This is a genomic window from Paenarthrobacter sp. TAF1, assembly GCF_052113825.1.
In the GTDB taxonomy this organism is placed as follows: domain Bacteria; phylum Actinomycetota; class Actinomycetes; order Actinomycetales; family Micrococcaceae; genus Arthrobacter; species Arthrobacter nicotinovorans.
This window is the reverse complement of the sequence record NZ_JBFRDO010000023.1, coordinates 1-57238: the sequence shown is the minus strand read 5'-3', so window position 1 is coordinate 57238 and position 57238 is coordinate 1. Positions and strand designations below refer to the sequence as shown.

51 protein-coding genes, 1 tRNA gene, 1 other RNA gene and 1 pseudogene (1 of these 54 cut by a window edge) are annotated in these 57238 nt (G+C 63.8%); 28 read left to right on the top strand and 26 right to left on the bottom strand.

Annotated features, from left to right (window positions below):
* Positions 1–898 carry the 3' portion of a tripartite tricarboxylate transporter permease gene (locus AB4Y81_RS19610; protein WP_210077421.1) on the top strand. The gene continues 710 nt to the left of window position 1, outside the view, so only the last 898 of its 1608 coding nucleotides appear in the window; the start codon falls outside the window, past its left edge; the stop codon is at positions 896–898.
* A complete protein-coding gene (locus AB4Y81_RS19605) occupies positions 895–1287 on the top strand; it encodes a universal stress protein (protein WP_018778057.1) in 393 nt (130 codons plus the stop codon). The genes AB4Y81_RS19610 and AB4Y81_RS19605 overlap by 4 nt, the downstream gene beginning before the upstream one ends.
* A gap of 133 nt (positions 1288–1420) precedes the next feature.
* Here the strand turns inward: AB4Y81_RS19605 and AB4Y81_RS19600 are convergent, their stop codons facing one another.
* On the bottom strand, positions 1421–2773 hold the full coding sequence (locus AB4Y81_RS19600; protein ID WP_441996620.1) for a NosD domain-containing protein: 1353 nt from the start codon (positions 2771–2773) through the stop codon (positions 1421–1423).
* 352 nt (positions 2774–3125) lie between these two features.
* Here AB4Y81_RS19600 and AB4Y81_RS19595 point away from each other — a divergent pair, with 352 nt between their 5' ends.
* The 8 genes from AB4Y81_RS19595 (at position 3126) to AB4Y81_RS19560 (ending at position 11965) form a co-directional block, all read left to right on the top strand.
* Positions 3126–4412 carry an ABC transporter substrate-binding protein gene (locus AB4Y81_RS19595; protein ID WP_018778059.1) on the top strand — a complete coding sequence of 429 codons (1287 nt, stop codon included), beginning with the start codon at positions 3126–3128 and terminating at the stop codon, positions 4410–4412.
* Positions 4413–4486: 74 nt separating this feature from the next.
* Complete coding sequence (locus AB4Y81_RS19590) at positions 4487–5374, top strand: carbohydrate ABC transporter permease (protein ID WP_039239628.1); 888 nt, start codon at positions 4487–4489, stop codon at positions 5372–5374.
* Positions 5374–6303, top strand: coding sequence for a carbohydrate ABC transporter permease (locus tag AB4Y81_RS19585; protein WP_441996617.1), 930 nt, complete (start codon positions 5374–5376; stop codon positions 6301–6303). The genes AB4Y81_RS19590 and AB4Y81_RS19585 overlap by 1 nt, the downstream gene beginning before the upstream one ends.
* 86 nt (positions 6304–6389) lie before the next feature.
* Positions 6390–7439, top strand: a complete 1050-nt coding sequence (locus tag AB4Y81_RS19580) for a LacI family DNA-binding transcriptional regulator (protein ID WP_018778062.1) — start codon at positions 6390–6392, stop codon at positions 7437–7439.
* A gap of 40 nt (positions 7440–7479) precedes the next feature.
* Positions 7480–9039, top strand: a complete 1560-nt coding sequence (locus AB4Y81_RS19575; protein ID WP_441996614.1) for a glycoside hydrolase family 32 protein — start codon at positions 7480–7482, stop codon at positions 9037–9039.
* A gap of 13 nt (positions 9040–9052) precedes the next feature.
* The gene (locus AB4Y81_RS19570; protein WP_079581602.1) at positions 9053–9994 is read left to right on the top strand and encodes a carbohydrate kinase family protein; all 942 of its coding nucleotides are present in this window, start codon (positions 9053–9055) and stop codon (positions 9992–9994) included.
* A gap of 29 nt (positions 9995–10023) precedes the next feature.
* Entirely contained in the window at positions 10024–11352 is a 1329-nt protein-coding gene (locus AB4Y81_RS19565) for a NosD domain-containing protein (protein ID WP_441996612.1), read from the top strand.
* 82 nt (positions 11353–11434) lie between these two features.
* Positions 11435–11965, top strand: a complete 531-nt coding sequence (locus tag AB4Y81_RS19560; RefSeq protein ID WP_018778066.1) for a GNAT family N-acetyltransferase — start codon at positions 11435–11437, stop codon at positions 11963–11965.
* On the opposite strand, the gene AB4Y81_RS19555 is transcribed toward AB4Y81_RS19560, so the two are convergent.
* Together AB4Y81_RS19555 and AB4Y81_RS19550 are read right to left on the bottom strand one after the other, a co-directional pair.
* Entirely contained in the window at positions 11962–14097 is a 2136-nt protein-coding gene (locus tag AB4Y81_RS19555) for an amylo-alpha-1,6-glucosidase (protein WP_441996609.1), read from the bottom strand. The two genes, AB4Y81_RS19560 and AB4Y81_RS19555, sit on opposite strands and share 4 nt — an antisense overlap.
* A 52-nt stretch (positions 14098–14149) precedes the next feature.
* The gene (locus tag AB4Y81_RS19550; protein WP_441996607.1) at positions 14150–15223 is read right to left on the bottom strand and encodes a glycosyltransferase family 4 protein; all 1074 of its coding nucleotides are present in this window, start codon (positions 15221–15223) and stop codon (positions 14150–14152) included.
* A gap of 128 nt (positions 15224–15351) precedes the next feature.
* Here AB4Y81_RS19550 and AB4Y81_RS19545 point away from each other — a divergent pair, with 128 nt between their 5' ends.
* Positions 15352–16050 carry a DsbA family oxidoreductase gene (locus AB4Y81_RS19545; RefSeq protein WP_055976992.1) on the top strand — a complete coding sequence of 233 codons (699 nt, stop codon included), beginning with the start codon at positions 15352–15354 and terminating at the stop codon, positions 16048–16050.
* Positions 16051–16130: 80 nt separating this feature from the next.
* On the opposite strand, the gene arfA is transcribed toward AB4Y81_RS19545, so the two are convergent.
* The 5 genes from arfA to AB4Y81_RS19520 form a co-directional block, all read right to left on the bottom strand.
* On the bottom strand, positions 16131–17669 hold the full coding sequence (gene arfA, locus AB4Y81_RS19540) for an arabinosylfuranosidase ArfA (RefSeq protein WP_018778070.1): 1539 nt from the start codon (positions 17667–17669) through the stop codon (positions 16131–16133).
* A gap of 52 nt (positions 17670–17721) precedes the next feature.
* Positions 17722–18618 (bottom strand): carbohydrate ABC transporter permease, encoded by an 897-nt coding sequence (locus tag AB4Y81_RS19535; RefSeq protein ID WP_018778071.1) that lies wholly within the window; start codon positions 18616–18618, stop codon positions 17722–17724.
* A 2-nt stretch (positions 18619–18620) separates the two neighbouring features.
* Positions 18621–19568 carry a carbohydrate ABC transporter permease gene (locus AB4Y81_RS19530; protein WP_055976999.1) on the bottom strand — a complete coding sequence of 316 codons (948 nt, stop codon included), beginning with the start codon at positions 19566–19568 and terminating at the stop codon, positions 18621–18623.
* 35 nt (positions 19569–19603) lie between these two features.
* Positions 19604–20938, bottom strand: a complete 1335-nt coding sequence (locus tag AB4Y81_RS19525; RefSeq protein WP_026267213.1) for an extracellular solute-binding protein — start codon at positions 20936–20938, stop codon at positions 19604–19606.
* A 181-nt stretch (positions 20939–21119) separates the two neighbouring features.
* Complete coding sequence (locus AB4Y81_RS19520; protein WP_039239608.1) at positions 21120–22118, bottom strand: LacI family DNA-binding transcriptional regulator; 999 nt, start codon at positions 22116–22118, stop codon at positions 21120–21122.
* Between the two features lie 117 nt (positions 22119–22235).
* On the opposite strand from AB4Y81_RS19520, the gene AB4Y81_RS19515 reads away from it, so the two are divergent.
* Complete coding sequence (locus tag AB4Y81_RS19515; protein WP_018778075.1) at positions 22236–22931, top strand: TetR/AcrR family transcriptional regulator; 696 nt, start codon at positions 22236–22238, stop codon at positions 22929–22931.
* A 76-nt stretch (positions 22932–23007) separates the two neighbouring features.
* Here AB4Y81_RS19515 and AB4Y81_RS19510 read toward each other — a convergent pair whose 3' ends face one another.
* Complete coding sequence (locus tag AB4Y81_RS19510; protein ID WP_020608530.1) at positions 23008–23652, bottom strand: LytR C-terminal domain-containing protein; 645 nt, start codon at positions 23650–23652, stop codon at positions 23008–23010.
* A gap of 58 nt (positions 23653–23710) precedes the next feature.
* Complete coding sequence (locus AB4Y81_RS19505) at positions 23711–24010, bottom strand: type II toxin-antitoxin system VapB family antitoxin (RefSeq protein WP_018778077.1); 300 nt, start codon at positions 24008–24010, stop codon at positions 23711–23713.
* A gap of 145 nt (positions 24011–24155) precedes the next feature.
* On the opposite strand from AB4Y81_RS19505, the gene AB4Y81_RS19500 reads away from it, so the two are divergent.
* Positions 24156–25076, top strand: coding sequence for a hypothetical protein (locus tag AB4Y81_RS19500; RefSeq protein ID WP_055977010.1), 921 nt, complete (start codon positions 24156–24158; stop codon positions 25074–25076).
* A gap of 229 nt (positions 25077–25305) precedes the next feature.
* Entirely contained in the window at positions 25306–26721 is a 1416-nt protein-coding gene (locus AB4Y81_RS19495; RefSeq protein WP_018778079.1) for a stealth family protein, read from the top strand.
* Here AB4Y81_RS19495 and AB4Y81_RS19490 read toward each other — a convergent pair.
* From AB4Y81_RS19490 to AB4Y81_RS19480, 3 genes are all read right to left on the bottom strand, one after another.
* Positions 26699–27664 (bottom strand): phosphodiesterase, encoded by a 966-nt coding sequence (locus AB4Y81_RS19490; RefSeq protein ID WP_441996602.1) that lies wholly within the window; start codon positions 27662–27664, stop codon positions 26699–26701. The genes AB4Y81_RS19495 and AB4Y81_RS19490 overlap by 23 nt on opposite strands.
* 140 nt (positions 27665–27804) lie before the next feature.
* Positions 27805–28287 (bottom strand): glutathione peroxidase, encoded by a 483-nt coding sequence (locus tag AB4Y81_RS19485; protein ID WP_018778081.1) that lies wholly within the window; start codon positions 28285–28287, stop codon positions 27805–27807.
* A 95-nt stretch (positions 28288–28382) separates the two neighbouring features.
* Positions 28383–29927, bottom strand: coding sequence for a M23 family metallopeptidase (locus tag AB4Y81_RS19480; RefSeq protein ID WP_441996600.1), 1545 nt, complete (start codon positions 29925–29927; stop codon positions 28383–28385).
* 390 nt (positions 29928–30317) lie between these two features.
* Between AB4Y81_RS19480 and AB4Y81_RS19475 the strand changes: the two are divergent.
* A pseudogene (locus tag AB4Y81_RS19475) lies at positions 30318–30581 on the top strand (IS30 family transposase); the annotation flags it as partial.
* Positions 30582–30651: 70 nt separating this feature from the next.
* Positions 30652–30894 (top strand): hypothetical protein, encoded by a 243-nt coding sequence (locus AB4Y81_RS19470; protein WP_144027634.1) that lies wholly within the window; start codon positions 30652–30654, stop codon positions 30892–30894.
* 57 nt (positions 30895–30951) lie between these two features.
* Here AB4Y81_RS19470 and AB4Y81_RS19465 read toward each other — a convergent pair whose 3' ends face one another.
* From AB4Y81_RS19465 to AB4Y81_RS19455, 3 genes are all read right to left on the bottom strand, one after another.
* Positions 30952–31179: a hypothetical protein gene (locus tag AB4Y81_RS19465; RefSeq protein ID WP_055977018.1), complete on the bottom strand. Its 228-nt coding sequence runs from the start codon at positions 31177–31179 to the stop codon at positions 30952–30954.
* A 626-nt stretch (positions 31180–31805) separates the two neighbouring features.
* Positions 31806–32501, bottom strand: coding sequence for a hypothetical protein (locus tag AB4Y81_RS19460; protein WP_055977024.1), 696 nt, complete (start codon positions 32499–32501; stop codon positions 31806–31808).
* Between the two features lie 112 nt (positions 32502–32613).
* On the bottom strand, positions 32614–33006 hold the full coding sequence (locus tag AB4Y81_RS19455; RefSeq protein ID WP_018778087.1) for a MarR family winged helix-turn-helix transcriptional regulator: 393 nt from the start codon (positions 33004–33006) through the stop codon (positions 32614–32616).
* Positions 33007–33102: 96 nt separating this feature from the next.
* Here AB4Y81_RS19455 and AB4Y81_RS19450 point away from each other — a divergent pair, with 96 nt between their 5' ends.
* Both AB4Y81_RS19450 and AB4Y81_RS19445 read left to right on the top strand, forming a co-directional pair.
* Positions 33103–34557 carry an MFS transporter gene (locus AB4Y81_RS19450; protein WP_441996598.1) on the top strand — a complete coding sequence of 485 codons (1455 nt, stop codon included), beginning with the start codon at positions 33103–33105 and terminating at the stop codon, positions 34555–34557.
* Positions 34529–35449 (top strand): oxygenase MpaB family protein, encoded by a 921-nt coding sequence (locus AB4Y81_RS19445; protein ID WP_064722852.1) that lies wholly within the window; start codon positions 34529–34531, stop codon positions 35447–35449. The genes AB4Y81_RS19450 and AB4Y81_RS19445 overlap by 29 nt, the downstream gene beginning before the upstream one ends.
* Positions 35450–35609: 160 nt before the next feature.
* On the opposite strand, the gene AB4Y81_RS19440 is transcribed toward AB4Y81_RS19445, so the two are convergent.
* The gene (locus AB4Y81_RS19440; protein ID WP_441996595.1) at positions 35610–39071 is read right to left on the bottom strand and encodes a proline dehydrogenase family protein; all 3462 of its coding nucleotides are present in this window, start codon (positions 39069–39071) and stop codon (positions 35610–35612) included.
* A 123-nt stretch (positions 39072–39194) separates the two neighbouring features.
* Between AB4Y81_RS19440 and AB4Y81_RS19435 the strand changes: the two genes are divergently transcribed.
* Positions 39195–40124 (top strand): LysR family transcriptional regulator, encoded by a 930-nt coding sequence (locus AB4Y81_RS19435; protein WP_055977164.1) that lies wholly within the window; start codon positions 39195–39197, stop codon positions 40122–40124.
* Positions 40125–40188: 64 nt separating this feature from the next.
* On the opposite strand, the gene AB4Y81_RS19430 is transcribed toward AB4Y81_RS19435, so the two are convergent.
* Positions 40189–40273, bottom strand: a tRNA-Ser gene (locus AB4Y81_RS19430).
* 304 nt (positions 40274–40577) lie between these two features.
* On the opposite strand from AB4Y81_RS19430, the gene AB4Y81_RS19425 reads away from it, so the two are divergent.
* The 5 genes from AB4Y81_RS19425 to AB4Y81_RS19405 all read left to right on the top strand — a co-directional run bounded on the left by AB4Y81_RS19425 (position 40578) and on the right by AB4Y81_RS19405 (position 45692).
* Positions 40578–40901 carry a hypothetical protein gene (locus AB4Y81_RS19425; protein WP_039239596.1) on the top strand — a complete coding sequence of 108 codons (324 nt, stop codon included), beginning with the start codon at positions 40578–40580 and terminating at the stop codon, positions 40899–40901.
* A gap of 79 nt (positions 40902–40980) precedes the next feature.
* Positions 40981–41077, top strand: an RNA gene (gene ffs, locus AB4Y81_RS19420) — signal recognition particle sRNA small type.
* 34 nt (positions 41078–41111) lie between these two features.
* Positions 41112–44432 carry a DNA polymerase III subunit gamma and tau gene (locus AB4Y81_RS19415; RefSeq protein WP_441996593.1) on the top strand — a complete coding sequence of 1107 codons (3321 nt, stop codon included), beginning with the start codon at positions 41112–41114 and terminating at the stop codon, positions 44430–44432.
* A gap of 33 nt (positions 44433–44465) precedes the next feature.
* On the top strand, positions 44466–45065 hold the full coding sequence (gene recR / locus AB4Y81_RS19410; protein WP_018778094.1) for a recombination mediator RecR: 600 nt from the start codon (positions 44466–44468) through the stop codon (positions 45063–45065).
* Between the two features lie 36 nt (positions 45066–45101).
* Positions 45102–45692 (top strand): dihydrofolate reductase family protein, encoded by a 591-nt coding sequence (locus AB4Y81_RS19405; protein WP_055977050.1) that lies wholly within the window; start codon positions 45102–45104, stop codon positions 45690–45692.
* Here AB4Y81_RS19405 and AB4Y81_RS19400 read toward each other — a convergent pair.
* On the bottom strand, positions 45689–46786 hold the full coding sequence (locus AB4Y81_RS19400; RefSeq protein WP_441996591.1) for a hypothetical protein: 1098 nt from the start codon (positions 46784–46786) through the stop codon (positions 45689–45691). The genes AB4Y81_RS19405 and AB4Y81_RS19400 overlap by 4 nt on opposite strands.
* A gap of 88 nt (positions 46787–46874) precedes the next feature.
* On the opposite strand from AB4Y81_RS19400, the gene AB4Y81_RS19395 reads away from it, so the two are divergent.
* Both AB4Y81_RS19395 and AB4Y81_RS19390 read left to right on the top strand, forming a co-directional pair.
* Positions 46875–47399, top strand: a complete 525-nt coding sequence (locus tag AB4Y81_RS19395; protein WP_189076200.1) for a DUF427 domain-containing protein — start codon at positions 46875–46877, stop codon at positions 47397–47399.
* 157 nt (positions 47400–47556) lie between these two features.
* Positions 47557–48903 carry an aspartate kinase gene (locus tag AB4Y81_RS19390; RefSeq protein WP_026267216.1) on the top strand — a complete coding sequence of 449 codons (1347 nt, stop codon included), beginning with the start codon at positions 47557–47559 and terminating at the stop codon, positions 48901–48903.
* A gap of 57 nt (positions 48904–48960) precedes the next feature.
* Here AB4Y81_RS19390 and AB4Y81_RS19385 read toward each other — a convergent pair whose 3' ends face one another.
* From AB4Y81_RS19385 to AB4Y81_RS19365, 5 genes are all read right to left on the bottom strand, one after another.
* Positions 48961–50208, bottom strand: coding sequence for a Dyp-type peroxidase (locus AB4Y81_RS19385; RefSeq protein ID WP_189076201.1), 1248 nt, complete (start codon positions 50206–50208; stop codon positions 48961–48963).
* A gap of 10 nt (positions 50209–50218) precedes the next feature.
* Positions 50219–50767 (bottom strand): copper chaperone PCu(A)C, encoded by a 549-nt coding sequence (locus AB4Y81_RS19380; RefSeq protein WP_441996588.1) that lies wholly within the window; start codon positions 50765–50767, stop codon positions 50219–50221.
* A gap of 78 nt (positions 50768–50845) precedes the next feature.
* On the bottom strand, positions 50846–51451 hold the full coding sequence (locus AB4Y81_RS19375; RefSeq protein ID WP_441996586.1) for a copper resistance CopC family protein: 606 nt from the start codon (positions 51449–51451) through the stop codon (positions 50846–50848).
* A gap of 95 nt (positions 51452–51546) precedes the next feature.
* The gene (locus tag AB4Y81_RS19370; RefSeq protein WP_018778102.1) at positions 51547–52182 is read right to left on the bottom strand and encodes a hypothetical protein; all 636 of its coding nucleotides are present in this window, start codon (positions 52180–52182) and stop codon (positions 51547–51549) included.
* Positions 52183–52268: 86 nt separating this feature from the next.
* Positions 52269–52937 (bottom strand): TetR/AcrR family transcriptional regulator, encoded by a 669-nt coding sequence (locus AB4Y81_RS19365; protein ID WP_441996584.1) that lies wholly within the window; start codon positions 52935–52937, stop codon positions 52269–52271.
* A 100-nt stretch (positions 52938–53037) separates the two neighbouring features.
* Here AB4Y81_RS19365 and AB4Y81_RS19360 point away from each other — a divergent pair, with 100 nt between their 5' ends.
* Both AB4Y81_RS19360 and AB4Y81_RS19355 read left to right on the top strand, forming a co-directional pair.
* Positions 53038–55533 (top strand): beta-glucosidase, encoded by a 2496-nt coding sequence (locus AB4Y81_RS19360; protein WP_441996582.1) that lies wholly within the window; start codon positions 53038–53040, stop codon positions 55531–55533.
* 156 nt (positions 55534–55689) lie between these two features.
* Positions 55690–55989, top strand: coding sequence for a DUF4193 domain-containing protein (locus AB4Y81_RS19355; RefSeq protein WP_018778105.1), 300 nt, complete (start codon positions 55690–55692; stop codon positions 55987–55989).
* Positions 55990–56113: 124 nt separating this feature from the next.
* Here the strand turns inward: AB4Y81_RS19355 and AB4Y81_RS19350 are convergent, their stop codons facing one another.
* Both AB4Y81_RS19350 and AB4Y81_RS19345 read right to left on the bottom strand, forming a co-directional pair.
* Positions 56114–56497: a LapA family protein gene (locus AB4Y81_RS19350; protein WP_441996580.1), complete on the bottom strand. Its 384-nt coding sequence runs from the start codon at positions 56495–56497 to the stop codon at positions 56114–56116.
* 184 nt (positions 56498–56681) lie between these two features.
* The gene (locus AB4Y81_RS19345; protein WP_026267218.1) at positions 56682–56912 is read right to left on the bottom strand and encodes a hypothetical protein; all 231 of its coding nucleotides are present in this window, start codon (positions 56910–56912) and stop codon (positions 56682–56684) included.
* Positions 56913–57238 lie beyond the last annotated feature (326 nt).

The following is a 57238-nucleotide window of genomic DNA, read 5'->3' as shown; positions in this document are numbered from 1 at the left end:
CCGTCCCTGGATGGGCAAGAAGGATTGGCAACGCTCCTGGAAGCCATGGCTTCGCGGCACGGTTTTCGGTTTCCCGTTCGGGGCTTTGCCGGCAGGCGGAGCGGAAATCCCCACGTTCCTGAGCTATGTCACCGAGAAGCGCCTCAGCAAGCACCCCGAAGAGTTCGGCCATGGAGCCATCGAAGGCGTGGCGGGTCCGGAAGCTGCGAACAACGCAGCCGCCGCGGGTACCCTCACTCCCATGCTGGCCCTCGGCCTGCCCACCAACGCAACCGCGGCAGTGATGCTGGCAGCGTTCACGTCCTACGGCATCCAGCCCGGCCCGCAGCTCTTCTCGAGCCAGGGACCACTGGTGTGGGCGCTGATCGCGAGCCTGTTCATCGGCAACCTTCTCCTTCTGCTGATCAACCTGCCCCTGGCGCCGCTGTGGGCGAAGCTGCTGCAACTGCCCCGCCCGTACCTGTACGCAGGCATCCTGTTCTTCGCCACGTTGGGCGCCTACTCGGTGAACCTCCAGGCATTCGACCTGGTGATCCTGCTGATACTGGGTGCTTTGGGGTTCATGATGCGCCGCTTCGGACTCCCCGTCCTGCCGCTCATTCTTGGCGTTATCCTGGGCCCGCGGCTGGAAGGCCAGCTCCGCAAGACCCTGCAGCTCAGTGCAGGCGACCCGGCAGGGCTCTGGAGCGAGCCGATCGCCGTCGGTATTTACGTCATCATCGGAATCATCCTGGCCTGGCCGCTGGTCCTCAAGCTCATCCGGCGGAACCGTCCGACGGCAGCTCTTACAGGGCCGTCCATCATTTCGGACCAAGATGAGCCGCAGACCCCGGCGACGCCTTCACCCACGAAGACCGAACCAACCACGCCCGCACACCATCGGCAGGAGAAACCATGACCATCGTGGTGGGATACGTCCCCACACCAGAAGGCGAAGCAGCACTGACGCAGGCCATCGCCGAGGCCAAGAAGAGCAACGACACCCTGCTGGTCATCAATTCCTCCAAGGGCGACGCCCTGGTGGACAACCGTTATGCCCAGGAGCCGGAGATCCAGAGCATCGAGGACCGGCTGGCTGAGCACGGCATCCAGCACATCATCAAGCAACCCATCCGCGGTCATGACGCAGCGGCCGAGGTGCTTGATGCTGCCGACGAGCACGACGCCGGATTGATCGTGATCGGCCTCCGCCGCCGCAGCCCGGTAGGCAAGCTCATCATGGGCAGCGTTTCCCAGCGCATCCTCCTGGAAGCGGACTGCCCGGTCCTTGCGGTGAAGGCGGACTAGGAGTTTTCGTACAGCTGATGCCCCTAAGAGGCGTTCTTAGGGGCATCAGCTGTACAAAAACGCTCGACGGCGGGTGGTCGCCCTTGGTGACCAGCCGCCGTCGTACTTAAAGCCGCGCCTTCCTTTCCGGGTCTTAGGGTGTGGGCCGGATTGCCGTGTCCGGGCTGTAGGACGTAATGGTGGTTGCGGATCCGCTGTCGAGCACCTTTGAATGGGTGGTGGATCCGTCAAGAACCACGTGCTGGGTGGCAACGTTGCTGACCACGTGGTTAGTGGCTACGACATTGCCGTCCCCTCCCGCGATCAGGATGATGGTTGGCTGGGCGCCTGCGGGGACAACCTTGTTCGGTGGGACGTCATAGGCGAAGAGGTTGTTTGAGATGAGGTTGTTGTCTCCCAGCGTATGGAGGACGCCGTAGAGGTCATCGAGACCGTTTGTGCGATTGATAAAAGGGGGGAACCCCTCGGTGCCCCTGCGGAAGTGATTGGACGTGATGAGGTTTTCCTTGCATCCATTCAGCAGGCGCATCATGCCAGGATAGAAGCCCTGAAACCGGTTCGACGATACGGAGCAGCGGTTACAGCCGTTGAACTCGATGAGGCTTCGTCCTCGCGGGAAGAAGTTGTTCCCCGTGACAAGCAGGCCCTCGTGGTTTTCAGCCAGAAGCGTCACACCCTCGGGTCCTGCACCCATCAGGTTGTCGCTGACAATCGTTGCCTGCCCGGCACCAGTTAGTTCGACGCAGTTCCCGCACTCGGCGATCATGTTGTCGTGGACCCGGAGGGCATCTGCGCCGCGAACTATCAGGGCGTGCTCAAGGTAGACGAATCCCATCCCGGTGATATGGGTGGAGTCATTGTCGGATGCGACCTCGATGCCCGTTTTCCCGTTCCTGTAGCTGTTCCCGTCCGGGGTGAAATTGACCCCGTCCAGGCAGAAGTCTCTGAACACGATTCCGGACAGGCGCGGACTGCCACTCCGACGCACGAGGAATGCCTGTGGTGCGGATGGGGGCGTCAGGACGCGGATGTGGCTGCCGCCTGGCTGGAGGTTCAGCCATCCCGTAGGGTCCACGTTGTCCTTGATGCTGCGGGAGAAGAAGCCATGGCCGAAGCCCGCGATGGTGAGGTAATCCACGTCCACTAACACCTGGGTGCGAAGGTCGTAGTCCCCTGGGGGAATGATCACCACGGCTCCCGGCCTGGTGTCCGGCGTCGTTTGGCGCTTTTTGATGTCGGCAATGATGTCGTTGATGACGGCGCCGATATCCGACTCAGCTGTGACCTTGGGCTGGCCCTTGATCCGCCAAGCTGTGACGTCATAGGTGTTCGGCGAGTTGAAGGGGCCGGCTTTCGTATCCTGCGCAGCTTCAGCTTTCGGGGACATCCCCAGGCTTAGCGCGGCCGCCAGCGAGCCCACGGCTCCAGCGCCGACGAGCATCCGACGACTGGTGTTTTTCACGTCAAGCGTCTCGTCAATTTCCATATTGGTCTCCTGCCGGTCCTTGTTCATTCGTGTTGCTTGATTGGCCCCGCCCCATTGGCCCGGACTCCTGCGTCCGGGCAATGGCGTAGTGAGCGTGGCGTCCATGCCAAAAATGCCAAATCGTTTTATCGGGAGCCGGAACAAACAGTAAGTGGCATCGAACAACACTGTCAACGACAAAATCCGAGGAGTAATTTTGGCAAGACCACGCGCCGCAAGTGGCTCTTGACACTCCCGAACTTCCAGCTCTAAGGTGTTGCCAAGTCGTTTTGGCAAAACGATTTTTCAAGCCAAAGACGTGAAATCCCCATCTCTCTGCAATTTCCGTTCAAGAGAAAGTGAGTCGACAGCGATGTCCACTCGAAACACCATCTCCAAGCTCGTCACCCTCGGCGGGCTGTGCACCGCCGTCGCACTCGTTGCCACCGGTTGTGGCGCCGGCGGTCCCGCACCATCCTCAGGCGGATCGGGCGGCTCCAGCTCCATCAATGTCCTGGTTGAAGCCGGCGGCCACGCCGAACTGACAGGCGTAGCCGAGCAGTGCAAGAAGGACGCCGGCATCGACGTGAACTTCGTCGAACTCCCCTACGACGGCATGTTCAACCGCCTCTCCAGCGAGTTCTCCTCCGGCAACGTCTCCTTCGACGTTGCCGCACTCGACTCCGTATGGCTTCCCAGCTTCAAGGACGCCGTGCAGCCCATGGACGAACTCTTCACGGACGACGTCAAGAAGGACATCTTCCCGGCCCTCGTCAAGGAAGCCAACGTGGATGGCCACTTCATCGGCATGCCGGCCTGGACCAATGCCGAGATCATCCTGTACCGCAAGGACCTGTTCGAGGACGCCAAGAACAAGGCTGACTTCCAAGCCAAGTACGGTTACGAGCTCGCCGCCCCCAAGACGTGGAAGCAGTACCAGGACATTTCCGCGTTTTTCACCAAGGACGGCATGTACGGCACGGACGTCAAGGGCGCCGTGGAAACTGAATGGCTGGCCCACGTCCTTCAGGCGGGCTCCCCCATGGTCCTGGACAAGGACAACAATGTGGTCATCGACAACGCCGCCCACAAGGAAGCCCTGGACTTCTACGTGAGCTTGGCCAAGGATGCCCCGAGCGGTGCAGCGCAGGTTGACTGGGCAGCAGCACAAAACCTGTTCAACCAGGGCAAGACCGCCATGACCCGCTTCTGGGCCCACGCCTACCGCCAGATTCCCGCCGATGCTCCGGTGGCAGGAAAGGTGGGAGCCGCAGCAATGATTGGCGGCAGCGCCGGCGTCGCAGGTGTTCCGGGACCGTGGTACCTCTCCGTTCCCAAAGCCACCAAGAACACTGACGCCGCCAAGAAGTTCGTCAAGTGCGCCTATGACTACAACGACAAGGGAATCGAATCCAAGCTCGGTTTGGCCTCCCGTATCAGCGCGTTTGAAAAATACCAGGACCAGCCTGGCTACGAGAGCTTCAAGCCGCTGATCGAGACCCTCAACGGCCAGGCAACGGCCACCCGACCCGCTACCGCCAAGTGGCAGCAGATCGTTGATACCGTCCTGATCCCGTTGCTGCAGAAGGCCGTGGCCGGTGGCGACACCTCAGCCCTCCTGGCCGATGCCAAGAAGCAGATCCAGGACCTCCTGAAGTAGAACTCCGCGGCCGGCACCGTTAGCAACTGAATGACAGTGCCGGCCGCGGTCCCAACCAGCAGAAAAGAAATACCGTGCGTATCTCCGATCGCCGCTTCGCCCTCTATCTGATGACGCCCGCGGCACTGTTCCTGGCCGTATTCGTGGCCTACCCCCTCTTCCGCCTGGTGGCAGACAGCTTCTTCAAGATCTCCCCCATCGCCGGCGGGCCCCGCGATTTTGTGGGGTTCCAAAACTACGTCACCGCCTTCACCTCCGAGGCCTTCACCAGCGCAGGGTGGCGTACGTTCGCCTACACCCTGGTGGTGGTGACCCTCGAATTCGCGCTCGGCCTGGGCATGGCACTGCTGTTCACCACGCTGGGCAGGAAATCCCAGATTTGGCGGACCGTCTTCCTCTACCCGTTGATGATCGCCCCGATCGTGGCGGGCCTGCTGTGGAAGTTCCTGATGATCGACAACTTCGGTCTGATCGGAACTCTCCTCCACCAGGCAGGGATCCTTTCGGACCCCAACCAGATCGGCTGGCTGTCCGACCCCAACATCGTGCTGTTCTCGGTGGCCATCCCGGACATCTGGCTCACCACGTCCTTCATGTGCCTGGTGCTCTTCGCAGGCCTCCAGAACATCCCCGGCGATCTGATTGAGGCCGCCCGCCTGGATGGTGCACGGGCTCCGGCACTCCTGTTCCGGATCATCCTTCCCCTGCTTCGCCCAGTGATCGCCGTTGCGCTGGTGGTCCGCGGAATCGATGCGGCCAGGGCCTTCGACACCATCCTCATCCAGACCAACGGCGGACCGCAGTCAGCCTCCGAGACGATGAGCCTGTTGATCTACCGCACCATGATCCGCTTCGGCGACCCCGGCCTGGCCAGTGCCATGGGCACCATCTACCTCCTCGCAATGCTCGCCATTGCCTTTGTTGCAGTGACCACCATCTGGCGGCCAGGAAAGGACAACTGATGAGCACCACAAGCGTCACCACCAAAGCCAGCCAGCCGTCGTCGGACTTCCCGGAAGCGCAGCCGCTGCGCAAGCGGCGCGGGGCCAACCGCGAAGGCCTCGAAGCCGGCCGGCGCAGCACCCGGACCATCCTTTGGATCCTGCTGGCAGTGGCCATGGTCCTCTACGGTTTCCCGTTCCTGTACCTGCTGTTCACGTCCTTCAAGACGCCGATCGATACCATCGCCGTCCCACCGACCATCCTTCCCAGGGAATGGACGCTGGAGAACTACACCAACGCCCTGGGCCGGAGCGGGGTGGTGGCATCCTTCATCAACAGCATCCAGACCGCCGTCATCAGCACCCTGCTATCGCTGGTTCTGGCCGTTCCGGCCGCCTACGGCATTACCCGCTACAAGACCCCCAGCGGCCAGGTATTCATCATGGCTGCACTGGTGACCCGCATGGTTCCACCCGTGGCCAGCGGCATTCCGCTGGCGTCCATGATGGCCTCGGCGGGCTTGTCCGATACCCCGATCGCCCTCTCCATTGCGCACACCACCATCTCTCTGCCGCTCTCCATTTGGCTGATGTGCAGCTTCTTCGAATCCGTCCCCAGGGACCTTGAAGAGGCCGCAACCGTGGACGGCTGCAGCAGACTGGGCGCCCTGTGGCGGGTAGTGATCCCGGTAGTGTCCGGCGGCATTGCGGTCACTGCGATCTTYGCCTTCCTGGCATCCTGGAACGAATTCCTGTTCGCACTCCTGATGACCGCCATCCGTTCGCAAACCACACCTGTGGTGATCGCGAACTTCCAGACCCAGTTCGGCCTGGATTGGGGATCCATGACGGCCCTCGCCGCCGTGTACTCGATTCCGGTCATCCTGCTGACACTTCTGCTGCAGCGCAAGATCGTCGCGGGCATGACGCTGGGCGCAGTCAAGGGCTAATGCCACCAAGGCCACTGCCACAATCAACGAGTAGCCTACTGATAGCCCTTCCGGGGCATCGCCAACCATAAGGACGTGGGAGCCACATGAGCAGCAAGAACATCGGTATCAAGGACGTTGCCGTCGCCGCCGGCGTGTCCGTCACCACCGTCTCCCACGTCCTTAACGAGGTCTCTTACGCACGGATCAGCAGTGAAACCCGGGACAAGGTCCGGAACGCCGCCGAGGAGCTCGGCTACGGCCCCAACCGCCTGGCCCAGGCCCTTCGCACGCAGCGGACAGGAATGCTCGGCCTGGTCAGCGAGGAAATCGCTACCACACCCCATGCAGGCCGGATCATCCTCGGCGCTGATGAGGCGGCCAAGGCCCGGGGCTACAACCTGATGATCATCAACACTCCGGGCTCCGCCAGTCTCGAATCGAGGCAAGCCGACGTCCAGGCCCTCCTGGAGCGCCGGGTGGACGGGATCCTGTACGCCACCATGTACCACCGCAACGTGGAACTTCCCCGGAACCTGGAAAACGTTCCGTCGGTCCTGGTGGACTCCGTGGCCATCGGCGGAAACATCACCGCGGTGGTCCCGGACGAAGACGGCGGCGCCCGCGCCGCCGTTGGGGCACTCCTGGACGCCGGCCACACCCGGATTGGATTCATCAACAACACCGACGACGTACCCGCCACCCGCCAGCGGCTCCAGGCCTTCCGGGCCATGCTCACCGAAGCAGGGCTCGACGGAGATGCCGCACCGGTCGAGTCCGAAGTCTCCGAAGTTCATGGCGGCTATGCGGCTGCCAAACGGATCCTGTCCCGGGAAGACCGCGCTGACGTGCCGACGGCACTGTTCTGCTACAACGACCGGATGGCCATGGGCGCTTACCGGGCAGCCGCCGAGTTAGGGCTCAGCATTCCCAAGGACCTTTCCGTTGTGGGCTTCGATGACCAGGAACTCATTGCCGCCAACCTCTACCCCGGCCTTACCACCGTGGCCCTCCCCCATTACGAGATGGGGGCTTGGGCAACGGATCACCTTATTGATGCCATCGAGGGCAAAGAAGATCTTTCCTTAATGGCGCTCCACCCCACCGTCCTGGGCTGTCCCCTGGTTCGCCGTGACTCGGTCGCGGCTCCACGGTAAGCCCAACCAGCCCTTCAACGTCCCAAAAGGAACGCACCACATGTCCAGTAGCCTTGACGCCGCACGCCCGGAAACAGCCCCGGCCGTCACTCCCAGGTTCCGGCCTTCCATCCATTTCACGGCACAGGACACCTGGCTGAACGACCCCAACGGCCTGGTCTTCCACGACGGTTTGTACCACCTCTTCTTCCAGAACAATCCCTACGGCAGCGTCTGGGGCAACATGTCCTGGGGGCACGCCACCTCCCCGGACCTCCTGCGCTGGACCGAACACCCCGTGGCTATCGCAGGCGATGAAACAGAGGACATTTTCTCCGGAAGCGTGGTGGTGGACCACGGCAACACCTCCGGTTTCGGCACAGCCGGGGCGCCGGCTTTGGTGGCCATATATACCAGCGCTTTCAAGCCCGGGACCGAACACAGCGGCACGCAGGCCCAGTCCCTGGCGTACAGCTCCGATTCGGGAATGACCTGGCAAAAGTACGGCGGTAATCCGGTGCTCACCCGGGACTCAGCCCACTTCCGGGACCCCAAAGTCTTCCGTTACCACAGCGGAGCGAGCGCGTACTGGGTCATGGTCGCCGTCGAAGCCCAACAGCAGAAGGTGGTTCTCTACCGTTCCGACGACCTCAAAACCTGGGACTTCCTGAGCGACTTTGGCCCGGCCAACGCCGACGCCGGTGAGTGGGAATGCCCTGACCTCTTTCCCCTGGCGGTGGACGGGGATCCTGAGGACATGAAGTGGGTGCTGATCGTCAACGTGAATCCCGGCGCTGTCGCGGAAGGTTCCGGCGGACAGTACTTCGTAGGACAGTTCGACGGCGTCAGCTTCGTTCCGGACGCGGGTTCCCTTGCGGCGCCAGCGGGAGTCACCTCCCTGCCGGACGAATCTGCCAGGGCTGAGGCACTGCAGCAATGCCTGTGGTTGGACTGGGGCCGCGACTGCTACGCCGCGGTGTCCTTCAGCGACGTCCCGGATGGGAAGCGCATCATCATCGGCTGGATGAATAACTGGGACTACGCCAACCAGTTGCCCACAGCACCGTGGCGGTCCTCCATGACCCTCGCCCGCGAGCTTAAGCTGAAATCGATCAGCGGCACCACCCGGCTGGTCCAGTACCCCGTCCTAGCGGGTCCGGAGGAAGAACTGTTTCGCGCGGGCACCATCGAGTTGGGGTCGGAAGCCCTCGCCTTGCCGGACGCCGTACCGGGCACGGCGCAGGTTATTGAGGCTGAGATCGCGCCGGGAACCGCAGAGCGTGTTGAGCTGCGACTGCTGGCCAGCTCCGACGGACGCCAAGGCACCCTGCTGAACTACACCCCGGGCAGCGGCAGGCTGACCCTTGACCGGACCCAGTCAGGGGACACTTCGTTCCACGGGAAGTTCGCATCCGTCGAATCCGCACCGGTTGCACTGGAAGACGGCGTCCTCAAGCTGCTCATTGTGGTGGACCAGTGCTCCGTGGAAGTCTTCGCCCAGGACGGCACGGTGGTCCTGACGGACCTGGTCTATCCGGATGCCGACAGCCGGGAAACCCGGTTGTCCGCCCAAGGCGGCACCGCCACAGTTCTCAAGCTCGTTGTCTCAACACCCGCCTAAGGAGCAGGTTCCAATGCAGAACATCCAAAAGCCAACCAGCAGTCCGGCAACCGAAGTCATGGTTGTGGGCGAGGCCCTGGTGGATATCGTCGTCTCGACCCACGGCACCGTGGAGCATCCGGGAGGATCTCCGGCGAACGTGGCCTACGGCCTCGGCAGGCTCGGCGTGCCTACCTCATTGCTGACCTCCATTGGAGAAGACCACCATGGTGCTGCCATCCAGCGGCACCTGGCCGGTGCCGGCGTCGAACTCCTGGCCGGTGCCCGCGCAGGCGTCCGCAGCGCTACGGCAACCGCCACCCTGGCGTCGGACGGTTCAGCACGCTACGACTTCGACATTCAGTGGGATCTTCCCCGGATCACCCCAACCACCCTGCCCAAGATCCTGCACACAGGATCGATTGCCACCTTCCTGGAACCCGGAGCGGCAACTGTGCGCGATCTTCTTGAGCAGGTACATCAACGCTGTGTGGTCACCTACGATCCCAACATCCGGCCGGCCCTGGTGGGCAGCCACGCCCAGGCCACCACCACTTTCGAGGAACTCATTCCTTTCACCGACGTGGTCAAACTCAGTGATGAGGACGCGCACTGGCTTTACCCGGGCCTGTCCCTCGAAGACACTTCACGGCGCATCCTGGGCCTTGGGACCGGCCTCGTGGTGGTGACCAAGGGTTCGGAAGGATCCATGCTCTCGACCACCGGCGCCCAGGTCTTGGTTCCCTCCGTGACGTCCACCGTGGCTGACACCATTGGCGCGGGCGACTCGTACATGTCCGCCTTGATCTACGGGCTCCTCCAGACCGGAGTTGACCGACTCAATGAGGAGGCCCTGGAGTCGTTGGGCGGCCGGGCCGCCAAGGCCGCAGCCATCACTGTCCGTCGTGCGGGCGCCAACCCGCCGACGTCGGACGAGCTGCTGGCCGAACTGCCCGAACACCAGCCCGCCACCTGACCACCCCCAACTCCACGAGGATCCACACCATGTCCAGCAGCAACTACTACGATGTGACCACCTGGCCCACCGGCGACCCGTCCAAGGATGTCGGCGAGGTCATCAACAGCATCATCGCCGACGTCAAGGAACGCCAGAACGCCACAGATGTGAACGACGGCGGCAAGGCCGGTGCGGTGATCTACCTGCCACCGGGCGACTACCGGCTGCGCACGCAGGTCCGGATCGACATCAGCTTCCTTCGGATCCAGGGCTCAGGCCACGGGTTCACGTCCTCGAGCATCAGGTTCAACGTTCCCCAGGACGAATGGGCCGACCTTCATGAGCTGTGGCCCGGCGGCAGCCGCGTGCTGGTGGATCTTCCTCCCGCTGACAACTCGGACCCGGCCAGCGGAGCAGCGTTCCTTGTTCAGCGTGCGGGCAGCCCCCGGATCAGTTCGGTGGAATTCGCCAACTTCTGCATTGATGGCCTGCACTTCACCCCGGACGGCTCTGACCTGCCGGCCGAGAACACATACGTCAATGGCAAGACGGGGATTCACGTTGCCAGCGCCAACGACTCCTTCCGGGTCAACGAGATGGGCTTCATCTACCTCGAACACGCACTGACCATCCACAACGCCGATGCCCTCTCCATCCACAACAACTTCATCGCCGAATGCGGAAGCTGCATCGAATTGCGAGGCTGGGGTCAAGCATCGAATATCACGGACAACCTGATCGGCGCGGGATTCAAGGGCCGCTCGATCTATGCGGAGAACCATGGCGGACTCCTGGTCACGGCCAACAACGTCTTCCCACGGGGTGCCAGCAGCGTCCATTTCAGCGGTGTGACGCGCTCCAGCATCACCAACAACCGCCTGCATTCCTTCTATCCGGGCATGGTGGTCCTGGAGCGGAACAGCTCGGAAAACCTCGTGGCCACCAATCACTTCCTCCGCGACCACGAGCCCTGGACGCCGTTCCTCGGGATCGATAACGGGCTGGATGACCTCCACGGGGTCCTCAGTGTAAGCGGCAACAACAACTCGGTGATCGGGAACCACTTTTCACAGATCATCGACTCGGAGAGCGTCCGTCCGGAGGGCGCAACGCCGGTCATCATCCGCTTGCGTGAAGGCGCGGGCAATTTCGTGTCCAACAACCATGTGGTGGCCTTGAACGTGCACGCCAACGCCAGCGACGACTGCTTCGAGGCCCAGGTGGATGCCCTGCTGACCACCGATGCGGCTGAAGACCTGGCCGTGACCGCGGTCCTGGTGGACCCGGAATCAGCGCGGAACACCATCCTCGACTCGGGCAGGGAAACCCAAATCAGCGCCGACCGGGCAAGCAACGCCATCCGTCCAACCCCTTAACCTGGGAGTTTTTGTCCAGCTAATGCCCTTAAGATTCGTTCTTAGGGGCATTACCTGTACAAAAACTCGCAAGGGGGACCACGTGCCAGAGACTATCCGCACCGCAACAGCCAACGACGCCGGGAAGCTGGCTGAGCTTGCCGCCATCACCTTCCCGCTGGCGTGCCCGCCGGGCTCCTCACCGGACGACATCCAGGCGCACCTTGAGAAGACACTCAGCGAGGCCAACTTTTCGGAATACCTCGCCGATGCGAACATCACGGTCATGGTGCTCGACGACGACGGGCAGCTCACCGGGTACACCATGCTGATTGCCAAGCCGGCAAGCGACCCCGACGTCGCCTCGGTGCTTTCGGCGCAGCCCTCCACCGAACTGAGCAAATGCTACGTCCACCCGGACCACCACGGAAAGGGCGCCGCAGCACGGCTGATCCAGGCATCCCTGGCCCTGGCCGCGGACAAGGGCGCATCCGGGGTGTGGCTGGGCGTCAACAGCGAGAACGCCAAGGCCATCCGCTTCTACGAGAAGAGCGGTTTCCAGCGCGTCGGCACCAAATCGTTCAAGCTCGGCAACACGGTGGAACACGACTTCGTCATGGAGAACAGGCTTTAGCCAAACAAGTCCCCGGCCAGCTGCGGCCGGGGGTCGTTGCGCAAATGGAGTCCCTCCGGAAGGCCGCTGACTGTACCCGAGGAACCGGACGCCCGCACGGTGAGCCGCGAACTCCCGAGCAGCACGTTGTCGGCCGTGAACCCGCCGAAGGACTCCGGGAGGATCGGAGCCAAGTGGAGCACGTCCCGCGTGAAATCGGGATCGAACCGCAACAGGATCCGGGCCAGTTGGACCGGTGCCGCAGCCGCCCACGCCTGCGGGGAACACGCCGTCGGATACGGTACGGGCTCCGCGAACTCTGAACGGTCAAAGCCGCAAAACAGCTCAGGGAGCTGACCGCCAAAGTGCTCGGCGGCGTCGAACAGTCCACTGGCCACCCGGCTGGCTTCGTCCACGAAGCCGTAGCGCATGAGTCCCGTGGCGGCGAGCGCCGTATCGTGGGGCCAGACCGAGCCGTTGTGGTAGCTGACGGGGTTGTAGGCACCCATGTCGGAGCCGAGGGTGCGGATGCCCCAGCCGGTGAACATCTCCTTGGACATCAGCCGCTCCGCCACCTGCGGCGCCTTGTCCTCGTCGACGATTCCCACCCACAGGCAATGGCCCATGTTGGACGTACACGAATCCACGGGGTTCTTGTCCTTGTCCAGCGCCAGGGCGAAGTAACCCTTGTCCGGCAACCAGAAGGTCTTGTTGAAGGCCTCCTTCAGCTCTGCGGCCTTGTCCGCGCAACGGCGTTCGACGGCGGTGTCGCCCGCCACACGCGCCAGCAGGGACCGGCCCACGTAGGCCGCGTAGGCGTAGGCCTGGACTTCACACAGGGCGATCGGTGCCTCCGCCATCCGGCCGTCAGCAAAGTTGATCCCGTCCCACGAGTCCTTCCATCCCTGGTTCACCAGGCCGTGGTTGTTGGGGCGCTGGTATTCGATGAACCCGTCCCCGTCCCGGTCGCCGTACTTCTCCATCCATTCGATGGCCCGGTCAGCATGAGGGAGAAGGGACTCGATGATGTCCTCGCCCAGGCCCCAGCGGCTCAACTCGCCCAGGGTGGAGACGAAAAGCGGCGTCGCATCGGCTGTGCCGTAATAGGCGGTGCCGCCCAACGACAACCCCGCTGTGATCCCGAGCCGGACCTCGTGCGGCATGCGCCCGGGCTCCTCTTCGGAATCGGGGTCCACCTTGCTGCCTTGCAGTCCGGCCAGAGTTTGGAGCGTCCCGGCGGCCAGGCTCGGATCAACCATGAGGGACATGTAGGAGGCAAGCAGGGAGTCCCGTCCGAAGAGGGCCATGAACCACGGCGCCCCGGCGGCGATGGCGGCACGGCCGGGGTGTTCGTCGTCGAAAATCCTCAGTGATCCGAGGTCCCGCTGACTTTGGGCAAGGACGTCCGTGACGTTTTGGTCGCTGACCGTGATGCGCGGAACGTGCTCCTCCCATTGGGTCTGCCGGCGTGCTCCCGTGCTGTGTTTAAGGGGCGTTCCTGCGGTGAAGGGATCGTCCGGGGCCTCACCGTTGACCAGCGGCAGGGCAATGATGGTGGTCGACCACTGCTCACGGGCAGGGATGGTGACGTTGAACGTCAGCCCTTCCTCCGTGACTTTTGCTCCGTGCGCCTGGAACAGCACTCCCCGTCGCTGTCCGCTGGAGTGCAGGGCGTCTATGTGCAGCCCGTCCTCCCGCGCCGCCTTGATGGTTTGCTCGGCGGTTCCCACCCTGCCGCCTTTGACGTCGAAGAGGTCGGCGAGGTCGGCGTCGATCAGCAGTTCGATGGTGCACGTTGACGGGGTGCCGGAGTAGTTGGTGATGGTGAGGTCATCGCGGAGCCCTGATCCGACGCTGCGCTGGTGCCGGACCAGCAGCGGGCTTTCAAAGCGCCCGTCCTCGGTACATGCCCGGCCCACGTATTCGGCCTGGAACGACGCCGGGTTGCGGGCCACCAGGGGCTCCCGGGGTTCGCCGTTGATGCGCAGCACCCAGCGGGACACAATGCGCGTGTCCTGGTAATACGCGCCTTGCGAACCGCCTGCGTGGATGTCGCCCGGGTGGGCGGAAATGCAGAAGGACGAGCCTTCGACGACGGTCACCGCCCCCAGTTCGGATGCTCCGGCTTCCGTGTCTGCGTTCCAAGCGGTCATGCGCGGCAGGGCTCCTCTGGCGGGGTTGGTTTCGCGGACAAGCAACCTCTGGCTACGAGGCCTGCCTCTGATTCTCTTCCACGTAGCCGCCGTCGGGAAGCCCCTTGCTGCTGAATTGTTGAAGGATGCGCGAATAGAGGGCCAGATGCTCGGCAGCCATCCGGCCGGCGCTGAAGTACTCGTCCACCGAGCGCCGGCAGTCGGCCCGGCTCAAGCGTGCGGCGGTATCCAGGAAGCCGGCGAGGTCCCGGACTTCGCCCAGGAAGCCGGTCTTTCCGTGCTTGACGATTTCCGGAGCGGCACCCATCGGGGTGGCCACAACAGGTGTGCCCGTGGCCAGTGACTCGATCATGACCAACCCAAAAGGCTCGGGCCATTGGATGGGGTTGATCAATGCCACTGCACCGCCCATGAGCTCGTATTTTTCGGGGTCGGAGAGTTCACCCAGGAACTCCTCCTGCGGGCCCAGGGCCGGCTTCACGACTTCCCGGAAGAAGTCCTGTTCGTCTTTGGCGTGCATTTTGGCGGCTATTTTCAGCGGTACACCGGCCTCGCGGGCAACCGCTACCGCTTCCATGAGCCCCTTGTCCTGGCACATCCGTCCCACAAAGCACGCATAACCGCCTAGCCCGTCCCCCATGGACACAGTGGACAAGTCCAAGCCATGGTGGATGACGGCTGCAACGTTGAGGTCCGGGAACATGGACCGTTGGTCATTGGAGATGGCGATGATGGACGTATCCCGCTCCATGGCGCGGTAGAGCTCCGCCGACTGGGCGGTGAACTGGCCGTGGATGGTGGTGACCACGGGGATGGCAGGAGGTCGGTAAGCGTAGAGGGGTCCGGCCAGCGTATGGTCGTGGATGATGTCCACCCCGCCCAGCCCGCGGTAGGCCTTGATGACATGGTCCAGCTCGCTGAGGGTCAGTCCGAGTTCATCCGGCTGGCTTGGGCCGAAACCGGGGATGCGGGGCACCGGACAGGTGCTGTCGGAGGCTGCCGCCAGGAGGACTTCATGCCCGGCGTCAACCAGCGCGCGGGCGAGGGCGTCCACCACCCTTTCCGTGCCGCCGTATTTTTCGGGCGGGACGGTAAACCATGGTCCAACAATGAGTCCAATGCGCATCCGGGCCTCCGCGCATAACCCCCAAACCATGGGCTGGCTTCATAACCCTCCTCAAGGCTAGGCGTCCCGTGAGGAAAATAACAGGCTGCCGCCGGAATGCCCTGGAGCCGGGCGGGGTTGACGCAACCATGAAGATTGAGATCTGGTCAGACGTCGCGTGCCCGTGGTGCTACATCGGCAAGCGCCGTTTCGAGACCGCCCTGGCACAGTTCCCCCACCGCGACTCCGTGGACATCGAATGGAAGAGCTACCAGCTGGATCCGTCCGTTCCGGGGCATTATGACGGCACGGAGCTGGACTACCTCAGCCAGCGCAAGGGCATGGCTCCGGAGCAGGTCAAGCAGATGTTCGCGCACGTCACGGAGACCGCCAAGGGCGAAGGCCTGGATTACCACTTCGACAAGGTGGTTGTGGCCAACAGCTTCACCGCCCACCGCCTCATCCACCTGGCTGCCGGCCACGGACGCCAGGACGCCGCCAAGGAACGACTGCTCAGCGACCACTTTGAGCACGGCAAGGACATCGGCAACCAGGAGTACCTGACGGAGCTCGGTGAAGCCCTCGGCCTGCCGGCACAGGAAGTTGCCGAACTCTTCACGTCCGACAAGTTCACGGACGAGGTCAATGAAGACATCAACGAGGCCCGTGCCATCGGCGTGACCGGCGTTCCGTTTTTCGTGATCGACCGCAAGTACGGCATCTCCGGTGCCCAGCCTGCCGAACTTTTCAGCCAGGCCCTGAACCAGGCATGGCAGGAAGCCAACCCGCTGATCCCGGTCGGCGCTTCCGACGCCGAGGCCTGCGGCCCGGACGGCTGCAGCGTTTAACCCAACGCGGGGTCACTTATGGCCCAAAATCCCCCTTGGGATAGGCCATAAGTGACCCCGCGTTGCTTTATTGGCGAGGGCTAGGCCTTCGCCACCTCAAGCTCGACGACGGCCCAGGACAAGGCGGGCAGCGTCAGGCGCAGCTCCGAACCAGTCGCCTTCACGCCATCCAGCGGCTTGAGCCCAACCCGGCCCGGCTGGTCCTGGCTGTTGATGGTGAAGCGGTCGCCGCCGTCGGGAATTTCCAGGACCTCGGCGCGGACCACCTGCCGGGCGTCGAACCCGCGCAGGGCGGTCTCGACGTCGGCCGCTTCCTCCAGGCCGCGGTTCGCGAAGAACAAGGCAACCCGGCCCGTTTCCTCGTTCCACGTTGCGCTGACGTCCACCAGGTCGGTGTCCCCGAACCGGTTGTTGGAGTACTTGTCCGAATCAACTGAGAGCCGCAGGATCTGTCCTGTGGCGAGCTCTGCCATCCGGGCGAACGGGTGGAAAATGGTCTGCTTCCAGGCCGGCCCGTTTTCCTCGGAAAGGATCGGTGCGATCACGTTGACCAGCTGCGCCTGGTTGGCGATCTTTACCCGGTCGCCATGGCGCAGCAGCGAGTTGAGCAGTGTCCCCACCACCACGGCGTCGGTCACGTTGTACTGGTCCTCGATGACACGCGGGTGTTCGCGCCACGGAGCCTTGACGATGTTGCTCAGCTGGTCCTCGGTGTCCCGGCCCCGCTGGTACCAGACGTTCCACTCATCAAAGGACAGGTTGATGTGCTTCTTGTGCTTGCCCTTGGCCCTGACGGCATCGGCCGTAGCGATCACTGACTCAATGAAGTAGTCGGTGTCGACGGCGGACGCCAGGAAGCTGCCGACGTCGCCCTCCTCCTCGAAGTAGTAGGCGTGGAGGGACACATAGTCCACTTCCTCATAGGTGTGCGTGAGGACGGTCTGCTCCCAGGCCCCGAAGGTGGGCATCCTGGAATTCGAGCTGCCGCACGCGACGAGTTCAATGGACGGATCCACGTATCGCATGGCCTTGGCGGCTTCCTGGGCCAGCCGGCCGTATTCATCGGCTGTCTTGTGCCCGATCTGCCACGGGCCATCCATCTCATTGCCGAGGCACCAAAGCTTGATGTCGAACGGGTCCTTGTGGCCGTTCTTTGCCCGGAGGTCAGACCAGTACGTGCCTCCGCTGTGGTTGGAGTACTCCACAATGGCACGGGCTTCCTCGACTCCCTTGGTGCCCAGGTTGATGGCTTCCATGATTTCGGTGCCGGCCTGCCTGGACCAGTCCACGAATTCGTGCAGGCCAAAGGCGTTGGTCTCCACGGTGTGCCAGGCGCCATCCAGGCGGCGGGGCCTGTTTTCCCGTGGACCGATCCCGTCTTCCCAGTTGTAGCCGGAGACGAAGTTGCCGCCGGGGTATCGGACAACGGTGGCGCCGAGTTCCTTGACGAGCTTGAGGACGTCCTGGCGGAAGCCGTGCTCGTCAGCCTCCGGGTGCCCGGGTTCGTAAATCCCGGTGTAGACGCAGCGGCCCATGTGCTCCACGAAGGAGCCGAAGAGCCGGCGGGGTACCTCCCCGATGGTGAAGTCGCGATCGAGGGTGATGCGTGCGCGGGACATGTATCTCCTTGGTTGTGTGTTTCAGGTCTGGTGGTGCAGCAATGCGGACCGGTCAGGTCCCGGCAAGTCCTGTGGTGGAAATGCCCTTGATGATCTGGCGTTGGAAGAACAGGAAGACGACAATCAGCGGCAGCGCGGCCAGCAATGCCGACGCCATGTTCTGGGCGTACTGCACGCCGTAGGCGCTCTTGATGGTCTGCAGGCCCACCGGAAGGGTCAGCAGGGAATCGTCGTTGGTGGAGATGAACGGCCACAGGAAGTTGTTCCACGCGCCGATGAACACAAAGATCGCGACGGCGGCCAGGATCGGCCGGGACAACGGCAGGATGATCTGCATGAAGATCCGGAGCCGGCTGGCCCCGTCCATCACGGCCGCTTCCTCGAGTTCACGCGGAATCTGGTCGAAGAACCTCTTGAGGACGAACACCATGGCGGGGTGGATCACCTGCGGAAGGATGATGGCCCACGGGGTATCGATCATCTTGAACGCGAGCATTTGGTAGAAAAGCGGGATCATGAGTACCGGCGGCGGCACGATGATGCTGGCGATGATGGCCGTCATCAGTACCTTCTTGCCCTTGAACTCGATCCGGGACAATGCATAAGCGATGAGGGCGGAGATCACCAGCGTGATGAGGGTGATCGCAGCGGAGGTGTAGAGCGAATTCCATGTCCAGAGCGGGATGTTGCCGGCTTGGAAGACGTTGGCAAAAGCGTCGAACGTAAAGCCCGACGGCGGGATCCAGCTGACCTTCGAGGCCGAGGCGTCCGCTTCGGATTTGAAGGCGGTGACCGTTGCCCAGGCGAAGGGAACCAACCAGAGGACAGCGAGGACGGCGGCGACCACGACGGCTGCGGCCTTGCCCACTGTCAGCTTCTTGCGTGGTTGGCGGATGACCTGGCCGGCAGTGCTGCGCGGGATGGATCGGGTGAGGGTTGTATTTGCCATGGCTATGCACTCCTGCGGCGGGTGATGACGAACTGCAAGGCAGAGACCAGCACGATCAGTCCGAAGAAGATGTAGGAGATGGCTGCGGAGTATCCCAGCCGGTATCCGGTAAACCCGGTTTCGAAGATGTACTGGACCACGGGCCTGGTCGATCCGCCCGGACCGCCGGACGTCATCTGGTAGATCTGGTCGAAGACCTTCAGGGAAGCGAGGATCTGGAGCAGCACGATCATCACCGTGGTGGGGGTGAGCTGTGGCAGCGTGATGGAGAAGAACTGCCGCCAGGCTCCGGCGCCGTCCAGCGATGCTGCCTCATAGTGCTGAGCGGGAATGTTTTGCATTGCCGCCAAGTACAGAAGGAAATTGAATCCCACGGTCCACCAGAGCGTTGCAATCACGATCGACCACATGGCCACATTGGGATCGTTGAGCCACCCGATCTTCGGGATGCCGAACTTGGACAGGAAATCGTTGATCAGTCCGAGCTGCGGGTTGTACATCCAGACGAAGAACAGGGAGACAACCGTGGATGCCAGAAGGAAGGGCGCGAAGTAGGAAAGCCGCCAAAGCCACTGGGCGGGAAGGCCGATGTTCAACAGCGCAGCCATCACCAACGCCACCAGCACCAATGGCACGGTGCTGATCACGGTGAAATAGAGCGTGTTTCCCAGGGAACGCCACATACCGGCGTCGGCAAAGGCCTCGGAGTAGTTGGAAAAACCAATGAGGACGTCGTTGGCTCCCGTGAGGGATTTGCCCGTCAGGCTCATGTAGAAGCCGTACAGGATTGGCCACACAAGGAACACGAGGAAGAAGACGAGGAACGGCGCCGCGAAGGTCCAGCCGCTCACGTTGTCCCTGCTGCTGCGCAGGGAGGGCCCGGCCTTGGTGCCGGGAGTGGGTTTTGTCCGTACTTGGCTGGTCTGCCGGGACACTGTAGAGGAACTCATGAAGGACTCCTTTGTCGCTCGGTGTGCTGTGCCGGTCAGACCGGGTTGGGCCGGGATAGAAGGTCGTTGGTGCGGGCCACGAAACCGTCCCACCCCTCAGCTGCTTTGCTGCGTCCCAGAAGTACGTTCTGGATGTACTCGGCAAAATAGTTCTGCCAGTCCGAGCCTGATCCGCTGAACCAGGCCTCGGGGTCGTAAGCGATGATGTCTGCGGCGTTGGCATAGTGGACTTGAGGGGTGAGTTCCCGGTATGCCTGCGACTGCACTACGGGCTGGTATGCCGGGATGTGCCCCGCCTCGGCCCACGACAACGAACCCTTGAGGATGTCGCTGACGAACTTGTAGGCGTCCTTGCGTTTTTCTTCATCCACCGCGAGTTGCCGTGGAAGCACGAAGGAATGCGAATCGGCGTACGACGCGGGCGTCCCGTAGAGGGTCGGGATGGTGGCAGCGTCAACCGGAAGCTTGGCCTTCTTCATGGTGGGCAGTTCCCAGCCGCCGCTGAAGAGCATTCCCGAGTCGCCCCTGACAAACTCGGCGATGCCGGTGTTGATGTCGTTGCCCTTGGCCGCGATCGTGTCATCAAAGAGCGACGCCATGAATTCCAGTGACTCAACGGCAGCGTCCCTGTCGGCCTGCATGGGCTGACCTGGAGTCAGTACGATCTCGGCCCCGTGCTGCTTGTAGAGCGTGTAGAACAGGCGCCACATTTGCGAGCCGAGGTTCAGGTATCCGAAGGAGAGGCCGTGGGCCTTGGTGACCTTTTGCATCTCCAGTGCCATGGCTTTGAATCCGTCCGGCGAGTTCACTTCCTGCAAGAGGCCGTTGCTTTCCAGGAGCCCCGCTTTACCGGCGATGTCCGTGTTGTAGAACATGATGAACGGGTGGGAGTCCAGTGCGAGCGAGAACACCTTTCCGTCCTGCTGGCTCTTTTCCCAGATACGCGGGGCAAAGTTCTCCGGCGTGATGCCGTTCTCTGCCAGCAGGCCCAGGTCCCAGGGCTCGATGAGGCCGCCGGGGGCATAGCCGGGAACCCGGCTGGCATGCATGATGGCTACTTCCGGCGGCCGTCCGCCGGCCGATGCCATGGCCAGCTTGGTGTAGTAGGGCGGTCCCCAGGCCAAGACCGTGGGGTGGACCTTGAAGCCCGGATTGGCGCTGTTGGCGTTGGCGATCATGGCCTGCATCTTGGTGCCGTCTCCCCCGGAGAGGAGGTGCCAGAAGTTGATGGTCGGGACGGCCGCGGCTCCCGCCGATCCGCCGCATCCTGTGAGGCCCGTGGCCAAAAGCCCGCCGCCCAGCAGCGCCGAGCCTGTCAATAGCTGTCTCCGGGACAAACTTCTCCCGGTCAAAGATTCAAACTGCTTCACCCGTCACTCCTTTGGAAGGGTCCGCTGAAAGGACACACAATGCTGCACGAAAGTCCGGCTTCGCTGCGTCTCCACGCGTGGGTAAAAGGTGGCCCCCGGGTGACGCAGGTCTCACATTACATCGTTGTAATAGGCAGGGCAAGAGAAATTGTTAGCGCCAACAATTTGTTTTTTCGGGAACCTATCGGGTGCTGTCCCGCTCTTCGATGCTGTACGGAACGGACACTATGCGCTGTCCATGGCCCCTGTCCGCCATACGTTCGGTGAGCAGGCGCAACGCCTCGGAAGCGATCATGCGTTTGTCAAAGGACACGGTGGTGAGCGACGGTACAGCGAACCGGCCATCGGCAATATCGTCAAAACCGGCCACAGCAATGTCCTCGGGAACCCGCACGCCGCGCTTCCACAAAGCGTTCAAGGCACCAAGGGCCATTGAATCCGTGAAGCAGAAGAGTGCCTCCGGCAGCGGGTTGCTGTCGAGATACCGCATGACGGACTCCGCCGCGGAGCCAGGCGTCCATTCATCGCAGGCGATCATGAGGGATTCGTCCCGCGGGATGCCCAGGGAGCGCAGGGCTGCCTCATATCCCTGGGTCCGTTGGATGGCGGTGGCCGATTTCCTTCCCTGGTTGATGCCCAGTACCGCTATGCGGCGCCGCCCCGGGCGGGCCAGGGCCAAGGTCATATCCCGGGCCGCGGCAAAGCTGTCCACAAAAACGCGGTCGGCGAGTTCTTGCGACACCTCACCCAACAGGACCACCGGAGGCAACGCCACACCCACCCGCACGGCACTCTCATCGAGAACAACGGGATTCAGGATCAGGCCATCGATCAGGTTGGCCCGCGCACGTGTCATCAGTTCCTGTTCCCGTTGGGGGTCGGAACCGGTTTCTTCAATCTGCACGCTCCAGCCCCGGGCATGGGCAACTTCAACGAGGCTTTGGGCGAGTTCCGCAGAGAACGGGGTGCCGAGGTTGGGCAATGCCAGGCCGATCACACCCGAGCGTCCATTGCGCAGTCCACGGGCCGAGAGGTTGGGGACGTAGTCCAGCTCCTGCATGGCCTGCTCAACCCTCAGCCGCGTAGGTCCACTCACCGGAACGATTCCGTTCATGACATTCGAGACCGTTTTGGGTGAGACCCCCGCGCGGCGCGCTACGTCTTTGACCGTTGCGCGCAAGACGCCCCCTTGCTGCAATGTTTCACGGATTTTCCCGTTTTCCACGATGTTACCGCCCTGTTCCCCGGGTACCGCGTCGGGACCCGGTTTGCTGACAGATCACTGTAAAGTGTCTATATGCCCAGGATCACGGCCCCCACGAACGCTGCCCAACGCGCCGAGACCCAACGTCGGATTCTCACGGCCTTCGGCGAGCTCCTCTTCACCCATGGCCTGCCCGGATTGACCATGACCGATGTCGCCCGCCATGCAGGCGTTGGCCGCACAGCGGTCTACAACTATTACGCGGACATGGAGCAGCTCCTCATCGCGTACGCCCTGGACGAGACCGAACGTTTCATCGTCGACCTCCGGGAATCCCTGGCCGCGCTCCAGAACCCGGTGGACCGGCTGGCCCTCTACGTCCGCGCGCAGGTGGAGGACCTCAGCCGACGCCACCTGCCGCCGGGTCCGGCCATGGCAGCCGTCCTCTCCCCCGGATCCTTTGCCAAGCTCGCAGACCACGTGGGCGACCTCAACGCCTTGCTCGAGGACATCCTCCGGGATGGTGTCCACCAGGGCTACCTTCCGGACATCGACGTCACCCAGCTCGCGCGGCTCATCCACGGCACACTGTCGGCAAGTGCCGCGCGACGCAACCGGACGCCCGACGGCGGGACTCCCCCGCCGCCCCCGGCCTCCGACGTCGGGCTTCTTGCCGCGCAAGAGGCGCAGACGGCTCAGACTGTGCGTTTCATCCAGTTGGGTGCGGGTGCGCGTTTCGACGACGCCGGCAGGCCGGTCCTGCTGGCCACCGCTACCCCAACTGTTTAGCGCCACCCAAACGGGCTAACGCCACGCAAATCCCCGCGTCGCCCACGACTTTGAGTGGCGAAAACCGGCAAGCGTGTCAGCCTGCGGGTCGTGTGGGGATGATGGGCCACTTGGAGTTGTCCGCGATCCGCAGTTCCTCACGCGGACAGAGGAGCTTGCCGGGAGTCTGATCCACCAGCTGCGGCTCCACCAGGCCCTCATAACCCGGGGTGATGATGACGTCCACCGATTCGTCTTCGCGGTTGTCCTGGAAATAGTCAGTCCCCGCCAGGTTGCGCTGGATGTTGAACGCGGCTGCTTGGCCCTTGACCCCGGACACCACCACGCCGATGCCTGAATATGTGGTGTCACTGTTGCCCACGGACGCCACTGTGTATCCACGGGCAGTGAACTGGTCGGCTACCGTTGCCGCGAGTCCGCCGCGGGACGTGGCATTGAGGACGTTGAGCCGCACGGTGTTGTTGGGCACGTAGTCGAAAGTGGTGGAAGGGCACAGGCTGGTGGGGGCTTTGCTGGCAATCGCCGTCGGGACTTTGATGACGCCGTTCATGACGGCCCAGGCACCAACTGCGCCCGCGGCGATCACTCCGAGCAACACCACCAGGACAATGCCGTGGAACAAACGACGCCCGAAGCTGCCTCGTCGGACCGGGGCGTCGTCGGCAAAGGTTGCCCGTAGCTCCGGCCCCGTCACAACACGGTGGCCATGGAGCTGCGTCACATCTTTGGGACGCTTACGTTTTTTTGGCCGGGAGTTATCCTCCCCCGGACCGGACAGCCTAGCCATCGATGACCAATACACGTGCGTGGATGGCAGTCCTTTGGTGCAGCGCCGTGCGGACCGCCCGGTGAAGACCGTCCTCGAGGTACATCACGCCCTGGTACTGGACCACGTGCGGGAACAGATCGCCAAAGAAAGTGGAGTCCTCCGCCAGCAATGCCTCCAGGTCCAAGGTCCGCTTGGTGGTGACCAGATCGTCCAGGCGGACAGGGCGCGGGGGCAGGGCAGCCCAGTCCCTGGGCGCGGAGTATCCATGGTCAGGGTACGGGCGTCCCTCGCCCACAGCTTTGAAGATCACCCTGCAAGCCTATGGAAGATACCGCCGTAACGGAACTTGTGACCCGCGGCACAGGCAGGTTGTAGCCAAAAGGTGACTATCCTTCGCGGGGCGTCACAGACGTCATAGCTGTGTGGTGGGTCTGCGGGACTGACAGAATAGGGGCATGACCCAACCGTTCCCAGGTACTGACCGTGCCGCTGCCCGCACCGAGCCCGCACTGGCCCTGCTGCTGGACGTCGATGGCCCCATAGCCAGCCCTGTGACGCGCGACGTCAAACCGGACATCATCGCCGACATGGTGGCCCTTGCCTCAGCCGGAATCCCGGTCATCTTCAACACGGGCCGCTCGGACGCGTTCATCGCCCAGCAGGTCATGGAACCCATGATCGCCGCCGGCATGCCCGCCAACACGGTGATCCACGCCATTTGCGAGAAGGGAGCCGTGTGGTTCAGCTACACCGCTGACGGCCCCGGCCCCATCCACGTGGACCACGAACTCGCGGTACCGAAGGCCTACGGCGACGATATCCGCCGGCTGGTGGCCGAGGATTACTCCGCCCACATGTTCTTCGATGAGACAAAGCGCGCCATGGTATCCGTGGAGCAGCACCTGAACGTAGCCAGCGCGGATTACCTGGCTGAACAGAAACTCTTCGACGCAGACGCCCTGGGCATCATGGAACGGCACGGCCTCAGTGCCGCCATCCTGGACCATCACGCGCCCGGATCCGATGACACTGCAGACTACCGTCTGGACCCCACCATCATCTCCACGGACATCGAGTCCGTGCGCCTGGGCAAGGACCTTGGAGCAAGCCGGGCCGTTGAACTCCTGGCAGCCCAGGGCATCACCCCGCTCTCCTGGCGCACCGTGGGAGATTCCCGGACGGACTACGCCATGGCAGACTGGCTACACCACAACGATCATGACGTGAAGCACGTAGATGTCCGGCCCGCGGACGGCATACCGGTGAAGCCCTACACCATCCTGACTGCCGCAGACCTTGACCTTGCAGAGGACGTGATCCACGACGACGCCGGCGGAGCGTTCCTCCGCAGCTGGCGCGAGGCCCTGGCCATCTAGCGGCGACGCAGCACCACCTACACCCAGAAACACCGAAGATCCCGGAGAAACAGCCATCACACAAGCACAGGTCGATCCGATTTACCACGGCAGCCCTTCCGTCGAAGAGGACACGATTGCGGAGGCGGTTTCGCCTGCCGTCGTCGCGCATCTCAAGCACAGGTCCGACGTCGTCCGTCACCGTGGGCGGTACGCCCTGATCAACAGCGACCTGACACCTCAACAGGCCATGGTTTCGGACCTCTTGGCTGTGCGGGCCGCGCTGGATGCCGCAGGAATCGATTTCATCCTGGTGCGGGGCAACGACGAACGTCCGGTCATCGCCGTCGACTGGGAGTCCCGCAAGGACGTCCGGGATGCACTGGCTGCTGCCTTCAAGAATGAGCCCTTCTACGCCATGACGGTGGACGCCAGGAAGAAGACCTCCGTGCTGGTGGCCGACGGCGAACTCTCGGCCAACAGGAAGGCCCGGATCTTCCGCCTGTACCGCCCCCGCGTCGAGGTCGGCGGCGGGCTTTGGTACGGCCCCGCATTAGGCGTCCAGCTTGAGCTGTGGAGGTTCGAAGGCGACCACCTGGAACTCCCCGTGGAGAACTCACTGACGCGCCGGACCATGCTCCGGCAGGACGCCGTCCGCGGAACCGTGCAGCGGCATGGTTTGGCTTGGCCCACTATCGAGAACATGTTCGCCGACCACGCCAGTGACATCGATTTCGACGTCGACATCGTCTTTTCCTGGGTTGATGGCAGCGATCCCGAGTACATCGCACGCAGGCGCGCCCAGCAGGCCGAAGCCGTCCTTGGTGAAGGCGATGACCATGAGGCCCGATTCCGGCAGATCAACGAACTCAAGTACGCGCTGCGTTCGGTGCACATGTTTGCGCCGTGGATCCGGCGGATCTTCATTGCCACCGATTCTCCCGCCCCCGAGTGGCTGGCCGACCACCCTGCCGTGACGATCGTTCGGAGCGAGGAATTCTTCGCCGATCCTTCCGTGCTGCCCACCCACAACTCCCAGGCAGTGGAGTGCCAGCTCCACCACATCGAGGGCCTGTCCGAGCACTTCCTGTACTCGAATGACGACATGTTCTTTGGCCGGCCCGTGGGCCCGGACATGTTCTTCACGCCCGGCGGCATCACCAAGTTCATCGAAGCGGACACCCGCATCGGCCTGGGCGAGAACGACGCCGAACGCAGCGGCTTTGAGAACGCCGCCCGCGTCAACCGCAAGCTTCTCTGGGAACGGTTCGGCCGCATCACCACGCGGCACCTGGAGCACACCGCTGCCCCGTTACGGCGCAGCGTGGTGGCACAGATGGAGAAGGAATTCCCCGCCGAGTTCGCCAAGACCGCAGGCAGCCGTTTCCGCGCCGCGGACAACATCTCGGTCACCAACTCGCTGTACCACTATTACGCCCTGCTGACCGGCCGCGCCGTGACACAGACCGCCGCCAAGGTCAGGTATGTGGACACCACCATGTGGGCCGGGCTGCACTACCTGCCCAAGCTTTTGGCCAAGCGTCACATGGACTTCTTCTGCCTGAACGACGGCAGCTTCCCTGAGGTTGACTCGGAAGAACGAGCTGAGCTGGTGACCGACTTCCTGGAGAAGTACTTCCCGGTCAAGGCGCCTTGGGAGAAATAAGCGGCAAGGACGACGTCAGGGTTCCCGGGGAAGTGTGGGCCCCCACCCGGGACTCGCGCGGGATGCGGATGCCGGCAGCGGCCAGTCGCCGCTGAACCTCCGCCGCGTCCACGGGTTCGCCCACGGTGACACCGCCGGACATCGGCACCACGGAGTGCACAATGGTGTGCTCGTACACGTGGATCATGTTGTAGGACTGGGCGCCGTCGCGTCCCCGTTGCCCGCCCGCGCGCACGCCCAGGTCCTGGGTGTAACACGTCGCCGAGGCGACGGACACCGGGATGCCGGCGAAGCTCGCCGTCGTGGAGTAATGCAGGTGTCCACCCAGGATGGTCCGGACGTCGGTATTACGGACGACGGCGGCCAGAGCGGCCTGGCCGCGCAGCTCCACCAGGACCGCGAGGTCCTGCACGCACGGGACCGGCGGGTGGTGCAGCGCCAGGATGGTGCCGTCCGGCGCCGGGGTCGCGAGCTCGGCTGCCAGCCAGTCCAGCTGGGCCTCGGACAGTTCACCGTAATGGTGGCCCGGGACCGTGGTGTCCAGGGTAATGATGCGGAGTCCATCGACGAAGTAGCTGCGGTCAACAGGGTCCTGCGGCTGGCTTGCCTCCGAGGCGTCCAAGAAGGCGGTGCGGAAGTTGGCCCGGTTGTCATGGTTTCCCATGGCCCAGATCGCCTTGGCACCCAGGGCGTCGCAGACCGGCTCTATCATGACGCGGAGGCGCTTGTAGGCTTCGAGCTCGCCCTTGTCCGCGAGGTCGCCGGTAAAAATGATGGCCGCGGGCTTGATCCGGGAAGCAATGATCTGTTGGCAGATCTCCTGCAACCGGGCAGAACTGTCGACTGAGCCGTGGAGCGTGCCTGGACCACCCACCAGGTGAAGATCGCTCAAGTGCAAAAGCACATGACCTGGGTGGGGGTACTCTGCCTCGATGAGCTCCATAGCTTGCCTTAGCGTTTGGTGGGAGACGGCGTCTCCCGTGTCAATCCAGTAGGGCCAATCCAACCAGACAACAAGCCAACAACTGGCTAATTTCCGGCGGAATGTTGGAAAATTACTTTCCTCCCTTCAGGTTTGGCGGCTTACGCCAACGCCTTTTCCACTGCCGTCAAAAGGTCTTCGGAGTCAGGCTCCACTGCGGATGGGAATCTCCCCACGAGTTCTCCCGCCCGGTTGATGACGAACTTTTCGAAGTTCCACTTCACCTTGACGGGCTGGCCGTCGTCGTCCCGGGTGAGCTCGGCGAAAAGGGGGTGCTGCTCCTTGCCCAGGACGTTCGCCTTGCTGGTCAGCGGGAACGTGACACCAAAGTTACGCTCGCAGAACTCCGCGATCTCCGCATCTGCACCCGGCTCCTGGCCGCCGAACTGGTTGCAGGGGACGCCGAGAATCTCCAGTCCCTGCCCGCGGTACTTGCCGTACAGTTCCTCAAGGCCCGCGTATTGACGGGTGAAGCCGCACTCCGAAGCCACATTCACCACCATTACAGCCTTGCCCTGGAACCGTCCGAAGTCACCTTCGGAGCCGTCATTGAACGTGATGGGAATGCTGTAAAGGCTGGTCATGGGATTCGCTTCCTGACGTCTTCGGCTGGCGGGATCGCCGCCATCGAGCTTACGGGAGCCGGCTGAGGGCCACGAAATGCAGGCCCTTGCGGTTTTTAGGGAGCGGGAATGACGAGCGTGGACAAAGGCACTATTACGCCGTCCGGCCGCTGGACCAGGTCCGGTGCGATCAGGATGTAACCGGGCGGGAGCGTCACAACCGGAAGCGCGGACGGGAGGACCGCCACCGGCGTCGGCGCGGGTGCCGGGGCCACAGGCGTCGGAGCGGGTGCCACGGCTTGCGTAACCGTAGGAACGATCGGTGCCACCGCAGGTGCCGGCTCCACGACCGCGGATGCAGGTGCGGGCGGTGCGGGTGCGGGCGGTGCGGGTGGTTCGACGACGGCGGCCGGCGGCGGTGCGACAGCTGACTGGACGGTTGGTGCCTGGACGGTTGATACCGGATCCGTCGGCGCAACGGGAGCTGTGGTGGTTTCAGGAACCGCGGGCGGGGACGTCGGAGTATCGGTGGGTGTCGGCGTGATTGTCGGCGTCGGGGTGACCGTCGGCGTCGGGGTGACCGTCGGCGTGGGAGTCGCTGTGGGGGTCGGGGTGACCGTCGGCGTCGCGGGGGCTGTCGGCGTCGCCGTCACGGACGGTGACGGTACCGGCGTCGTGGTTTGTGGCGGTGACGTCACCACGGGGCCGGGTGGGTTGACCGAGGTGACGGGCGGGACCGCCACTGGCGGCGCGACGGGTTCTTCGTGTTCGCCGCCGATGACGGCGCGGTTGGTTCCGTCGGCAACGGGGACGGCCCACTGGGGCGCGGAGGCTCCCGTGCCAACTCCCGGCTGGTAGTTCACGAACGTCATGGTTTGCAGCGGATCCACCTGCTTTATGGGCAGGTACGTCCAACCGTTGGGGTTGGTGTGGAGTCCGTTCACGATTGTTTCGAAGTGGAGGTGGCATCCCGTGGACCAACCGGTGGTGCCAACCTCGGCAATGACTTCGCCGACGCGGACCGACTGGCCCTGCGTCACTCCGATGGCTTGAAGATGGTTGTAGGTGGTGACCAGGCCGTTGCCGTGTTCGATCTCCACCCGGTTGCCGCCACCCCAGATGTGCCAGCCAACCGCGCGGACCACGCCGGCGTCGGCCGCATAAACACGCGTTCCGCAAGCTGCAGCGTAGTCCTGCCCCCAGTGGAACTCACCGGCCAGCCCGGTCAGTGGGCTGTAGCGGTAACCGTAGGGGGAACTAGGATTGAGGACTTCGAGAGGGGCGTAGAGGCTGCCGGCGGGCGGACGGGAGAGTCCGGCCGAAGCCACCGTCAGCCCGGTGGAACCGTCCTTGCTTACTGTCCGGACCATCGCCCGGTCAAAGAAGACCATTGGCGTGCCGGGCGTTTGCTCGGGGGGCGCCTGTGTGGGGTCAATGACCATGGTTTCGGCTTCCGGCGGGGTAAGGCTCCCCAATGCCGTGGGGCCTACGACGCCCTGGGCAACTGTTCCGTCCACATTTCCTACGGGGACGGACGTCAGGGGCTGGAAGCCGAAGGCGAAGAAGGCCAGGGCCGCAAGGCATCCGGCGATAAGAACGCGGCGGAATTTTTCAGTGCGGATCAGGTCAATCGCCCGGTCTGATTCATGATGCTTGCCCACAAAACACTCCCCAAAGCCAGCGGCACCAAACCCCAGCCTGGCGTGCAAGCACCATTGTTGCGGGTATCACCTCAGAAATAAAGGCTTCGCGGGCGCCGTGGAGCGAAAGGTTGGATCAGTTTTTGCTCAAGACGTCTTGAGCTTCGCCGGGGGCGCTTTTGCTGTGGATACTCATGGAAACCGACAGGCTCGAAAAGCACCCCTACCGTCGAGTGAATGCGTTGCGTTAAGGGCTCCTTTACCAGCAGTTTTGCGGGCGGGCCTTCGCGCGGGCGGGTCTTCGGGAAACCCTGGAACGCAGGGAGTATTGATGCGCGCCGAGTGAGTATCGACGGCCGCCGGTGAGGACTCCCTTGGGTTCTTGCGGTGATTGCACGACTTAGCGGAGGGGGCATCGAAATGCAGGACTGGAAGACCGTGAAAATAGACACCGGCATCGACATCTACTTCTGCGACCCGCGCTCACCTTGGCAACGCGGCATCAACGAAAACACCAATGGCCTCCTGCGCCGGCACTTCCCCAACGGCACCGACCTGAGCATCCACAGCGCCGAAGACTTCGACTGGGTCGCACAGGAACTCAACGACCGACCACGCAAAAGACTAGAGTTCAGAAAACCGATCGAACTGATCGAAGGACTCCTGTTGCAATAACAGCCTGAATCCGCCGATCCCTTTGCGGGAAGCGCCACATGACTAGAGGTCTTGCTACGGTAACGGCACCATGAGCGTTTCAGAAAGACTCCAGCAATCAGCCGATCGGTTCCTTTGCGGCGACGAGTCCATGCATGCTGCACAGGCGTTGGAACGAGTTCTTATCGACGAGTATCTCGGCGACGACCGGACGGAAGAGTTGCTGTACGTTCTTTCGCTGTATTCGCCTGGAAGCAGTGTGCCTTACTCCGAGGCATCAGACGTTCGTCCTCTGGTTCTTTCAACACTGGAAAGTCTGGCCAAAAAGGGTTGATCTAAGGCGACTGTGATGGGCGCACTGTAAAGGATCCTGGCCGAACGCAGGACCCTCTTATATGCGCAGAAGCGTGTCGCGCACAGATACGTGCTCACCGACCTGCACCACTAATTCGCCGCCCAGTCCTTCCCAACGCGACCAGACGCGGAACTCAATGACGCCGCGCTCGTCGCGCACGCTGATCTTGACCGGGGTCTCTCGCTCGACAGCAAGCCGCGCTACGGCACCGTCCAGCCAGCGGACGCTCACTGATCCAGCGATCTCATCCCAGGTCAGTGTCACAGTGCATCCGTCGTTAGCCCTCGCGACCAAGGAAACTACCCCAGACTGATCAGACGGCTCGACCGCAATCCCGAGGCCACTCAGGTCTCCAAGCCTCGGAACCTCAAGCTGCGCGCTCATAAGCACATGTTGTCACACGCGCGGCAAATGACGGGGGCTCTGCTGCACGTTGAGCGATCCTTGGATCCTTCACCGGGCACTCCCACCGCAGCCCTGCAGCGGCTGGAGGGGCAACCCTGTACGGGCGCCAGCAAGCATCCGCCGCCGAAAGTGAATTGAACTGAGAGGATAGGGACCATGCGAGGAAATGTGTGGGCGTGGGCCAGCGCTCTGATTGGGGCTGCAATTGTGGTGCTGATCTTCTTTTTTCGGCACCGAATACGGGACCTGGATCGACGAAGCTGGCTCCCTTAGTGTTGAGCCCCCAACCTTTATCCTTCCGTTCGCCATCGGCGGACTTGGCTTTGTGCTCCTGATCGGTGGCGTCATCGCGGGATCAAAGGGAATGCCGAGCGCCGCAAGTTCCGGCCGCGAAGCTAGGCGCTAACGCTAGCGGTCACATCAGAGCAACGCGCTCCTACTGCGTCGTAGAGCGCAGAAGTACTTAGCCGATCGGCATGCGGACGCTAGGGCCCTTTCACACGGGTAGTGAATTGGAGCTGGATGCTCTTGAGCTCGGCGCGTGGAAGCACGGCCGTCACGACGCCGCCGGTTGCTAGTTGGGCGCCGACGCCGTAGACGAACGGGTCCGTATCAACCTCCGCACCGGGCACACTGACTCCATTGATGACGATTCTGGCCTGACTGTTGACCACCCGACCGGTTATTGGGGGTGCGTGTTGGTCCCAAGGTTTGCTGCCCGGCCAAATCTCCTGCCGGTACTGATTCATCAGGATGTGGTTGACATGGTCAACCAGGAGGCATTGAACCGATGAACGCTCGGATGGAGCGCGGTGCCAGACGGTTCGCACGGCCTCCCACAGTTGCGGGTAGCGCAGTCGCTCCACCTGCTCGATCAGCCAGCGCGGCCGGGGCCATGGCGGAACTTCCTCGATCGATCTGCGTGTCTTTTCGTCGAGGTCTGCAAGGTTTACCGGGTCTGAGCGATCATCCGGGTTTCGCCAGAGAGTGTAGGTGATGCTTGCGGTCATATCGCTGTATCCACGATCATCCAAGCAATAGGTCAGCCCGACGGAGTCCGTGTCCTCCAGCGAAGGTTGGGGCGCGAGTCCAATGATCGGAATGGGCATGAGTTTGAGATTGTCGGCCCATGCGACACGGGGGTCAGGGGCGTCCTCAGGAAGAATGCCGGCCTCTCTCATGGCTCGACTATGAACCAACATAGGGCACGTGTAAACGGGCCTAAGTTTTCGAGTGTCAATGTTCCACTGAGGGAGCCCCCCTCGGGACGCCCAGGGTTTGCCCGCGGCCGGATCAGCCCAGGTTTTCCTTGAGCAGCGCGCGGTGTTCGACGGCGGCGGTGGAGTGGAGCGCACGGCCCGCCTCAGTAAGTTCCAGGAACAGCGAGCGGCGGTCCTCTTCGCAGGTCTGCCGGGACACCAAGCCTGCCTTTTCCAAGCGGTCCACCACTTTGGAGACAGCACTTTGCGTCATGGGGGTCCGCTCCCCCAGGGACTTCATGCGGCACGACGACTCTTCGCTCTCGGCCACGAGGTCAAGGATTTCGAACTCATTGAGGCCGATGTCGAATTTGGCTTCCAGGGCGCGGTCGATTGCTCCTGCGGTTCGGAAGTAGGAGCTCTGGATGTCGCGCCACTGCTCGACCAGTTCACGGTCTTCCAGCTGGCGGTCACGCGTCGTTGCCATGCCCCGATTCTAGTTCATGAACCACTTAAAATCCACGTCATAAGATTCCGCGTCATATTCCTTGTCATTGAATGACGTGTCATATAGATTGATCGCATGACCTCACCCACCACCCTCAAAACCTCTGCCGAGCCGCCCTTGGTTTCAGCTGTTCGCTGGACCCGGGCCCAATGGCTCCTGTTGATGGTCGTCTGCACCGTCCTGGCCTTGGACGGGCTGGACGTGTCCATGGTCGGCGTCGCGCTTCCATCCATCGGACAAGAACTCCACCTCGGAACCGATTCGCTGCAGTGGATCGTCTCCGCCTACGTCCTTGGTTACGGCAGCCTGCTGCTCCTTGGTGGCCGCCTCGCGGACCTGTTGGGCCGCCGTCGAATCTTCCTCATCGCCTTGACGGTGTTCGCCGCAGCGTCGCTCCTTGGCGGCCTGGTGGACGACCCCGCCGTCCTGATCGCCACACGTTTCGTGAAGGGCCTCGCAGCGGCCTTCACCGCACCTACCGGATTCTCGATCATCACCACGAACTTCGCCGAAGGACGCGAGCGCAACAAGGCGCTGTCCATCTTCACAACATTCGGAGCCAGCGGATTCTCGCTGGGACTGGTGGTCGGCGGCCTGATGACCAGCCTCAGCTGGCGCTGGACCTTCCTGGTCTCCGTCCCGATCGCCGTCGTCGTGGTCCTGCTGGGGATCAAATTCATCCCCAAGGACAAGCCGTCCGCCGAAAACAGCGGACACGACATCTGGGGTGCGGTGACGCTGGCACTGGGCATGCTCGGCCTTGTGTACACCTTGGTTTCAGCACCGGAGCAGGGCTGGGGATCTGTGGCAACAATCGCCGGGTTCGCAGTTTCTGTCGCCGTGCTGGCAGCCTTTGCAATCATTGAAAACAAGGTCAAGCATCCGCTGATCCGTTTCGGCATCCTGAAGGAAGGCTGGGTAGCAAGGGCCAACCTCAGCGCCGTGGGACTGTTCGGGTCCTACCTGAGCTTCCAGTTCATCGTCACCATGTTCCTGCAGTCCGTCCTCGGCTGGACACCGTTGGGTATGGCGCTGGCCCTGCTGCCGGCCGGCCTTCTGGTGGCCACCAGCGCACCGTTTGCGGACCGGCTCATTGAAAAGTTCGGGGCCACGCAGCTGATCCTCACCGGCCTTACCGCCCTCGGCCTGGGTTACGTCCTCTTCCTCCGCGTGGGCATAACTCCGAACTACGCCCTGGACATCCTGCCCTCGGTGGTCCTGCTGGGCGTCGGCTTTGCCCTGGCCTTCCCTTCCATCAACGTCCAGGCCACAGCCGGGATCAAGGACTCCGAACAGGGACTCGCTGCGGGCCTGATCCAAACGAGCACCCAGGTTGGGGCGGCACTGGTCCTGGCCGTCACCACCGCGCTGGTCAGCGGTCACGGCCAGGCCGCGGGAACCGTCAGCGCCCAAGCCATGCTGGAACAGTCTTATGAGCCCTTCATAAGGGCATTAGCTGTACAAAAACTCCCTCTGTACGGTCTGGCGAATCTGCGGTCTCATGGGATGCATGAGGAATTACCTCACTGAGTACCGCCACGAATTGCAGCGCACGTTCACCGGCACGTCGGGGACGCCGCCTGAGTGGGTGCCGCGCCTGGCGGAAGGGAACGACGCCGGATATCACCTCCCGGGCTCGGCCGTCTGGGCGGTTCACGGCCACGTCGCCACCATCGTGGCAGGCATCCGGGTCCTGCTGATGCAGGCCCTCCACCCCGGCGCGCTGGCCGGAGTGTATGAGCACTCGGGTTTCCAGAAGGACCCCTTGGGTCGCCTGGCTAACACGGTCCGGTGGATCTTCACCGTGACCTACGGATCCACCGAAGCGGCCGAGTCCGCAACCGCCGTGGTGCGCAGGATCCACGAACGCGTCCGCGGGACCTATGTGGACGGGCTCGGCGTCCAACGACCGTACGCGGCCAATGATCCCGAACTCCTCCGCTGGGTCCACGTCACCTACGCCGACTCGTTCCTCACGGCCAACCGCATTTGGGGTGCTGCCATCCCGGGCGGGGCCGACGCCTACGTCCGCGAATGGGCTGCGGCAGGCCGACTCATCGGCGTTCAAGATCCGCCGCTCACCGAAGCGCAGGTCCGTGACGAGCTGGAGGGTTGGTACGCCTCCGGCATCCTCCGGGCGGATGACCGCCTGGCAGAGACCGTCTCGTTCATTCGGCACCCTCCCCTGAGCCCGCTCCTCAAGCCCGGCTACCGCATACTGTTCGCGGCCGCCGTCGCAAGCCTTGAACCGAAGTACAGGGAACTGCTGGGGCTCCAGCGCGCCCAGCTGGGCTTCGTCCCGCTGCCGGTCATCACGGCGGCGAGGGTGGTGCTGGGCATGGTCCGGCTCGCCCTGGGATCACACGGCCCCAGCGAACAGGCGGCGCGGCAAAGACTGCAACGTCTCGGCTACGCCGCCTGACATCACCCAGGGGCGAGCTCTCACCCTTTTGGGGACTCCGCGAAATGCCAAAAGCCAACCCCTCAGCGGGACCTCACCTTGTGTGTGGTTCGCCGAGGGGTTGGCTTTCAACCTTTTACGGGCATTCATTGTGCCGAGAGCTCACCCCTCGGCGCGCGAACTAGATCAGGTGATCCGACAGGTGGTTCGGGGTGCCGAAGCGGTGGGCCGTGATGGACACCGCCTGCTCGCGGAGGAACGGCAGCATCTCGATCCGTCCGGCCTGGGTCACGGCGCCGTGGTACACCGCGACGTCGGGACGGCCACCCATCGCTGCGCTCAGCGCGGCGAAGTCGCCACCGATCAAGCGGATCCGGCCGGCGTCGAAGTTGGCCGCACGGCCCAGCCACGCGGCGTCGTCCTCGATCCGCACGTTGACGCCCAGACCGGCGAAAGCGGTCACCACAGCGTCAGGAAGTGCGACGGCGGAGCTCACCGTGAGCTTCGAGCCCGCCACTGCACCGGCTGCCACAACGCGGATCAGCTCAGCGAGCCGCTCGCCTTCGGAGAGGCGGATGGTCACGGGCAGGGACCGGTAACGGAAGACGTTGCGCTCTGCGGTCAGTGCGGAGACGTCCTTGCAGGTGCCGAACTCGGATTCCCAGGCTGCTGCGTCGCTGAAGAGTGCCTGCTGGAGGGTCTCGTATTCCTCGGCGGTCACGTCAGCGGACTTGGCTGCAGCGAGGAGCTGGGCAGCAGCACCCTGAAGGACGGTGCCCCGCTGCCCCTTGGCCTCGGCTGGTACCCACGAGCCGAGCCCGATCAGGTAGTTCGGTCCGCCTGCCTTGGTTCCTGCACCGACGGCCGACTTCTTCCAGCCACCGAACGGCTGGCGCTGCACGATTGCACCGGTGATGCCGCGGTTGACGTACAGGTTTCCGGCCTGGATCTTGTCCAGCCAGACACCCATTTCAGCTGAGTCCAGGGAGTGCAGGCCGGCGGTGAGGCCGTACTCGATCTCGTTCTGGATGGCGATGGCTTCTTCGAGGGTTTCAGCGGTCATGACACCCAGCACAGGGCCGAAGAACTCGGTCAGGTGGAAGTAGGAGCCACGCTTGACGCCCGAACGGATGCCCGGGGACCACAAGCGGCCTGTCTCGTCGAGGCGCTCGGGCTTGATGGCCCAGGTTTCGCCGTCGCCCAAGGTGGTGAGGGCGTTCAGGAGCTTGCCGTTGGCGGGCTCGATGATCGGCCCCATCTGCGTGGTGGCGTTCTCCGGGTAGCCAACGGTCAGGGAGCGCGCGGCGTCGATCAGCTGGTTGTGGAAGCGGGCGCTCTTCGCGACCGAGCCCACCAGGATCACCAGGGATGCGGCCGAGCACTTCTGGCCCGCGTGGCCGAACGCCGAGTACACGACATCCTTGGCTGCGAGGTCAAGATCGGCGCTCGGGGTGACGATGATGGCGTTCTTGCCGGAGGTCTCGGCGAGCAGCGGCAGGTCCTGGCGGAAGGAGCGGAACAGCTCAGCGGTTTCATAGCCACCGGTGAGGATCACGCGGTCAACGCTCGGGTGCGAGACCAGCTGGGTGCCCAGTTCACGCTCTTCGAGCTGCACCAGCGCCAGAACTTCACGCGGCACACCGGCTTCCCACAGGGCGTCCACCATGACCGAACCGGACCGGCGGGCCTGCTTTGCAGGCTTGATCACGACGGCGGAACCTGAGGCGAGCGCTGCGAGCGTCGAGCCTGCGGGGATCGCCACCGGGAAGTTCCACGGTGGTGTCACCACGGTGAGGTTCGCTGGGACGAATGTGGCGCCGTCGACCGTTTCCAGGTCCTTGGCGCGCTCGGCATAGTAGTGCGCGAAGTCGATTGCTTCGCTGACCTCGGGGTCGCCCTGGTCGATGGTCTTGCCGGTTTCGGAAGCCATGACCTCCAGGAGTTCGGCGCGTCGGGCCTCAAGGACTTCACCGGCGCGGTGCAGGATGGCTGCCCGCTCGGCTGCGGGACGGGCGCCCCAGGCCTTCCCGGCGTCAACGGCGGAGGCAATGATCTGGTCCAGCTGGGCGGCGTCGGAAACCTTGGTGGATTCGACGATCTTGTTCCCGGCCGTGGATCCCGGGATGCGCTTGAGGATGTCGCGGCCCCAGGCACGGTTTGCCGGGAGTGCCGGGTCGGTGTCAGGGGTGTTGCGGAAGCCCTCGGTGGGGGCGGGTTCGGCCGGAAGGCGGCGGTCCTGCTGGCGGTTGGGCCCCGGAACTTCACTCTTCATGTTGGCCAGTGAGCTCAGGAAGCGCTGCTGCTCGCGCTTGAAGAGACTCTCATTTTCACTGAGTTCGAAGACCGCGGACATGAAGTTTTCCTGGCTCGCACCCTCTTCGAGGCGGCGGATCAGGTAGGCGATGGCGACGTCGAACTCGCCCGGGTGGACCACCGGTGTGTAGAGCAGAAGGCTGCCGACATCCTTGCGGACCGCGGTGGCCTGGCCTGTTGCCATGCCCAGGAGCATTTCAAACTCGATGCCCTCAGTAACCCCGCGCTGCTTGGCCAGGAGCCAGGCGAAGGCAACATCGAAGAGGTTGTGACCGGCGACGCCGATGCGGACGGCGTCAACGCGCTCCGGGGTGAGGGCGTAGTTGATGACGTTCTTGTAGCTGGTGTCCGAGTCCTGCTTGGTGCCCCAGGTAGCCAGCGGCCAGTCGTGCAGCGAGGCTTCAACCTGCTCCATGGGGAGGTTGGCACCCTTGACGACGCGGACCTTGATGGGTGCGCCACCTTCGGCGCGACGGGCGGAGGCCCACTCCTGCAGTTCCTGCATGGCACCAAGTGCGTCAGGCAGGTAGGCCTGGAGGACAATGCCGGCTTCCAGGTTCTTGAACTCCGGCATGTCCAGGATGCGCTTGAACACCGCGATGGTCATGCTGAGGTCCTTGTATTCCTCCATGTCCAGGTTGATGAACTTGGGCTTGGGGAAGGACGCTGCGAGGCGGTAAAGCGGGGTGAGCTTCTCAACAACGTGGTCGACGGCTTCGTCGAAGGCCCACGGGGAGTGCGGAGCAACTGTGGAGGATTCCTTGATGGAGACGTAGTCAACGTCCTCGCGGGCCAGCAGCTTCAGGGTGCCTTCCAGACGACGCTGGGCTTCGTGCTCGCCCAGGACGGCTTCGCCGAGGAGGTTCACGTTCAGGTGCACGCCGTCCTGGCGGATCTTGGCGATGGCCGGACCGAGCTTGGCGTCGGTGGCGTCAACGATCAAGTGGCCCACCATCTCGCGGAGCACGCGGCGGGCGATCGGGATGACAATCTGCGGCAGGATCGGGGCCATGACGCCACCCACCCGGACAGCGCTGCGCATGTACCAGGGAAGGAACTTGGGAACCTTCGGGGCGAGCTCGGCGAGTTTACGGCCGGCGACCGACAGGTCCTCGGGGCGGATTACGCCGTCGACGAATCCAACCGTGAAGTCAAGGCCGTTCGGATCCTTCAGGACGCCGGCGAGGCGCTGGGCGGAGACGTCCACGGGGATCTTGCCGGCTTCAGTCAACCAGTGGCGGACCAAAGCAATGGCTTCCTGGGCCAGAGCATCGAACTGCCCCGATTCCTCGGTGCGCGGGGCGGTGGCATCCGGGAGGGTGCTGGTCATGGGGGCTCCTTCTGAGACGGAGAAGTTTGTTTGTTTCCATCAGTATGGATCTACAATCTCATTAGGAAAAGCGATCTTTTCTGACGAATATTGATTACCCATCCCGAACCTTTGGAGGCCGCCTTGCTGGATGTCCGCAGGCTGCGTTTGCTGCACGAGCTGAAGATCCGCGGGACCCTGGCCGAGGTCGCCGACGCGATGCAATACAGCCCTTCATCGGTATCCCAGCAATTGACGCTCTTGGAGAAGGAAGCCGGGGTGGAACTGCTGCGCAAGGCGGGCCGCCGGGTCCAGTTGACGCCCCAGGCCGAGATCCTCGTGGCACACACCGCAGCGCTGCTGGAGACCCTGGAACGGGCGGAAACCGAGCTCGCTGCATCCCTGTCCATGGTGACCGGGACCGTGCGCCTGGCCGTGTTCCAGTCCGCAGCACTGGCGCTGCTGCCCGATTTCCTCAGCATCATGCGCCGGGAGTACCCGGAAGTGCGCGTGGAAATGACCCAGCGCGAGCCCGAGACCGCCCTCTACGAAACGTGGGCCCGCGACTTCGATCTGGTGGTAGCCGAGCAATACCCCGGCCATGCCGCGCCGCACCACAGCGGACTGGACCGGGTCACGCTGACCAGCGATGCCATCCGGCTGGCCACTCCCCCGGTCGGGCTGGGCGGCGAAACAGTTGCGACCCTGGCCGACACGGCCTCGATGCCGTGGGTCATGGAACCCCGTGGTGCCGCTTCAAGGCACTGGGCCGAGCAGGCGTGCCGCTCCGCAGGCTTCGAACCGGACGTGCGCTACGAAACGGCCGACCTCCAGGCGCAGATCCGGCTCATCGAGTCCGGAAATGCCGTGGCCCTCATGCCGGACCTCGTCTGGACCGGGCGAAGCAGGACGGTCCAGCTCCTGGATCTTCCGGGCCTGCCGAAACGGACCGTGTTCACCTCCACCAGGACAGCCGGCAGAATCCACCCGGCCACCGCAGCGTGCCGCGAGGTACTGGAACGCGTGGCGGCAACCCAGCAGCAGGACGCCGAACAACAGGCGGACGCAGGCTAGCCAGGCTCAGCCGCCGCGTCCAGGGAACGCAAAAGGCCCCGGTCCACTGGACCGGGGCCAAACGCGGAGAATGGGGGATTTGAACCCCCGAGGGCGTTAACCCAACACGCGTTCCAGGCGTGCGCCATAGGCCGCTAGGCGAATTCTCCTTGCTTCCGATTCGAAAGCAGATACTACTGTACCTGAGAATTTCGGCATCGTGTAATCGGGCCGAATCGCCCCTTTTGCCCAACCAGGGGAGCACGCCGCTTAACGGAAAAATGGACGCCCCCAACGCGCCCATTCTTGCGGCACAACCGTTGAGCTACCGGGTCCGGCCCCTCGCCCCCAGGCCCCGCAGCTCACAACCTTGAGATTGCCCCAATCGGTGTACATACCCATGGTCCGCTGCCACCCCTTCTTTTGCAATGGTTGAGACCGCTTTGTAGCCTAATTTGCTGACAAGATGTCCCCATGACGCAGCTTCATGCCTTGGTGGTCTACGTGCCCGAGTCGCATCTCGAAGAGGTCCTGCTGGCCATCGGCGACGCCGGCGCGGGACGGATAGGCGACTACTCCCACTGTTTCTACACGTCCCCGGGCACAGGCCGGTTCACTCCCCAGCCCGGCGCGCAGCCCTTCGTGGGAGCGGTCGGCATCGAGGAGCAGGTGCCCGAAACCCGGGTTGAGTGCGTGGTTGAGGAGGCAGCGCTCGACGGCGTGGTGCTGGCCCTGCGGGCGGCGCACCCTTACGAGGAACCGGCGTTCATGACGTGGCCGGTGAACGGCTGGCGGTGACCCAACCACCCGCCGTCGAGCGTTATCCACAGCCGTCCGCACCGATTCGAACCCCGAACCAAGTTCGGGTAAGCTTATCGACGGCCCCTCATGTGGCGTCATCCTGTTGAACTCCCCCAGGACCGGAAGGTAGCAAGGGTAGATGGGCTCTGGCGGGTGCATGAGGGGTCACTTACTTTAACTGTCAGTCCCTATAGGTAGGTTTCACTTGTGACTGTTACAACTGCCCTGTATCGAAGGTATCGCCCGGACTCTTTCGCGGACGTTATCGGGCAGGAACACGTCACAGAGCCCCTGATGACGGCACTCCGGAAGAACCGCGTGAACCACGCCTACCTCTTCTCCGGTCCGCGCGGCTGCGGCAAGACCACCTCCGCGCGCATCCTGGCACGCTGCCTGAACTGCGCCGAAGGCCCCACTGACACGCCTTGCGGCAAGTGCCCCAGCTGCATCGAACTTGCCCGCGGCGGTTCGGGCTCCCTGGACGTCATCGAGATCGACGCCGCCAGCCACGGTGGCGTGGACGATGCCCGCGATCTCCGTGAGCGCGCCACCTTCGCCCCGGTCCGGGACCGCTACAAGATTTTCATCATCGACGAGGCCCACATGGTCACGTCTGCCGGCTTCAACGCTCTGCTGAAGATCGTGGAGGAGCCGCCGGAACACATCAAGTTCATCTTCGCCACCACGGAGCCGGACAAGGTCATCGGCACCATCCGCTCCCGCACGCACCACTACCCCTTCCGGTTGGTGCCACCCGAGCCGCTGATGCACTACCTTGAGCTGCTCTGCCAGCAGGAGAACGTTCCTGTTGCCCCCGGCGTGCTCTCGCTCGTTATCCGCGCTGGCGGGGGTTCCGTCCGGGACACCCTTTCGGTGCTCGATCAGCTCATGGCCGGCGCAGGCCCTAACGGCCTGGACTACGAACTCGCCGTGGCGCTGCTCGGCTACACCCACGCTTCGTTGCTGGATGACATCGTCGACGCCGTTGCTGCCGCCGACGCCGCCACCGTTTTCCGCGCCGTGGACCGCGTCATCCAAACGGGCCACGATCCCCGGCGCTTCGTCGAGGACCTGCTGGAGCGCTTCCGCGACCTCATCATCGTGCAGGCGATGCCCGAAAGCGCCCAGGCCATCCTTCGAGGAATGCCCGCCGATCAGATCGCCCGCATGCGCAACCAGGCAACCAACCTGGGCGCGGCTGAGCTGTCCCGGGCCGCGGACGTCACCAACACCGCGCTCACGGAGATGACGGGCGCAACCTCGCCCCGGCTCCACCTTGAGCTGCTGTGTGCGCGCATCCTGCTCCCCAGCGCTGAACAAACCGAGCGTGGTATCGCCGCGCGCATCGATCGCGTGGAACGTCGCCTGAACTACGCGGGCGACGGCGGAACACCGGCTGTTGCTGCCGGCGCGCCTACAGCTGCGGCTGCTTCGGCTGTTCCGCCGGCGGCCGCGCCCGTTACACAGTCGGCCCCGGCCCCCACGGCTTCTCCCGCACCTGCAATTGAGTCCGCAGCAGTGGAGCAGGTCCCTGCGGCTTCCGTCCCTGCCGTTCCCGAACCATCCACCGCAGCTGGTCCGCGCGATGCCATCTCAGCACCGCGGGTGTCCACCAACGATTGGCCCGTCGAGGAACGTACGTCTTCCGGTCGCGCTGGCCAGGCCGCTGCGGCCCCGTCTGCTCCGAGTGCTGCGGCTGCTCCGACCCCGGCACAAACCCCGCAGCCTGAGCCTGTCCAGGCATCTGCTTCCGCAGCGCCGCAGACGCAGCCATCACAAGCAACGCCCCCGGCAGCGCCGTCGCAACCAGCGCCGTCACAACCAGCGCCGTCACAACCAGCGCCGTCTCAGGCGATGCCCTCTCAGGCAGTGCCGCAGGCACAGCCGTCCCCGGCCGCATCTCAGGCACCTGCGTCAGCGCCGCAACCGGCGGCTGCCCCGGCTCCGAGTGCTGGAGGCAGCGGGGACGTCGAGGCCCTTCGCCGGGCATGGCCGGATGTGCTCCAAACGCTGACCAAGATCAAGCGCAGCACGTGGGCCCTTGTTGAGCCCAACGCTCAAGTTGCCCAGTTCGACGGCCAGGTGCTGACCCTCGCGTTCACCACCGGCGGCCTTGCTGGTGCCTTTGGACGCGCAGACCACTCCGAGAACCTACGCCAGGCAATCCACAAGACCATCGGCATCGACTGCCAGATCGTCGCAGTGGCCGGCGGCAACAGTTCAGCGAGCTCTGAGCCAAACCCAAAAGCGCCTACTAGCCGGGAGAGTCCGGCTGCTTCAACGCCAACGGCTGCCCCGGCACCGGCTCCGGTGTCTTCGGTCGACTCGGCGTGGGGCCTCGCTCCAGCCACCCCTGCCTCGGGGACCGTTCCATCGGCCGGCCCTCACGCGGGCACAGTTGCGTCCTCGGCGCCATCCCGTGCAGCTGATGTGGCTCCTGCAGAGCAGCCCCAGCCACCGGCGACCCCCGTCCCGGCAGCAGCATCAGTTCCTGCCACTACGGCGCCGGCTCAGGCAACCGGTCAGACGCCCACTCCGGCTTCTGCTCCCGCTCCAGCTACAACACCGACACCGACACGACCACCGGCCCCCGCTCAGGCTGCGCCTGTGCCTGTGCCTGCCGTCGTCGAGACCGCTCCCTCCTCCGCCGGAGAGTACTCCTACCCTGACGACGACTGGGGTCCGCCCCTGGACGAGGACGCCCCTCCACTGGAGGAAGAGCCGCCAGCTGATTGGGAGCCACCGTACGGCCACCAGGGGGAACCCCGGAGCTACCCACAAGCAGCCTCCGCCTCCTCTGCCGCCCCAACACCTGCACCAGCACCAGCACCTGCACCAGCACCAGCAAGCGCGCCCACACGCACAGCCGCGCCTCAAGCCACCACGGCACACGTCTCCTCGGATGACCCGTGGTCCCGCGCGGTGGAACAAGCTCCGGGCACGTGGGTGGTCGGCACGGAATCCAACGTCGGCAAAAACCCGCAGGCAGCAGAAGAAACCGTCGTTCCAGCAGCGGACACCCCGGACTATGAGCCCGCCGCGGCACAGGTCCCGGAGCCGGCCCCCGCCGCATCGTACGGTCACCCAACCAACGCCGAAGAGAACCCAAGCTCCAGCTGGGACGTCGCACCGGCGTCGAACTGGCCTGGAACTCAGGCGCCCAGCGCGGCCGTTTCGGGTGCACCGGCCGCCGGCAGCATCCCCACGTGGCCGTCGTTGGCGACCCAACCTGAGGAAGCACGCGGTTCCGTCGCCACGCTCGAGGACGACGCGCCGTCGGGCAATCCGAACGGACGCCAGAGCCTGTACCAACGGCTCACTAACAGCCCCGAAGCCCAGGCAGGACGTGTGCAGGCGCCTGTTCGGGCGCAGGCAGCGCCGGCCGCCGCGCCGGAGGACATTCCCAGTCCCGAGGACGAAACCATCGAAGAGTCGAGGGTCTTTGGGCGGGCTGCGGTGGAGCGTATTCTGGGCGGAAAGCTGATCGAAGAGCGCGCCTTGGACGGTTCTCCCCTGCAAACCCGCTGATCCCGGCATTGATTTCAAACAAACGAGGACATTGTGTACGAAGGTGCAGTTCAAGAGCTGATTGACGAGCTCGGCCGGCTTCCCGGCGTGGGCCCCAAGTCAGCGCAGCGCCTGGCGTTCCACATCCTGGAGGCCGACCCCGAGGACATGAAACGCCTGGTTACGGCTATCACCACGGTCAAGGAACGCGTGAAGTTCTGCTCCGTCTGCTTCAACGTCACCGAGCAGGAAACATGCAACATCTGCCGTGATCCCCGTCGGGATCCTTCGGTGATCTGTGTGGTCGAAGAGTCCAAGGATGTGCTGGCTGTGGAACGGACACGTTCTTTCCGCGGCCGGTACCACGTGCTGGGCGGCGCCATCAATCCCATTGCAGGCATCGGCCCCGAGCAGCTGCGCATCCGCGAGCTCCTGACGCGGCTCAACGACGGCGCCATCCAGGAAATCATCATCGCCACGGACCCCAACCTGGAAGGTGAGGCCACGGCCACCTACCTGGCCCGCATGCTCAAATCCATCGGGATCACGGTGACGCGGCTGGCGTCCGGCTTGCCCGTCGGCGGAGACCTTGAGTATGCCGATGAGGTCACGCTGGGACGCGCCTTCGAAGGCCGGCGCAACGCCCTGTTGTAATCTCGCAACCACAACATCAATCGTGATTGGGGTCCCGTGCGAGAACTTGTCTACTACGTTGCCGTCAGCCTGGACGGCTACATTGCCGGTCCGGGAGGCGAGTTCGACGCTTTTCCCGTGGAGGGCGATCATATGGCCGCCCAGAATGAACGCTTTGCCGATGCCATCCCCACGGTCATTGCCGATGCCATGGGCATCGAGCGCACCGGAACCATGTTCGACACCGTAGTGATGGGTTGGAACACGTACGCCGTCGGACTGCCGGTAGGCATGACAAGCCCGTACCAACACCTCCGCCAGGTGGTGTTCTCACGGACAAAATCCGAGGCTGACATCCCGGGCGAACATCCCAACCTGACGTTGACCTCCGAGGACCCAGTAGAGGTGGTGCGACGGTTGAAGTCGGAGCCTGGCCGGTCGATCTGGCTCTGTGGTGGCGGAGAGCTGGCCACACAGCTGGCCGATGAAATCGACAGGCTTGTGCTCAAACGCAGCCCGCTGCTCTTTGGCGACGGGATTCCGCTCTTTGCACCCGCCACCTACCAGCCACGTGCTTTCGACGAGGCAGGCACCACGGCATTCGACTCGGGCGTCGTGATCTCCGAATACGTGCGGCGGAAGATCTAGCCGGAAACCGAATCAGTCGTCACCCGTCGGGAGGCCAGCCAGCGGCCTGCAGCAAGCACCACCGCGGCGAGCAGGCCCTGCAGGAACAACCCCGTGAGAGCCACCGGCACCGCGGGTGCCAGGCCGTCGCTGGAGACCCCGCCGAGACACGGGACTTCCCTCGCAGGCCCGTCAGCCGCGAACTGGAGCCCGGACAAAACCCAGGCTACGTCGTTGTCCGGCGGAACAAACTCCGCCCCGACGCTGGCTAGCAACAAGGCCGGGTGCGACGCCGCCAACCATGCCACCCTGTCCGTGTGCGCCACTTCCACCTGGTGCAAGCTGCCAACACACTCATAGGCAGTGATTCTCCCGGCGTCGTCGCGCTCCACATTCACGGGGACTGAAGCGCTGGCAAGGTCCGTGGTGCCGGGCAGCAGGAGAACGGTGAGGGCAACATTTCCTGCGCAGAAAAAGGCCGCCAGCACGGAGGCCAGGGCGACGCGCGGGACGGTTGCTGCGAAGCAAGCACGCGAACCGGCCCCCATGAGCCCGAACACAGCCACTTCAAGGACCACCACGACGACGGCGGCACCGGCCAGCGCGAGAGGCCCGCCGCTGCTGACGCCCAGAATGAGCAAAAACGGCAACGCCACCACAGCCAGAGCCAGCCCCCGCAGAGCCCCTGCCAGAAGCATCACCAGGACACTTTCATGGACGTGCCGGAATCCCCAGACGACACCGAGCACGGCTGCCGGGAAACCAAGGAATACCGCCATGATCACGAAGGTGGCCGCGGGCATCGCGTTCTCGATCCAACCAATCCGCAGAGCCCAGGCGACCAGTCCTGCAGCCGTTCCTGCGGCGAGGGCCACCCCTGAACAGCACGAGAGCCAAAACAGCCACGATGAAAAGGACTTCCGGGCATCCCGCCAGGCAATTCCGACAGCGTTCTTGAAGGCTGCGTTCTTGTAGCCGGCGTCGCGTGGTGGATTGGAACCATGGCCGGACTGCCCGGTACGGGGCTGGTCATCAACCAACCCACCCCCGATGACCTCGTACTCGGGCTCATTCCAGCCGTCATCACGGCCTGGATGGTCAGGGACGCCGGCCATTGCCACACGCAATCCTCATGATGTGGATGGTACGCCGGGCGGACCGGCACCGACATCCATTCCGGGGAGAAGGTGGCACCATGGAGAGATGGTCCCCATTCCCGGTTTCCCCCGTTCCAAGCGTCCGCACCGCATCACACCGGAAGCTGGACAGGAATCGGTGTGGGACTATCCGCGGCCGCCGCAGGTCGAGGCCCGTTCGGAGCGAATCGTGGTGCGGCTGGGTGGCCATGTCATTGCCGACACCGTGGATTCAGTGCGGGTACTGGAGACAAGTCATCCGCCCGTCTATTACCTGCCGTTGGATGCCTTTGCGCCCGGGGTGCTCGTCCCCGTGGACGGCGCCACCTTCTGCGAATACAAGGGCATGGCCGGGTATTTCGATGTCGCAGCTGGCGGGATGGTGGCTTCCCGTGCCGGATGGACCTACCCGGAACCCAGCCGCGGTTTCGAAGCACTGGGGACCCGGGTGGCCCTCTACCCCGGCCGGATGGACTCCTGCGAGGTGGACGGCGAGCAGGTAACGCCCCAGGACGGCAACTTCTATGGCGGCTGGATTACGCGGAACATCGTGGGTCCTTTCAAGGGTGCTCCGGACACTGCCGGGTGGTGAGCTCCCCCGGCCGCTGTTTGTGTGGCCGCCATATGGTCACAATTCCTGCCAGCACTCCACCCGGCGATAAACTGGGCAAATAAGCTACGCAGGCGTGCTCCAATTTGGAATCCAGCATGCCGCGTTCGAACCCTATTGATGCAGTGAGGGTGCGCGCATGACTATGCCCACTACCGAAGTGAAGATCGAAGAGCTCTCCAACGAGGCTGCCATTACCAAGCAGCTGATCGTTCAAAAGTTCGGCGGCTCCTCGGTTGCCGATGCCGATGGCATCAAGCGGGTCGCACAGCGCGTCGTGGATGCGCAGAAGGCCGGCAACGAGGTCGTGGTGGTTGTCTCCGCAATGGGCGATACCACCGATGAACTCCTGGACCTTGCCGCCCAGGTGACGGACTCCGCACCTGCCCGCGAGATGGACATGCTGTTGTCCGCCGGCGAGCGGATTTCCATGGCCCTCCTTGCCATGGCCATTAACAAGTTCGGTGCCTCGGCGCAGTCCTTCACGGGTTCCCAGGCCGGCATGATTACCGACGGCATCCACGGCAAGGCGCGAATTATCGCCGTCGACCCGCACCGCATCCGCACCGCCCTGGACAAGGGACACATCGCGATCGTCGCGGGCTTCCAGGGCATGAGCCGCAGCACCAACGAGATCACCACTTTGGGTCGCGGCGGTTCCGATACCACTGCGGTCGCCCTGGCCGCAGCCCTCGAAGCCGATGTGTGCGAGATCTACACGGACGTGGACGGCATCTACACGGCCGACCCCCGCGTGGTGACGTCGGCCCAGAAGATCGACCGGATTTCCAGCGAGGAAATGCTGGAACTGGCCGCCTCCGGTGCCAAGATTCTCCACCTGCGTTGCGTTGAGTACGCCCGCCGCTTTGGTGTGCCCCTGCACGTCCGTTCGTCATTCAGCCAGAAGGAAGGCACCTGGGTCATCCCGGGCGCCGACGAAAAGTTCACGATTGAAGAGGGAGTTGCCTTGGAGCAGCCAATCATCTCCGGCGTTGCACACGACCGGTCCGAAGCCAAGGTCACCGTTGTGGGCGTCCCCGACATCCCCGGCAAGGCTGCCGCGATCTTCCAGGTGATCGCCGACGCACACTCGAACATCGACATGATCGTCCAAAACGTGTCCACGCACGGCACGGGCCGCACGGACATTTCGTTCACCCTGCCCATCGTGGAAGGTGCCGATGCCTTGGCTGCCCTCCGCGCTGCGGAAGGACAGATCGGCTTCGAGAGCATCGAGTACAACGAGCACGTAGGCAAGCTCTCCCTCATCGGCGCAGGCATGCGTTCCCACCCCGGCGTTTCGGCCACCTTCTTCAAGGCACTCTCCGACGCAGGCATCAACATCGACATGATCTCCACGTCGGAAATCCGCATCTCCGTTGTCACCAGTGCCGACGCCCTGGATGACGCCGTTCGCGCCATCCACAATGCGTTCGAGCTCGACGGCGACGCCGAGGCTACCGTTTACGGCGGCACCGGCCGCTAGGCCAGCCGCTACGACGACATGAAGGACCGGAGCCAGCGCTCCGGTCCTTCATGTCTTTCAGGCGAAAAGCCCTTCGCCGACGAAACCGCCGGGAGCGCATCCCGGTGGAATCGCGAAGACGGCCGAACCCACGGGCGTGGTCCAGAGATTCAGCAGGTCCAGCTCGTCGAGGCGGCGCTGGATGGGAACGAACTGCCGTCCGATGTCCGCTTGGTAGGACGCGAAAATCAATCCGGAATCCGACACGCTCCCGGCCCCGGGAACGGAGTCGTAGTTGAAGGCCCGCCGGAAAATCCGCTGGGACGGGTCATCCGGGCGAGCCCTCCGCAGATGGGCGAAATCGGCTATGACCGGAAACCCGACGGGCGTGACGGCGGCAAAGTCCGGCTCGTCGTGCTCGGCCGTGCCCGTCAACGGAGCGCCGTTCGCCAATTTGCGGCCCACGGACTCTTCCCGTCCGGACCTGTCCAGCTCGTCCCATTTGTCCAGGTGCATGCTGATCCGGCGGATCACCAGGGATGTTCCGTGGGGCGCCCATGACCCGGTACCACCGTCGCCATAGACAACCTTCTCAAAGTCCGCGCTTCCCGGCACTGGATTCGATGTCCCATCCACCTGGCCAAAAAGGTTCCTCATGGTCGTTCCGGACTGTTCCGTGCCGTAGGCGCGCCGGAACCCCGTTTGGACCCAGCGCACCGTGGTGAAACGGCGGCTGTCCTTAAGCAGCATGCGCTGGGCGTGCGCAACCGAAAGGGGGTCGTCGGCGCATATCTGCAGCAGGAGGTCACCTCCGCAGAACTCCGGTACCAATTTGTCGATGGAGAAGGCCGGAAGTCCGGATACGCCGTCCGGGACCGGCACGGTGCCCGAAACCCGGAACAGGCCAGGACCAAAGCCGAACGTGACCGTCAGGCGTGCGGGCCGGAGCGCCAATTCACCCTCGGTATCGGCCAGCGCTGCCTTTCCCTGGGTCAAGTTCGCGGCATCGTCACTCAGCAGTTTCAGGAGCGACTTGAGCCGCTCAGGCGTTGTCCCTTCCTTCAGGTCGAGAGCAAGGAAAACACCGTGGGCCTGGGCAGCCGTGCCAACGCCCGCCTGCCTGTCACCGTAAAACGGCACCGTCCTGGCACCGTTTGCCCCGTCCCCGGAATCACTTGGCAGCGGTGGGACCGGTTTCCCGGCGAGTTGCGTGCCCACGGCGGCCAATGCTCCGACGCCCGCGGCAGCACCGCCAAAGAGGAGGTGCCGCCGCCGCACTCCGACCCCGGGCTTGGGGGTGGTGTTGTCCCGTTCGGAACTTCCCACGGCTACTGCCCTACTTGGCTGGCGCAGCGGGTGCCGAACCGCTGCCTTCGCCTGCTGTGTAGTTCTCGTTGGCACCCGTGAAGTCTTTCGCTTGGGCAGTAAAGGTGACCGAGCCGCCGTCGGACGTCTTCAGGTCGAAGGTGACCTGATCCCCGGCCTGGACCGGCTTGGTCAGGTCCATGAGCATGATGTGGTTCGCCCCGGGCTCGAGTTTGAGTTCGCCCTTCGCGGGGATGACGAATCCGCCCTGTTTGGCCTGCATTTTCATGGTTCCGTCCGGTCCCATCACGGTTTCGTGCAGTTCCACCATGGTGGCCACCGGAGCTGCCGCGCTGACGATGGTCACATCCTTGTCGCTCGTGTTCCGAATGGTCCCGAACGCGGCCGACATCCCTGAGTCCGCGGCTTTGATCCACGTGTCACTCACCGTCAATGGTTGGGAGGACCGGGAAGCGGACTGGGCTGTGGTGGTTGGTGTGTTGCTTTGTCCGCAACCCGCCAGGGCCAACGAGGCCGCTGCCAGGATGGACACGACGGGAATCACTTTTCTTTTTGTCATGGTGATGCTCTCTGTGAAAGTAGTGTGCTGCACCGGGCTGAATCTGCTCCGGAACAGGTGGGATGGCAGGTTGGTGGCTTAGCCGCCCCGCGTGCCGGACCGGCGTCGGCGCTTGAAAAAGCCCCAGCCCAAATACAAGGCGAGGCCCGCGACCGCCCCGAGGGCTGCAGCAATCAGCCAATCGGGTACCTGGACCGTGGAGGCCGTGGCTCCTGGTTCGGCTGATCCGGGAGGAACGCCGGGGGTGGCCGTGTTTCCGGGGGCCGGGATGGCACCTGCTGTGGCGCCGGCCCCCACCAGGAATGAGTAACTGCCGTTGATGGGGTGGCCGTCGCTGGAAACCACGCGCCACCTGACCTGGTACTCCCCGTCGGGCATGCCCGGGGCGAGCGGCTGGGTCAAGGTCCCGCGGTCCAGCGCAGAATCACCCTGGACCCAGTTCTTTGATGCCGCATCTACGACGCGGACTTCGTGGCCGATGGCCAGCAACGGTGCACTGAATTTCAGTTCAATGGCCGACGGCGGCACGGCCAGCCGCTCGCCGGTGGAAGGTGTGGACGAAACCAGTTGGTCATGGGCGGACGCCGCCGGCGCGCTGACGAGCCCGAAGGCGATGCACAGCGCAAAGACGGCAAGGAGGAACGCTCCGCCGGGTCCTGGGTTTCGCCATGAAAAAGTACGCAAGGATTTTCTTGCCATGGCTGCTTCCCGCCCCGCTGCCTGTGAAAAAGGTCCGGCAGTCCGTGGAAGGATGGCCTCCCCTCACGGGGTGGCGGGGCTTATAGGGTGATGAAGGCGCCGGGCGCCTGGGACGTTGCTGGACGCCGTGGCGGTCCTCGATGGCGCATGGCAAGCAACGGAACGCCGAGATTGCGCAGCGGGCGTACCGCCCAGTCCGAGGGGATGACGTTCGGCCCGGGGTTCACAGCCAAGGGCTGGATGATCCTCAGGAAAGGAATCAGGCGCAGGCCAAGGGCGGCCAGCAAACGGACAGCCGTGACCTCGCCGTACCGCAGGACTGCGATGGTGGCGACGGCTGCGAGGACGTGCCCCACCACCATCGACGGCGAGGAGTGGTCCGAGGGACCGGCGGCGACGGAAGCGAGTGTGTGCGCCCCGTGCCCGGCGTGCCCTGCTGCGGCCGCGGTCCCAACGTCGTGGTGGGCACCGGGATCCAGGCTGTACAGGCCATGGAAGACGGTTTGGCTTACCAGCACGGCCGTGGCAAGACGCCATAGCGACAGCACTTTCCCGGCCAGGGCCATGCACACAAGCCCGGAAAGAGCCAAGGACAGGATCAGGACAGGGGCTCCCGGCGCGTTGCCGCCGGACAGCACGTGCGAGGCAGCAGCGATGAGGGTGGCGGCAACGGCTCCCGCCCATCCGCGCGCGAAGCGCACCGTGCGTGCCGTCATGTCCCTCCCGCCTGTTGAGGGGCCGCCCGGGCGGGCCCTCCTCGTGATGCACTAATTCTACGCAGCGTAGAATCTTCCAAGCATAATCACAATCCGGGCGCTGCGGCGCCGGCTGAATCCCCGGCGTCGGCTGCACCGTCGTCGTTCTCCGCGCCGCCAGCAGGGGCCGCAGCGCCAGGAGCCAGCAGGATGTTCGTCAATTGCCGCAACCCCTCGGCCATGTCCACATCTTTGTCGTACAACCACTGCAATTGAAGGCCGTCAAAGGCAGCTACGACCAGCCGTGCCAGAGGGATCGCTGCAACATCCGTCCGGACTTCTCCTGCTTCCTGGCGGCGGGCAATGTCCGCGCTGACTTCGCGCACGATCACCGAATAGCGTTCCTGGAAGTACGCGTGGGAGTCGTGCCCGGGGTCGTTCGCCGTAGCCGATGCGACCGCGTAGAGCGTGGTCAGCCCGGGCTCGCTCCGATTCCGTTCGGCGATGGCGGGCATGTGGTTCAGCCCGATGTCACTCTGCCCCGTTGCCGCCAGAGAGCGCTTGTCCCGTTCCGTGAGGACCGCCGTAAGGAGCTCCTGCTTGCCCTTGAAGTAGTGGAAAAGCGTGGCTTCCTTGACCCCCACAAGCTCGGCGACCCGCTTGAGCGCTGTTCCTTCGAAGCCTTCCGTAGCGAAGACGTCCGTGGCCGTCTGGATGATCTGTTCTCGGCGTTCCGCACCCTTTGCGTACTGGCCCCGGGCCTTCGACGATGACATTCGTTCAGTGTAGATGAGCAAGCGAAAACCTAGTCATACTAGATTTTGACGATTAGACTCAACAAAGATGCCCAACGATGGGCCACGAAGGAGTCACGAAATGAACCCGACACTCTCGGCCGCCGTCACCGTCCCGCCCGCCGAAGGCCAGGACGCCGACACGAAGATCCGCGAACTCGCCCGGAGCCTCAGCCTTGAGCAGCAGATCCGGCTTCTGACAGGGGCGGACGTTTGGTCCACGCACGCCATCCCTGAGATCGGCCTGGCGCGCGTGGTGCTGTCGGACGGCCCAGCCGGAGTCCGTGGCGAAGACTTCGACGAGCGCCACGATTCCGTTTCCCTTCCGTCCTCCTCGGCGTTATCGGCTACGTGGAGTGTCGAAACCGCCCACCGCTACGGCCAGATCCTGGGCCAGGAAGCGCGGCGCAAGGGCGTCCACGCCGTCCTCGGTCCCACCATCAACCTGCACCGCTCCCCGCTGGGCGGCCGGCACTTCGAATGCATGAGCGAAGACCCGCGGCTCACGGCAACCATGGCAGCCGGGTACGTCGCCGGAGTGCAGTCCATGGGCGTCGGCGCAACGCCCAAGCACTACCTCGCCAACGAAGCTGAAACCGAGCGCTTCACGGCGGACTCCGTGGTGGACGAGCGGCCCTTGCGCGAGCTCTACCTTGCGGCGTTCGAGAACGCCATCACCGAGGCCCGCGCCTGGCTGGTCATGAGCTCCTACAACTCCATCAACGGGACCACTGCCAGCGAGAACAAGCTCCTCGAAACTCCGCTGTCCACCGAATGGGGCTTCGACGGCGTAGTGGTTTCCGACTGGACGGGCGTCCGCTCAGTCGACGCCGCCAACGCGCACCAGGACCTCGAAATGCCTGGCCCGGTGGGCCACTGGGGCCCCAAGCTACTCGCCGCCGTCCATGATGGCCTGGTCAGCCGTGACGCCATCCTTGAAAAGGTCACCCGCATCCTTCGCCTGGCAGCCCGCGTGGGCTCATTGGAGGGTTTCGAACCTGCGGTGACCCAGCTTCCGACGCAGCTTGACGGGGCCGCCGTCGCGCGTGAAGTTGCGGTCCGCGGGGCCGTCCTGGTCCGCAACAAGGGCCTCCTGCCGCTGGATGCCAAGGCGCTCAGCAGCGTCGCGGTGATCGGCCACAACGCTGACGAGGCCCGCACGCAGGGCGGCGGCAGCGCCACCGTCATGCCCAAGTACACCGTGTCCCCGCTCGAAGGCCTCCGGAAAGCATTGCCCGACGACGTCAAAGTCACCTATGCGCGCGGCGCCAAGGTGGCCGAGGGCATCCAGGCGTTCCCCCGCACAAGCCTGCACAACCCGGTGTCCGGCGTTCCGGGAATCCGGGTGACGTTCCTCGCGGAGGACGGCTCGGAGATCTCGGGCGAAGACCGCCTGGCGTCCCACCTGATCTGGTTCGGCGTGGGGATTCCCGACGGTGCCGCCTCCATCCGGATGGAAACGGACTGGACTGCCGAAACAGCGGGCGTGCACCACCTGGGCGTCGGTACTGTGGGCCGGATCCGTTTCGCCCTGGACGGAGCAGAGGTATTCAACAGTGAACTTGAGGACGACACGGAAGTCCTCGGCGCCGCGCTGTTCGACCCGCCCAAGACAACCCACCCAATCGAAGCCGCTGCCGGGCAGACCGTGCGGATCGAGGCCGAATACCAACTGCCCAAGCAGCAGGTCATTCCGTTCACCGCGATTCTCCTGGGCGAGGAAACGGTGGTAGCTGATCCACAGGCCGAGATCGACGCGGCAGTGGAGGCCGCCAGGGCGGCCGATGTCGCCGTCGTCGTGGTGGGTACCAACGCAACGATCGAATCGGAGGGCTTCGACCGGAAGCACCTTGACCTCCCCGGCTATCAGAACCACCTGGTGGAGGCGGTGGCGGCAGCCAACCCGCGGACAGTGGTGGTGGTGAACTCCGGCTCACCGGTGGTGATGCCTTGGCTCGACACGGTGGATGCGGTCCTGTTGGGCTGGTTCGGAGGCCAGGAATTCGGCAGCGCGATAGCCGACATCCTGTTGGGCAAGGAAGAGCCCGGCGGCCGCCTTCCCACCACCTGGCCGGCCGCGCTGGAGGACGTCCCCGTACTGAGCACCACGCCCGTTGACGGCAAGGTGGTCTACTCCGAGGGAATCCACGTCGGCTACCGCGCATGGCTGAAGCAGGAAGCCGAAGGGGGAGCCAAGCCGGCCATCCCGTTCGGCTACGGCCTCGGATACACGACGTTCGAGCTCGGGACCGCCCACGCACCGCAGGTGGTCACGGCGGGGAACGATGTTGTGGTCCACGTGCCCGTCAGGAACACGGGCTCGCGTACAGGCCGCGAAGTGGTGCAGGTTTACCTGGACCGACCGGCCTCCGCGGTTGAGCGCCCGGTCCGCTGGTTGGCCGGTTACGCCGGAACGCACCTCGCTCCAGCCGGCACCGAGAGCGTGGAAGTCCGGATCCCCGCCAAGGCATTTGCGCATTACGACGGCGGCTGGCAGTTTGAGCATGGCACGTTCCGCCTGCTGGTGGGTCGCCATGCAGCTGACGAATTCCAGTTCCTTGACATAGAACTCCGGTAATACAGGAGTAGGATCTCCGTGCGTGGCAGCCTTTTTTTGACCGCCACGCACGTGGTTTTCGCCACAAGCTGTAGAACTGGGGTATGGTATGGAATTTTCATGGCATGCTGTACGTTGCATACCCGGTAACCCCCTAACACGAAGAGGCATTAAAAAGTGGCAGCCGATTACGACGAACTCCGTACCGATGTAAAAGAGAACCAGGAGCAGTCGCTCCAGGCTCTCCAATCTGCCAGCGCCCCCACGGCCAAGAGCGTCGTGCTGGAACTGGACGAAACCGACGGCCTTGACGCCAATGGCCCCGGTGGCGAAATCGTCGCCGAGGAACTGGTCATCCAGGTCATCCCGCAGGCAAACGACGAGTTCACTTGCAACTCTTGTTTCCTGGTCCGCCACCGCTCGCAAATTGCGCGCGAAAAAGATGGCGTTGCCTACTGCACTGACTGCGAAGGCTAAGACGACCCCAACACCCCGGCGGACTGAACGTCGTCAGGGAGTGCCGGCGTCGGGATTAAATTGCGGAAGGACCGGAGCATGTGCTCCGGTCCTTCCGCAGTTAAACCTGGGGCGCCGTATGAACCTAGGGTGCCGTTCCCGGACCGCCCACGACCTTCTTGCGCCGATGATTGCCCATTCGGAGTTGAAGGATGCGCGCTCCCCCGGCGAGGGCAACCAGCACTCCGCCACCCACCGCTGCGATGAAGAGCGTGGTGCCCAGGGCGAGTGTCCCCTCCAGCCCGAAGAACCGGACGGTGATCATGTCCTGGTTCTGGACGAAGAACACGATCAGCATCACCAGCACCACCAGGCCGACTGCCACCGCTACCCACAGGGCTGCGGTGCGGGTGGGCCGGGCGTGGCCTGGCGCGGACGGTGGGATCACCCGCTCGTGGTGCCCGGAACCGGCCCGGTCCGGGCGTGCCGAACCGCCCGGAACTCCTGCTGCATCTTCAGGGAAACTCATTGACGGCCCCCTTAGTACGCCAGCACCTACCGTGCAATTACATAATAAGCATGCTGACTAGTTGCTCAACAGTGGCACGGCCACCAAACCGGGGTCAAGGTGGCGCGTTTGCCGGCACGCAAGGAAGGGCCGGAGTTCGCGGTCCGGCCCTTCGGCATCTCATGCCCCGCTACAGGGCATAGTCCTACAGGGCATAGTCAGTGGTGGTGGGCCCGGGATCGTCGTTGCGGACTGCGTAGTGGTGACCCTCGGAGTCAGTCTCGATATCGAAGTGCTTCAGGTCTTCCTCGGAAGCGGATTCGAAATCATCGTGCTTATGCACCACGGGGCTGTCCGTATCGCCGTGGGTTGCCGGTCCAAAAACGGACTGCAGCCGCTCGGTCACATGGACGAAGCCTTCCATTCTGCGTCCCATGTTTTCCACCTCCCTTCTTACCGGAGAGCGAAAAAGCGGCAGGGCTGGTGCGTGCCGTTCAGTGAGCCAATTTTACGCCCGCAGGCCCGAAAAGGCTCCGGGTCGGCCGTGCGCCGAGTTGACAGTTAATGACAATCCGAGTGCGGCGGTTTCAGCTTGCTAGTGCAACACCATCGATTAGTTTGGTCAGTCTTTCAGTTGGGGTGTCCCATTGGAGTGTTTGACGCGGTCGGATGTTGAGCAGGTGCTGGGTGTGGGCGAGTTCTTCGTCGCTGACCTGGTTGAAGTGGGCGAGTTCTTCGTCGCTGACCTGGTTGAAGTTCGTG

What these genes read in the sequence shown, in the direction of transcription:
- AB4Y81_RS19605 (WP_018778057.1), top strand. Translation starts at nt 895, where the DNA reads ATGACCATCGTGGTGGGATACGTCCCCACACCAGAAGGCGAAGCAGCA.
- AB4Y81_RS19600 (WP_441996620.1), bottom strand. Translation starts at nt 2,773, where the DNA reads ATGGAAATTGACGAGACGCTTGACGTGAAAAACACCAGTCGTCGGATG.
- AB4Y81_RS19595 (WP_018778059.1), top strand. Translation starts at nt 3,126, where the DNA reads ATGTCCACTCGAAACACCATCTCCAAGCTCGTCACCCTCGGCGGGCTG.
- AB4Y81_RS19580 (WP_018778062.1), top strand. Translation starts at nt 6,390, where the DNA reads ATGAGCAGCAAGAACATCGGTATCAAGGACGTTGCCGTCGCCGCCGGC.
- AB4Y81_RS19575 (WP_441996614.1), top strand. Translation starts at nt 7,480, where the DNA reads ATGTCCAGTAGCCTTGACGCCGCACGCCCGGAAACAGCCCCGGCCGTC.
- AB4Y81_RS19570 (WP_079581602.1), top strand. Translation starts at nt 9,053, where the DNA reads ATGCAGAACATCCAAAAGCCAACCAGCAGTCCGGCAACCGAAGTCATG.
- AB4Y81_RS19565 (WP_441996612.1), top strand. Translation starts at nt 10,024, where the DNA reads ATGTCCAGCAGCAACTACTACGATGTGACCACCTGGCCCACCGGCGAC.
- AB4Y81_RS19555 (WP_441996609.1), bottom strand. Translation starts at nt 14,097, where the DNA reads ATGACCGCTTGGAACGCAGACACGGAAGCCGGAGCATCCGAACTGGGG.
- AB4Y81_RS19550 (WP_441996607.1), bottom strand. Translation starts at nt 15,223, where the DNA reads ATGCGCATTGGACTCATTGTTGGACCATGGTTTACCGTCCCGCCCGAA.
- AB4Y81_RS19545 (WP_055976992.1), top strand. Translation starts at nt 15,352, where the DNA reads ATGAAGATTGAGATCTGGTCAGACGTCGCGTGCCCGTGGTGCTACATC.
- arfA (WP_018778070.1), bottom strand. Translation starts at nt 17,669, where the DNA reads ATGTCCCGCGCACGCATCACCCTCGATCGCGACTTCACCATCGGGGAG.
- AB4Y81_RS19535 (WP_018778071.1), bottom strand. Translation starts at nt 18,618, where the DNA reads ATGGCAAATACAACCCTCACCCGATCCATCCCGCGCAGCACTGCCGGC.
- AB4Y81_RS19530 (WP_055976999.1), bottom strand. Translation starts at nt 19,568, where the DNA reads ATGAGTTCCTCTACAGTGTCCCGGCAGACCAGCCAAGTACGGACAAAA.
- AB4Y81_RS19515 (WP_018778075.1), top strand. Translation starts at nt 22,236, where the DNA reads ATGCCCAGGATCACGGCCCCCACGAACGCTGCCCAACGCGCCGAGACC.
- AB4Y81_RS19500 (WP_055977010.1), top strand. Translation starts at nt 24,156, where the DNA reads ATGACCCAACCGTTCCCAGGTACTGACCGTGCCGCTGCCCGCACCGAG.
- AB4Y81_RS19495 (WP_018778079.1), top strand. Translation starts at nt 25,306, where the DNA reads ATGGTTTCGGACCTCTTGGCTGTGCGGGCCGCGCTGGATGCCGCAGGA.
- AB4Y81_RS19490 (WP_441996602.1), bottom strand. Translation starts at nt 27,664, where the DNA reads ATGGAGCTCATCGAGGCAGAGTACCCCCACCCAGGTCATGTGCTTTTG.
- AB4Y81_RS19485 (WP_018778081.1), bottom strand. Translation starts at nt 28,287, where the DNA reads ATGACCAGCCTTTACAGCATTCCCATCACGTTCAATGACGGCTCCGAA.
- AB4Y81_RS19470 (WP_144027634.1), top strand. Translation starts at nt 30,652, where the DNA reads ATGAGCGTTTCAGAAAGACTCCAGCAATCAGCCGATCGGTTCCTTTGC.
- AB4Y81_RS19460 (WP_055977024.1), bottom strand. Translation starts at nt 32,501, where the DNA reads ATGAGAGAGGCCGGCATTCTTCCTGAGGACGCCCCTGACCCCCGTGTC.
- AB4Y81_RS19455 (WP_018778087.1), bottom strand. Translation starts at nt 33,006, where the DNA reads ATGGCAACGACGCGTGACCGCCAGCTGGAAGACCGTGAACTGGTCGAG.
- AB4Y81_RS19450 (WP_441996598.1), top strand. Translation starts at nt 33,103, where the DNA reads ATGACCTCACCCACCACCCTCAAAACCTCTGCCGAGCCGCCCTTGGTT.
- AB4Y81_RS19445 (WP_064722852.1), top strand. Translation starts at nt 34,529, where the DNA reads ATGGGATGCATGAGGAATTACCTCACTGAGTACCGCCACGAATTGCAG.
- AB4Y81_RS19440 (WP_441996595.1), bottom strand. Translation starts at nt 39,071, where the DNA reads ATGACCAGCACCCTCCCGGATGCCACCGCCCCGCGCACCGAGGAATCG.
- AB4Y81_RS19425 (WP_039239596.1), top strand. Translation starts at nt 40,578, where the DNA reads ATGACGCAGCTTCATGCCTTGGTGGTCTACGTGCCCGAGTCGCATCTC.
- AB4Y81_RS19400 (WP_441996591.1), bottom strand. Translation starts at nt 46,786, where the DNA reads ATGGCCGGCGTCCCTGACCATCCAGGCCGTGATGACGGCTGGAATGAG.
- AB4Y81_RS19395 (WP_189076200.1), top strand. Translation starts at nt 46,875, where the DNA reads ATGGTCCCCATTCCCGGTTTCCCCCGTTCCAAGCGTCCGCACCGCATC.
- AB4Y81_RS19390 (WP_026267216.1), top strand. Translation starts at nt 47,557, where the DNA reads ATGACTATGCCCACTACCGAAGTGAAGATCGAAGAGCTCTCCAACGAG.
- AB4Y81_RS19380 (WP_441996588.1), bottom strand. Translation starts at nt 50,767, where the DNA reads ATGACAAAAAGAAAAGTGATTCCCGTCGTGTCCATCCTGGCAGCGGCC.
- AB4Y81_RS19370 (WP_018778102.1), bottom strand. Translation starts at nt 52,182, where the DNA reads ATGACGGCACGCACGGTGCGCTTCGCGCGCGGATGGGCGGGAGCCGTT.
- AB4Y81_RS19365 (WP_441996584.1), bottom strand. Translation starts at nt 52,937, where the DNA reads ATGTCATCGTCGAAGGCCCGGGGCCAGTACGCAAAGGGTGCGGAACGC.
- AB4Y81_RS19360 (WP_441996582.1), top strand. Translation starts at nt 53,038, where the DNA reads ATGAACCCGACACTCTCGGCCGCCGTCACCGTCCCGCCCGCCGAAGGC.
- AB4Y81_RS19350 (WP_441996580.1), bottom strand. Translation starts at nt 56,497, where the DNA reads ATGAGTTTCCCTGAAGATGCAGCAGGAGTTCCGGGCGGTTCGGCACGC.
- AB4Y81_RS19345 (WP_026267218.1), bottom strand. Translation starts at nt 56,912, where the DNA reads ATGGGACGCAGAATGGAAGGCTTCGTCCATGTGACCGAGCGGCTGCAG.